The sequence below is a fragment of the Burkholderia sp. 9120 genome, assembly GCF_000745015.1.
GTDB lineage: Bacteria > Pseudomonadota > Gammaproteobacteria > Burkholderiales > Burkholderiaceae > Paraburkholderia.
Map to the genome: position 1 here is coordinate 861,091 of NZ_JQNA01000001.1, position 57,336 is coordinate 918,426.

The window sequence follows — 57,336 nt, forward strand, 5'->3', positions numbered from 1 at the left end:
CAGAAACACCACGGGCCCTTCCCCATGCAGCGCGCGCCCGCTGCTCAATGCACCGTCGATGATCGTGCCCATCCGTAAGGCGAACGTCTGCGGCTCGTCGATGCGCATGGCGCGCGCCAGCTCCGTTAGGCGGTGCCGCAATTCCCGCTTGTGGGCAACCGCGACCTTGCGAGCCGGATGGCTGTCGTCCGCGTATTCGGCGGCGATGTTGATCTGCGGGCAGCCGCGATAGCCCGGGCGCGCGATCCGTTCGCCGATCCATTGCAATTGCGCGTCCAGTTCTTCGCGCGGCTCAGCCTTGTGCTGCGCGGCCACCGCGTCCCAGTGCTGCCAGAAGTCTTTATCTTCCAGCAGCAGGAACGCTTCGATCAGATCGTCTTTGGTCCCGAAGTGACGATACAGACTGGTCTTGGCGACCCCCGCGCGCGCCACGATCAGATCGACGCCCACCGCACGCGTGCCTTCCTGATAGAACAGTTCGCTGGCGGTCCGCAAAATGCGCTCGCGCGTATCCGGTAGAGGTTCCTTCACCGCTTCTCTCTTCTTCATCACGTTCAACCTCAGGGATTTCCAGCGCCGAAGCATTGAAATCGATCATAGCACTCTGTGTTTGACGACGCTACAGATCTGTACTATAAAACATACCGGTCTGTAGCGTTCCGAAAACAACCTGAAGAAAGAGAGTGAGACACATGAACGATCGAATCACAGTGGCGGTGTACGGCGCCTCGGGTCACACCGGGCGCTTCGTCGTGGCGGAGTTGCAGCGGCGCGGCCTCGGTGTGGTCCGCATAGGACGGGACGCCGCGCGTCTGCAGGAAAGCCCGGCGGACGCAACGACGCCATGGCGCGTCGCCGACGTCGGCCACCCCGAGCAACTCGACGCGGCGCTGCGCGGTACGCACGCCGTGATCAACTGCGCCGGACCGTTTCTCGATACGGCGCTGCCGATCGTGGATGCCGCCTTGCGCGCGCGGATTCCCTATCTCGACGTCACGGCGGAACAACCGTCGCTGCAGGCCTTGATCGATCAGCGCGACACGAGCGCACGCGAGGCCGGCGTGACGCTGATCCCCGCTGCCGCGTTCTACGGCGGGCTGGCCGATCTGCTGGTCACCTCGTTGGCGGACACCGGGCAAGCGCTCGATCGCGTGGACGTCGCGATTGGCCTGGACAGTTGGCACCCGACACGCGGAACACGTCTAACCGGTGCGCGCAATCACGCGACGCGGATGATCCAGCGGGACGGCCGGCTGACGCCGTTGCCGCAGCCCGCGCCCGAAAGCCGGTGGTCGTTCCCGGCCCCGCTCGGCAACGCGGAGGTAGTGATGCTGCCGTTCACGGAGGTGCTCGCGGTGTCGCGTCATCTGCGGGTCGCGACGATGGACTCGTGGCTCGCGTCGGCCGCGCTGCGCGACATTCGCAATCCGGATACGCCGCCGCCCCAGCCCAACGACGAGCAAGGACGGTCAGCCCAACAGTTCATCGTCGACGTCGTGATCGCGCAGAACGGAGCGACGCGGCGCGCCACCGCGAGCGGACGCGACATCTATGCGGTGACCGCGCCGATCGTCGTCGAGGCGACTGAGCGGCTGGTTCGCGGCAAGTCCACGAGCCAGGGTGGTGTGGTCAGTCTCGGCGAGATTTTCGATGCGAGGGATTTTCTCGCCGCGCTCGATACGGTGAGCGTTGCTTATGACGTCACGGGCGACCCGCTGCTCGCGCGCACGCCATCGCACTAGCCACGTCCGCGCGCGCTCGCCGCCCGCCCCCGCTGCGGCGAGCGCGCGGCGCGCAACTCCGCTGCATCGAGAAAAAAATCGCGGTTATCGGCCATGCGTTCGATCATGAAGTCGATAAAGGTCCGCACACGCAGCGGCTGCTCGGTGCGATGTCCGTAGTAGATATAAAGCGCGCCGTATTCGGTGACATGTTGCGTCAGCAACGGCACGAGCCGGCCGCTGCGGAGATGTACCGCCGCGTTGAAGCTGCCCAGTTGCCCGATCCCCAGGCCCGACAGCACGGCCTGCGTTTCCATCTCCGTATCGTTCACGCAGATGGCCGGCGGCACGTCGCGATAAACGATCTCATCGCCGACCTGAAACTGCCATTGCGCGAGCTTGCCGGTGTTGGCGCGCCGATAGCCGGTGCAGCGATGCTGCGCCAGTTCGTCGATGCTGCGCGGCGCGCCGTTACGTTCGATGTACGCCGGCGAAGCGCACACGACTAGCTGGATCGGCACGAGCCGCCGCGCGATCGAGCCGCCCGCCGGCGGCGGCCCGCCGCGAAAGCCCACATCGGCGCGTTCGGTCACGAGATCGGTGAAGTGATCGTCGAACTGGACTTCCAGCCGCACGTGCGGATAAAGCCGCTGGAATTCCTCGAAGTACGGCCACAGCACCGGCATGCCGAACGCTCGCGGCGCACTCACGCGCAGCAGGCCGTCCACCTCTTCTTTCGAGCGCCGCGCGTCGCCGAGCGCCGACGACAGGATCGACAGCGCCGGTTGCACACTGTCGAACAGCCGCTGGCCCTCCTCCGTCAGGCTCAGCTTGCGGGTGGTGCGGTGAAAGAGCCGGACGCCCAGCTCCTTCTCCAGTTGCATGACCGCCTGGCTCGCGGCCTGCGGCGAGATGCCCTGATCGACGGCCGCGCGCCGCAGGCTGCCGAGCGCAGCGGCTCGCACGAACGTGGTGATCGCCCGAATTTCGTTCATGGCGCGCGCTCCCGATTCGCAAGTAAAAATTGATTATGAGTCTAGCAATTGACGGCTAGTTAGTGTCAGTCCGCGCTTTTACCATGGTGTCACTTCAACTCGACGACACGCAGGAGAAACATCATGACTGACACGCAACGCGGCGGTTTCAAGCGGGTATGGTTGATCACCGGCGCAGCGCGCGGCATCGGCGCGCTAATTGCCGAGGCGGCGCTCGCGGACGGTAACGCGGTGGTCGCCGCCGGGCGCAATGTTTCGGCGATCGTCGAACGGTTCGGCGACACGCCCGCGCTGCTGCCGGTTGCACTCGACGTCACCGACGAAGCGCAAGCCCAAGCCGCCGTGCAAGCCGCTGTGGAAAAATTCGGCCGCGTCGACGTGCTCGTCAACAACGCCGGCTTCGGTTTGCTGGGCGCAGTGGAAGAATCCGCCGACAAGGACGTCCGCCGCCTGTACGACACGAACGTATTCGGCTTGCTGAACGTCACGCGCGCCGTGCTGCCGGTCATGCGCGCGCAGCGCGCGGGACACGTGATCAATATTTCGTCGATCGGCGGCTATCGGGGCGCGGCGGGATTCGGCGTGTACTCGTCGACCAAATTCGCCGTAGAAGGCATTACCGAAGCGATGCATGCCGAGCTGAAGCCGCTCGGCATTCACGCCACGGTCGTCGAGCCGGGTTATTTCCGCACGGACTTTCTGGATGCGTCCTCATTGGTCGTGGCGCCGCTCGTGATTGACGACTACGACGAAACCGCGGGCGCGGTCCGCCGCCGGGCGGCGCAAATGAATCACAACCAACCCGGCGACCCGAACAAACTGGCCGCCGCGATGATCGCACTAGTCGATGCCGACGCACCGCCGCTGCGCCTGCCGCTCGGCAACGACACGCTGGCTGCGATCGTTGCGAAAAACGCCTACGTGGCGCAGGAAATGGACGCGTGGAAAACGCTGTCGGCCTCGACCGATTTCGCGGTGTGAGGAATCGCCGCGCCATGTAGGCCGGTCAAGTCCGCATGAGCCTGCTCGGGCTCACACGGATTTGACCTCGCCGCCGTCCATTCTCAAGGCCGATCCCGTCATCCAGCGCGCCGCCGGCGACACGATGAAGGCCATCAATTCTGCAATCTCCTCTGGCGTGCCATAACGTGAAATGCCCGCTTCGACGGGAAACTTCGCCGTGGCCTCTTCGACCGTCATGTTGTGCAGCGGCGCCCAGTGCTCCAGATACGATTGCCGCCGCCCGGTCATCACGGCTCCGGGCAACACGCTGTTCACTTGCACGCCGTCGGCGATGCCGCGATCCGAAAAGGCCTTGGCGAGCGCCACGATGGCCGCGTTGATGGTCCCTACCGCGGCGTACGGCGCTTTCGGAAATAATGCCGAATTGCCCGACATCAATACGACCGAACCCGACGACGCCTTCAACGAAGGCCACGCCGCGACCGTCAGACGTCGCGCGCCGTGCAGTTTCAACGCGAGGCCGTTATCCCATTGCTCGTCGGTCATGTCGAGCACGTCGATCTGCGGCACCGCGCCCGCGATATTGAGCACCGCATCGATGCGACCGAACCTGGCGAGCGTCTGATCGACCACGTTCCGCGCGGCATCGAGTATGGACAGATCGACGTCGAGCACCAGCGCCTCGGCGCCTGCATGCTTGACCTCGACAGCGGTTTCTTCAAGCTTCTCGCGATTGCGCGCCACCAGCACGATCGACGGAAAATCCCGCGCCAGCCTGATCGCCGTCGACCGGCCAATCCCCTGGCTCGCGCCGGTCACAATCGCTACTTTCGTGGACATGTCATGGCTCCTTTCGTTTGCCGAAGCGAACGTTCTCAACGTTCAATCCCGTGCGCTGCACGACTCAACGCGTCAGGAAATCACCAATCGCATCAGCGATCTCCGAAGCATGCGTTTCCAGCGCGAAATGGCCGGTATCGAAGAAGCGCACAACCGCTTGCGGCATGTCGCGCCTGAATGCTTCGGCGCCGGGCGGCAGAAAGAACGGATCGTGCTTGCCCCACACGGCCAGGAACGGCGGTTGATGCGTGCGGAAGTAATGCTGGAACGCGGGATACAACGCGACGTTGTTTCGATAGTCGCCGAACAGGTCGAGCTGGATTTCGTCGGCGCCGGGGCGGTTCAGATAGAACACGTCGAGCGTATAGCCGTCGGGCGACACACTCGTCGTATCGGGCACGCCGTGCGTGTATTGCCAGCGGGTCGTCTCTAGCGTCAGCATCGCGCGCAGCGCTTCGCGGTTGGCGGCCGATGCGTCCTGCCAATAGGCGCGAATCGGATTCCACCCATCGCTGAGGCCTTCTTCGTACGCGTTGCCGTTCTGCGAAATGATCGCCGTGATTCGTTCGGGATGCTTGAGCGCGAGCCGGAAGCCGGTCGGTGCGCCGTAGTCGAATACATAGACGGCGTAGCGCTCGAAACCGATCACTTCGGTGAAGCGGTCGATCACGTTGGCGAGGTTATCGAACGTGTACGCGAACGCGTCACGGCCCGGCATATCCGATTGTCCAAAACCGGGCAGGTCCGGCGCGACGATATGGAAACGGTCGGCCAGCTTCGGAATCAGATCTCGGAACATGTGGCCCGAACTCGGGAAGCCATGCAACAGCAGCAGCTTCGGTGCGCCCGGCCGACCGGCCTCGCGATAGAACACGTTGAAACCGTCGACGTCTGCGGTGCGATAGGTAAGGGCGGACATGGTTTTCACCTGTGAAAAAAAGAAGGGGCTGGCGGTCGACAACAATTAGCGACCGTCTGTACAACAAGACTTCGATAACGTTTTAACGAGCCGCTAACGACTCGACCGCTTCGACGATGACCTGGGTCACGACGTCCGGCGCGGTGACGATCGGCGTGTGATCGACCTGGTACGAACGCACGTTCGCGTTCATGCGACGCGCCATGCCATGCTGCGTGTCGGGGTTGATCATCCGGTCCTGCTCCGCGACCAGAAACCAGCTGGGCAGATCTTTCCAAAGCGGCCGCGCGACCGCCTCGCCGATGCAGGCCGCCGCGATGGGACGCTGAACCGCGGCAAGCGTCGTGAGTTCGAGCGGTGCGGCATGCTGGGCAAACGCGGTGGCGAAGGCGTCGTGCGGCAGCCAGATCAACCCGTGCCGATCCGGCGCCAACTGCGGCGCCTGCGGATGCGCGGTGCCGCGATAGAAGACGTCGGCCACCGTTTCGCCTTCGTCGGGCGCGAGCGCGGCGACGTAGACCAACGCCTCGATCGCAGCCGAGCGCGCCGAACCGATCACCGCTCCCGCATACGCATGACCTGCGAGCACCACCGGACCTTCGATCCGTTCGAGCGTTCGTTCGAGCGCGGCCGCGTCGTCGGCTAACGACGTCAACGGCAGCGGCGCGGCGACCGCATCGATCTGATGTGCGGCGAGGCGTTCGATCACCTTGCTCCAGCTCGAACCGTCAGCCCATGCGCCATGCACCAGCACCGCGGTCACATTACGAGAATTCATTTCTGCGCTCCTTTGAGGGAAAGGGACATCGATTTACTTGTAACCTCTAAATTCATGTTTTAAAGGTTACTAACGCAGCATGTAACTTGTCAAGACGATTTTTAGTGGTTACGATGAACGCATTACCCTTTCACATTCGTCAGAAGACATGGACTACCGTGAGATTCCCGCGATCTTCGTGGCCGACGCGGCCGGCCTCGACTTCCTGAACTCCATCGCCACGCCGGTGGATGAGCCCGTCGACTGGATCAGCGACGGCGTAGGCCTGCTGGCCTGGTCGGAACAGGCCGGCCTCGTGCCGCGCGCCGCGCTGGCGGAAATTCGCACGCGCTCAACGGCCGCCGAACTCGACCGTGTCGCCGAGCAGGCGCGCGAACTGCGCGAGTGGTTCAGGGGATTTGTGCAGAAGCGCAAGGGCCGCGCGTTGAGCGCTAAAAATCTGCGCGATCTGGAGCCGCTGAACCGCCTGCTGGCGCGCGACGAACAGCATCGCGAGATCGTCGCCGGCGCGTCAGATGCGGCGACCGTTTTCGAACTGAGCGACCAGCGGCGCTGGCGCTCCGCCGAATCGTTGCTGATGCCGATTGTCGAGGCCATGGCGAAGCTGGTCTGCGACCAGGACTTCACGTACGTGAAAGCGTGTGAGGGACCGAAATGCACGCTGCTGTTCGCCGATCACACGCGCGGGCACGCGCGGCGCTGGTGCAGCATGGCGCTTTGCGGCAACCGCGCGAAGGTGGCGGCTCATCGCAAGCGGATCAAGGAGCAGGAGGCGGGGTGATGTTGCGGGTGCCCTAAGCGCTCACGTCGCTCGCACGTTTCAACCTTCCGCTTCATGTTGAAACGCGAGCGCGTGCAGCTTCACGAGCCGCCGCGGGTCACGTGCAAATCTTGCGCGAATCACGCGGCATCGATCCCCCGCGCTTTTGGCAAAGCCACCTTGTTTGTGCGATTATTTGCCGGCGCTGGCCTTCTGGGCGAATCAGCCTGGGCCGCGTCGAACAGCCGATAGTTCGTGACACTCTCTTCGAGGCGTAGCCATGAAACCAGTCATCGCGCAGCTTGTCATCGTTTCCTTGCTCGGCACATCGGTTGCCGCGCTAGCACAACAACCCCATCACGACGATCAACACGGCGGCCCGCCACCTCACAGCATGCGAGGACACGGCGCGCCGCGCGAAGCCGATATCGGCCGTCAGGGCGGCCCGATTCCGCACAGCGATTGGCATAAAGGCGAGCGGCTTCCGGCCGAGTATCGCGATCGCAGTTACGTGGTCGACAATTGGCATGAACACGGGCTGCATGCACCGCCGCGCGGCTATCAATGGGTCGGTGTGAACGGGGATTACGTGCTCGCTGCCGTGGCCAGCGGCGTGATTGCCGACGTGCTGCTGTCCGGGCACTAACCCGCCGGCACGGTAGACCATGCTCCTCGATCTCTTTCGGGGTCCCGGCCGCGTGTTCGGATTGACCGACCAGCTCACCTGATACGGCATTCACACGCGCTTGTTGTTGCGCTGCGCGCGGCTCGCGCGCCAGCGGAACAACAAGCCCATGAGTCCCGCGAACGCGGCCGTGCCTGCGTAACCGGCGAAACGAATCGCGTCTTCGCTGGGCAGACGGACCATCAATAGCGTCATCAACGCGAGTGCGGCCACCACGGCCAGAAGTCGGACGATCCATTTCATCTGACACCTCCGCGTCCCAATGGTTGTGAAGTCAAGCGTCGCGCGGAACATAGGGGACATCCCGCCCCTCCGCACGTCGCCTCACATCAAGCATACCCGCGCACGCCGCAAAAACAATTTGCGGCTTTCCCGATCCGGGACGGTCCCGATCACGCGCCCGTCCCTCTCCCGCTGCCTTGCGCCTGCTGCAAAATAAACTCGATGAACGTCGCCGCCGCCCGCGTGTGATGCCGGTTCGGCATATAGAGCATGTACATATGCGTGCCGAAGATGCTCAGGCGCCATTCGTCGAGCGCGGTCACTACCGCGCCGCGTTTCAGATCCTCCTGCACCACGTAGTCGGGCACGAGCCCGACACCCAAACCCGCAAGCACCGCGTCGCGCAGAAACAGAAAGTTCTCGGAGATGAGCGTCGGCTCGAGCAGCACTTCGTGCCGCTCATCGCGCCAGTAAGCGGCCACGCGCAGCTGCCTGCCGACCACCGCCGACGTGATCAACGGCGCGGTGCGCAGATCGTCGAGCCGCACCGGCATGCCGCGGCTTTCGGCGAACGCGGGCGACGCGCACGCGACATAGCGCACCGGCCCCATGTCGCGCGCGACCAGGTTTTGCGGCGGCTCGGACATGACCCGCACGGCGATATCCACTTCGTCGCGCATCAGGTCTTCGACGCGGTTTTCGAACATCACGTCCAGCACGATGCCCGGATAAACCCGCTTGAACGCGATCAGCCAGTCGGACATGACCAGTTGACCGTAGCCGCTCGGCACGCTCAGCCGCACCCGCCCTTGCAGGCTTTGACCGAGCGTGGCGACCGATTCGCGGGCGGCCAGCAGCGCGTTCTGGATCGCGCGGCCATGTTCGTAGAGTTGCAGGCCGATTTCGGTCGGCTCGACCCGCCGCGTGGTGCGTCTGACCAGTTGCAGACCGATCGAGCGCTCCAGCTGGTTTAGGTGGTAGCTCACGTTCGCGCGGCTCATTTTCAGCCGGCGCGCGGCCTCGCTCAGGTTGCCCGCGTCGAGAATGTCCACCAGCAAGGTCAGCGAATTGACGTCCACGGCGCACCTTTGTCAAAAGAATTTTGACAGTCTGTCAACCGTCCATGTGATTGTCAATAAACCTTGACCGCCGCACAATCGGAGAATTCGCCAGACGCGGTCTGCCCGCGCGTGCCGCCGGGCACCGCCGCTAGCAACCGCAAGCAGCCACAGATAACCGTTCCGGAGACACCCCATGACCCTCACCCCTTCGACCGATGTCGTCACGCATGCCGTACGCGGCAAGGTGCTGCTCGTGACCATCGACCATGCGCCGGTCAATGCCCTCTCCGCCGACGTGCGGCGCGGCCTCGCCCACGCGATCGACGCCGCCGACGCCGATCCGGCCGTCGAGGCGGTGCTGATCGTCGGCGCGGGGCGCAACTTCATCGCCGGTGCGGACATTCGCGAGTTCGGCAAGCCGCCGGTGCCGCCTTCGCTGCCGGACGTGTGCAACCGCATCGAAGCGTGCACCAAGCCGGTGGTGGCCGCGATTCACGGCGCGGCGCTGGGTGGCGGCCTGGAAGTGGCGCTCGCCGCGCATTACCGGATCGCGGTCGACGGCGCGAAGCTCGGCCTGCCCGAAGTGCAACTCGGCCTGCTGCCGGGCGCGGGCGGCACGCAGCGCACACCGCGCCTGATCGGCGCGGCCGCCGCGCTCGATCTGATTCTCAGCGGCCGGCATGCGAGCGCGCAGGAAGCGCTGGCGCTGAGTCTGGTCGACCGTGTCGGCAGCAGCGACGATCTGCTTGCCGAAGGCCTCGCTTACACGCAGGAGCTGCTGGCCGCCCACGCGCCGGTGCGCCGCACGCGCGACGCCACGGCACTCGCCGATCGCGCCGCGAGCCTCGCCGCCGTCGCGGCCGCGCGCGCGGACACCGCGAAGAAATCGCGCGGTCTGTTCTCGCCGCTCAGGATCGTCGACGCGGTGGAAGCCGCCATCGAACAATCCTTCGACGAAGGCCTTCGGATCGAACGCAAGCTGTTCCTCGAATGTCTCGATAGCCCGCAGCGTGCCGGGTTGATTCACGCGTTCTTTGCCGAACGTGAAGTGCTCAAGGCGCCCGAAACGCGCTCCGCCAAACCGCGCACGCTCGACGCAATCGGCGTGGTCGGCGGCGGCACGATGGGCGCGGGCATCGCCGTCGCGGTGCTCGACGCGGGCTTGCCGGTGACGATGATCGAACGCGACGACGAATCGCTCGCGCGCGGCCGCGCACACATCGAAAAAGTCTACGACGGCCTGATCGCGAAAGGCCGCCTGAGCGCGGAGAAGAAAGCCGCCGTGATGGCGCGCTGGAGCGGCAGCACCTCGTACGACGCACTCGCCAACGCCGACCTCGTGATCGAAGCCGTGTTCGAAGATCTGGCCGTGAAAAAGGCCGTGTTCGCCGAACTCGATCGCGTCTGCAAACAAGGCGCGGTGCTCGCGACCAACACGTCGTATCTCGACATCGACGCGATCGCGTCGAGCATCTCGCGCCCCGCCGACGTGATCGGCCTGCACTTCTTCTCGCCGGCCAACATCATGAAGCTGCTGGAAGTGGTGGTGCCGAAACCGGTCAGCGCCGACGTGGTCGCCACCGCATTCGAGCTCGCGAAGAAGCTGCGCAAGACACCGGTGCGCGCGGGCGTGTGCGACGGCTTTATCGGCAACCGCGTGCTCGCCGTGTATCGCAGCGCCGCTGACGCGATGATGGAAGACGGCGCGTCGCCGTATCAGATCGACGCCGCCGTGCGCGCGTTCGGCTTCGCAATGGGACCGTTTCAGGTGGTCGATCTGGCGGGCGGCGACATCGGCTGGGCTACGCGAAAACGGCGGGCGGCGACCCGCAATCCCGCCGCCCGCTATGTGCAGATCAGCGACCGTTTGTGCGAGCACGGCTGGTTCGGCCAGAAGACAGGCCGCGGGTTTTATCTGTATGCCGAAGGTTCGCGCAGCGGCGCGCCCGACCCCGAAGTTCAAGCGATCATCGACGCCGAACGCGAACGCGCCGGCATCACACCGCGCACTTTCACCGACGAAGAGATCGTGCGCCGCTACATGGCTGCCATGATCAACGAAGGCGCGAACGTCGTGCATGAAGGCATCGCGCTGCGGCCGTTGGACGTCGACGTGACCTTCCTGTACGGCTATGGTTTCCCGCGCTATCGCGGCGGTCCGATGAAATACGCCGACATGGTGGGGCTGCCGGCGATTCTCGCCGACATTCGCGAGTTCGCGAAAGAAGACCCGCTGTTCTGGCAAGCGTCGCCGCTGCTGGTCGATCTGGTCGAACGCGGCGCCGACTTCGCGAGTCTGAACCAGACGGTCTGAAGCCGCCGCTTTTTTGCGCCTGTTATGCAGCACGGCCGGTGGCGCGCAAGCGCGCCCCGCTCCGCTCACTTTCCACGGAACACTCCGCTATGGATCTGAACTTCACCCCTGAAGAAGAAGCCTTCCGCGCCGACGTGCAGACGTTCCTGCGCGATAAGCTGCCGCAGCGTCTCGCCGACAAGGTCCACGGCGGCCGTCGTCTGACGCGCGACGACATGGCCCAATGGCATGCGATTCTCAACGCGCAGGGCTGGCTCGCGAATCACTGGCCGAAGGAGTGCGGCGGTCCCGGCTGGAACGCGGTGCAGAAATTCATCTTCGAAAACGAATGCGCGTTGGCGGGCGCGCCGCGCGTCGTGCCGTTCGGCGTCAACATGCTCGGGCCGGTGCTGATCAAGTACGGCAGCGACGCGCAGAAACACCATTGGCTGCCGCGCATTCTCGACGGCTCGGACTGGTGGTGCCAGGGCTATTCGGAACCGGGCGCGGGCTCGGATCTCGCGGCGGTCAACACGCGCGCCGTACGCGCCATCGACGCGCAAGGCGAGCACTACCTCGTCAACGGCCAGAAAACGTGGACCACGCTCGGCCACTTCGCGAACATGATCTTCTGCCTCGTGCGCACCGACACCGACGCGCGCAAGCAGGCCGGCATCAGCTTCCTGCTGATCGACATGAACACGCCGGGTATCGACGTGCGTCCGATCATCACGCTCGACGGCGAACATGAAGTCAACGAAGTGTTTTTCACCGACGTGCGCGTGCCGGCCGAAAACCTCGTCGGCGAAGAGAACAAGGGCTGGACCTACGCGAAGTATCTGCTCACGTATGAGCGCACCAATATCGCGGGCGTCGGGTTCTCGGTGGCCGCCTTCAACCGGCTGCGCAAGATCGCCGCGAAGCAGCAGCGCAACGGCCGGCCGCTCGCCGACGATCCGTCGTTCGCGGCGCGCATGGCGCGCGTCGAGATCGATCTGGAGAACATGAAGACCACCAACCTGCGTGTGATCGCGGCGGTGGCGGGCGGCGGCGTGCCGGGCGCGGAAAGCTCGATGCTGAAGATTCGCGGCACCGAGATCCGTCAGGAAATCTCGTCGCTGACGCGTCGCGCGATGGGACCGTATGCGCAGCCGTTCGTCGAGGAAGCCTTGCACGATGGTTTCGACGGCGTGCCGGTCGGCCCCGCCGAAGCGGCGAGCGCCGCCTCGCTGTATTTCAACAATCGCAAGCTGTCGATCTTCGGCGGCTCGAACGAAATCCAGAAGAACATCATTTCCAAAATGATCCTGGGACTGTAAGGGGCGCACGTCATGAACTTCCAGCACACCGAAGACCGCCGCATGCTGGCGGACTCGCTGAACCGATTCGTCAGCGAGCAATACGGCTTCGACACGCGTGACCGGATCGGGCGCTCGGCGCAAGGTTTCAGCAGCGAATTGTGGGGCCGCTTTGCCGAACTCGGCGTGATCGGCGCGTTGTTCGACGAAGCGAACGGTGGATTTGGCGGCGGCGGGTTCGACATGTCTGTCGTGTTCGAATGCCTCGGCCGTGGGCTCGTGGTCGAGCCGTTTCTCGATACGCTGATGGTTGGGCAAGCGCTGGTGCGCAGCGGGAATGAAACGCAGCGGGCCTTGCTCGAAGGCTTGATCGATGGCTCGCGGATCGTTGCGCTCGCACATGGTGAGCCGGATGGGCACTATGAGTTGGCACGGGTGGCCACGCGTGCGCTGCGCGACGGGCAAGCTGATACCGATGGCGATGCTGATGGCCGCTCATGGCAATTGAACGGCTCGAAGGCGGTGGTCCAACACGGCGAGCATGCCGGGCTGTTTCTGGTTTCGGCCCGCACGCATGGCGCCGATGATGCGGAAGAAGGCATCAGCCTCTTCCTCGTGCCGCGCGACACGGCGGGCGTCAGCGTGCGCGGCTATCGCAAGATCGACGGCGGCCGCGCCGCCGAAGTGACGTTCGACCACGTCACGCTCGACGCCGGCGCGCTGCTCGGCACAGCGGGCGTTGGCTTCGCGACACTCGAATACGCTATTGGCTGCGGCGTGCTCGCGTTGTGTGCCGAGGCCGTCGGCGCAATGGATGTCGCGAAGGACCACACGCTCGAGTATCTGCGCACGCGCAAGCAGTTCGGCGTGCCGATCGGCAGCTTCCAGGCGTTGCAGCATCGCATGGCGGATCTGCTGCTCGAGATCGAGCAGGCACGCTCGGCGGTGATCAATGCCGCGGCCGCGCTGGGTGCGCCGCGCACGACGCGCGAACGGGCGTTGTCGGCGGCGAAATACAGCATCGGCAGAATCGGGGCGATGGTTGCCGAAGAATGCATCCAGTTGCACGGCGGCATTGGCATGACGTGGGAACTGCCGCTCGCTCACTACGCGAAACGCCTCGTGATGATCGATCATCAACTCGGCGACGAGGATCATCATCTCGAACGGTTTATCGCGCTCGGAGGAAGGTAGTATTCAGGGTCACCGCCGCACAATCCGCTGGACCCGCAGAAGCCTCAACCCTGATCGGAGCCGACATGGACGCCCTGAAGACGCTTCTCGAGCAGCAACCGTTGATGACGTTGTTCCTCACGATCGCGGCGGGCTATTTCGTCGGCGAGATCAACGTCAAAGGGTTTTCGCTCGGCGTCGGCGCGGTGCTGTTCGTCGCGCTGGCGGCCGGCTGGTTCGCGCCGAAGGCCGCGCCCGCGCCGATGATCGGCACGCTCGGCCTCTCGCTCTTTCTCTACACAGTCGGCGTTCAGTACGGCAAGCAGTTCTTTCTCGGCCTCACCAGCGCTGCGGGCCGACGCGCGAATCTGCTCGCGCTCGTGGGGGTGTTGTGTGCGGGCGCGGTGAGTATCGCGATTCAGAAAATCATGCAGCTCGATCCGGGCTATGCGCTCGGTCTGTTCTCCGGTTCCGGCACGAGCACGGCCGCGCTGCAGGCGGCGATCGCCGTGCTCGGCAACGACAACGCCGCGGTCGGCTATTCGGTTTCGTACCCGTTCGGCGTGGCTGGTCCGATTCTGCTGCTCTACCTGGCCTTCGCGATCCTGTCGCCGAAGATCAACACCGCCACGGGCGCGGGTCTGGATATTCTCGAAATCGCGCTGCGCAATCCGGACTTCTGCGGCAAGACAGTGAGCGAAGCACTCACCGGGTTGCCCGCCGACGTGCAGATCGTCGCCGTGCGCAGCGCGCATCACAATGCGCCCGCATCGCCCGAACTCGTGCTCGCTGAAAACGACGTGGTGCTGGCCGTGAGCCCGAATCAGGACGCGCTCGCCGAAGCCCGCACGCGTCTGGGCGAAGCGGCGCCCGGCCGCGTGCTGCGCGATCGCGGCGATCTGGATTATCTACGGGTGTTTGCGTCGCGCGCGAACGTGGTGGGCCGCCCGCTCGGCGAACTCGCGTTGCCCGACGGCTCGATCGTCGCGCATGTTCGGCGCGGCGACGCCGACATCCTGCCGCGTCCCGAACTCATGCTGGAATACGGCGATCGCGTCGGCCTGCTGACGAAACGCGCGATGTTTCCCACGCTGCGGACGTTCTTCGGCGACTCGATCAAAGGCACCGCTGAATTCAGCTACATCTCGGTCGGCCTGGGCATGGCGCTCGGCTTCCTGGCCGGTGCGCTGCAGATTCCGTTGCCGGGCCTCGGCAAGCTGGCGCTGGGTTTATGCGGCGTGCTGATCGTGGCGCTCTTGCTTGGCAAATTGCGCCGCACCGGCAGCATCAACTGGACCATGCCGCTGCCCGCGAATCTCGTAATGCGCAATCTCGGGCTGACGATTTTTCTCGCGCAAGTGGGCATGGCGTCGGGGCCAAAATTCGCCGCGACGGTCTCGCAAACGGGACTGCTGATGCTTGGCCTGGGCGCGCTCGTGCTGCTCGCGTTGGCGGTGCCGATTCTGATTCTCGGGCTGATGGTGTATCGGCTGCCGTATGACGAGGTCGCGGGGATTGTCGCCGGTGCGTGCGGTAATCCGGCGATTCTTGCGTTCGCCAACAAGCTCACGCCCACCGATCGGCCGGATATCGGCTACGCGATGATCTTCCCCGCGATGACGATCGTGAAGATACTGTTTGTGGATATCGTGCCGAAGCTGATGTGAACTCGCAAACCCAGCTCCGGAATAGAAAGAGCAAAAGAAAAAGGCCCTACAAGCGATGCTTGTAAGGCCTTGATATCTTGTGGTCGGGGCGAGAGGATTTGAACCTCCGACCACACGCCCCCCAGGCGTGTGCGCTACCAGGCTGCGCTACGCCCCGAACAGTTGAAAATTATAACAGACACTTCTTTCGATTAGAACCGCCCTGCACTAACAAAGTGAACTAGCGGCCCAGCAGATCGATCACGTGCAGCAACTCCTTGCGCAACTGCTCGACATCCACCGACGCGGCGGCGGCGGCGGCCGCCGGCGCTTGCGCGGTCGCGACGCTTTCACCTTCGTCAAGATCCTCGGCCGGCGCACCGCGCGCCCCGCCGCCATGTGAATCGAGACGATTGCGTGCGCCGTTGATCGTGAAGCCCTGCTCATAGAGCAACTCACGAATCCGTCTGATCAACAGCACCTCATGGTGCTGATAGTACCGACGATTGCCGCGCCGCTTGACCGGCCGCAACTGCGTGAACTCCTGCTCCCAGTAACGCAACACATGGGGCTTCACGCCGCATAGTTCGCTGACCTCACCAATCGTGAAGTAGCGCTTCGCCGGAATCGGAGGCAAGACGACTTTTTCGATCGTCGCTGTCATCGTCAGTTAGCCGTCGTGGTGGGTTGCGCAGGAATGCGCCAGTCGATCAGCGCGCGAAGCTCGCTTCAGCGCCGTTCTCAACCAGTGCCTTCAGCTTTTGACTCGCATGGAACGTCACAACCCGGCGCGCGGCGATCGGAATCGCCTCGCCGGTCTTCGGATTTCTGCCGGGACGCTGGGGTTTGTCGCGCAACTGGAAGTTGCCGAAGCCCGACAACTTCACGCTGTCGCCACTCTCCAGCGCGTCGCGGATCACCTCGAAGAACGCTTCGACCATGTCTTTCGCTTCCCGCTTGTTGAGCCCGACATTGTCGAACAGCAACTCGGCAAGTTCAGCTTTGGTGAGCGTCGGCGTTTCAGCAGAAACGACGGCGGGTGATGTCGGAATATCGCGAATCATGGCGCTGCGTTGCGCCGTAAGAAGGGCTTCGAAATCACTCGAGTTCATTTCATTCATATCTATCAAATGGCGCGCCATGCAAAAAACAAAGGATGCGGAAACAGCCGTGCAATTGTTAAATGCGGGTTATCCGCGCAACCGTGCGCCATATACTCGAGCCAGACGTTCCACTAGAGTTTGAATGGCCAGATCGACCGTCTCATCCTGAAGGGTTCCGCCAGTATCTTGCAAGGTCACACGGAACGCAAGGCTTTTCTCATGAGCGGCGAGACCGCCGGAAGTGTTTGATTTTGGACGGAATTCGTCGAAAAGCGCAACCTTCTGAACGCTCTTGCAAGCGGGTTCGGATTGCGCCTTCTGCAGTTCGTCCAACAGCGCCTGAACCTCGATTTTCTGATCGACAACCACCGCAATATCACGACGCACCGGCGGGAATTTAGACACGTCTGCAGGAATGGGCAATACCCGCTGCATTAATGCTTCCGATTCGATTTCAAACAGAATCGGCGCATGCGGCAAATCATATTTCTGCATCCAGCGCGGATGCAATTCGCCAATCCAGCCGACTGCGCGGCCATTCACTTCGATACGCGCGCTGCGTCCCGGATGCAGCGCCGGATGTTCCGCTTTCACGAAACGTGCCACTGCCGGCGCCAGCAAGGCTTCGAGATCGCCCTTCACGTCGAAGTAGTCGACCGTGCGGGTGGACGCGCCCCACTGCTCGTCGAGCGCCGGGCCGTAGGCGAGCGCGCCGATCATCTTCGGCTGCGCGAAACCTTCCACGGTGAGTTCGCCGGCCTTGATCGACGGATCATGCAGGAACACGCGACCGGCTTCGAACACGCGCACGCGATCCGCGGCGCGGCGATTCAGGTTCGTGCGCAGCACGTGGATCAGGCTCCCGAACAGCGTGGTACGCATGACCGACAACTGGCTTGCAATCGGATTGAGCAAACGCACCGGCTTGTCGTTGCCCGCGAAGTCCTGTTCCCACTCAGCGTCGACGAAACTGAAGTTCACCGTTTCCGCGTAATCGCGCGCGGCGAGTGCATGGCGGATCACGTGGATCGAACGCTGGGTTTCGTTGGTCGCGAGCATTTCGCTGGTTGCAACCGGCGGACGCGCGGGGATCTTTTCGAAGCCGTAGATCCGCGCGACTTCTTCGATCAGGTCTTCTTCGATTTCAATGTCGAAGCGGTACGACGGCGGCATCACCGAGAACGCGTCGTCGCTGCGCTCGAACGTGAGGCCGAGACGCGTGAAGATTTGCGCGATTTCATCCGCGTCGATCTTGATGCCGATGATGCGGTTCGCACGCGACACACGCATCTTCACCGGCTCGCGCTTCGGCACGTTGACGATCTGGTCGTCGACCGGACCGGCCGCGCCGCCGCAGATGTCGAGAATCAGTTGCGTGATGCGTTCGATGTGCTCGACCGTGGTCGCGTAGTCGACGCCGCGTTCGAAGCGATGGCCCGCATCGGTCGAGAAGTTGTACTTGCGCGAGCGGCCGCGAATGCTATCCGGCCACCAGAACGCGGCTTCCAGATAGATGTTCGTGGTGTCGAGCGTGACCGCCGTGCTGTCGCCGCCCATGATGCCGGCGAGACTTTCAATGTGCTGCTCGTCCGCGATCACACCGACGGTGTCGTCGAGCTCGACCGTGTTGCCGTTCAGCAGCTTGAGCGTTTCGCCCTTGCGGCCCCAGCGCACGTCCATGCCGCCGTGGATCTTGTCCAGATCGAACACGTGCGACGGACGGCCCAGTTCGAGCATCACGTAGTTCGAGATATCGACCAGCGCGGAGATGCTGCGTTGACCCGAACTTTCGAGACGCTGAATCATCCATTGCGGTGACTTCGCGCGTGCATTCACGCCGCGAATCACGCGACCCGAGAAGCGGCCGCACAGATCGGGTGCCGAGATTTTGACGGGCAGCGTTTCGTCGAGCGTGACTTGCGCCGGCTTGATCTCGAGCGGGCGCAACGATGCACCCGTGATCGCCGACGTTTCGCGCGCTACGCCGAACACCGACAGACAATCCGCCTTGTTCGGCGTCAGCTTGATCTCGAAAATCGTGTCGTCGAGATTGAGCGTTTCGCGGATGTCCTGGCCGATCGGCGTATCTTCCGGCAGGATCATCAGGCCGCTATGATCTTCCGACAGCTTCAGTTCGCGCGCCGAGCAGAGCATGCCCTGGCTTTCCACGCCGCGCAGCTTGGAGAGCTTGATCGCGAACGGCGCGGCGCCCTCTTCGGCCGGCGGCAATTGCGCGCCCACCAGCGCGACCGGCACCTTGATGCCCGGCGCCACGTTCGGCGCGCCGCACACGATGTTCAGCGTCGCGCCCGTGCCGGCGTCGACCTGACACACGTTGAGCTTGTCCGCGTCCGGGTGCTTGACGACTTCCAGCACCTGGCCGACAACGATCTTCGAGGTCGGCGGCGCAGCCGGCCGCAGGTCTTCAACTTCGAGACCGGCCATTGTCAACGCGTGCGACAGTTGGTCGGTCGTCAGTTGCGGATCGACAAAGGTTCTCAGCCAGGATTCCGGGAATTGCATGGTTCTGTGTACGTTCTGATCAGGTTAGGTCCACGTCCGGCAATGTTGCCCTGGTGCTTCTCTGGACTCTGCCGGGGACGCTGCGAACGGCACGCCTTGCATGCCATTCGCGCTCTATGCTTGTCGCGTTCGACCGCGCGGTTCAGGCGAATTGACGCAGGAAACGCAGGTCGTTTTCGAAGAACAGACGCAGGTCTTGCACGCCGTAGCGCAACATGGTGAGCCGTTCGAGGCCACTGCCGAACGCGAAGCCGATATAGCGCTCCGGGTCGAGACCCATGTTGCGAATCACCGTGGGATGCACCTGGCCGGAGCCCGAAATTTCGAGCCACTTGCCGGCGTTCTTGCCCGTTTCGAACAGCATGTCGATTTCAGCCGACGGTTCGGTGAACGGAAAATACGACGGACGGAAGCGCACGAGAATGTCGTCGCGCTCGAAGAATTTCTTCAGGAAGTCGGTGTAGACGCCCTTCAGGTCCGCGAAGCTGATGTTCTCGTCGATCCACAGGCCTTCGACCTGGTTGAACATCGGCGAATGGGTCGCGTCGCTGTCCACGCGATACGTGCGGCCCGGCACGATCACCTTGATTGGCGGCGTGTTGGTGCGCGCGTAACGCACCTGCATCGGGCTGGTATGGGTGCGCAGCAGCAGTTGACGGCCGTCGGCATCTTTGCCGTCGACGTAGAAGGTGTCCTGCATGGAACGCGCCGGATGGTTTTCCGGGCTGTTCAGCGAGGTGAAGTTGTACCAGTCGGTTTCGATTTCGGGGCCGTCGGCCACGTCGAATCCGATCGACCGGAAAATCTGTTCGACGCGCTCCCACGTGCGCATCACCGGGTGCAGGCTGCCTGCGCCGGTGCCGCGACCGGGCAACGTGACGTCGATGGCTTCAGCGGCGAGGCGCTGATTCAGCAACGCGTCGGCCAATGCCTGACGGCGGGCCGTCAATGCGGCTTCCACTTGTTGCTTGACGAGGTTGATCCGTGCGCCTTCGGTCTTGCGCGTTTCGGGATCGAGTTTGCCAAGGCCCTTCAATAGCTCGGTCAGCGCACCCGATTTACCAAGAAAGCGCGCTTTCTCGTTCTCGAGGGTGGTGACGTCGGAGGCTTCTGCGAAGGCTTTTTGCGCGTCGGCGACAATCTGGTCCAGATCCATTGATCCCATCATTTCAACGTCAGTGTTCAATCGAAGCAAAACTGGTTCTACCAACAAAAACGGGGCTCGGTGAGGAGCCCCGTTTTTGCTGCAGCGTCACCGAGACTACCGGATGTTCGCTACAACGAACCACGCAGTATTAATTGCCAGAAGCGCAATCAGGCTGCAACGGCGGCTTTCACCTGCTGAACGATCGCAGCAAAAGCAGCCTTGTCAAACACAGCCATGTCGGCCAGCACCTTGCGGTCGAGTTCGATCGAAGCCTTCTTCAGGCCGTTGATGAACACGCTGTACGTCATGTCGTGCTGACGCACCGCCGCGTTGATACGCGTGATCCACAATGCACGGAACACACGCTTCTTGTTGCGGCGATCGCGATAGGCGTATTGGCCTGCGCGCATGACCGCCTGCTTGGCGATGCGATAGACGTTATTGCGACGGCCGCGGTAACCCTTGGCCAGCTTGATGATCTTCTTGTGACGGGCCCGTGCGGTAACCCCACGTTTTACTCGAGGCATATCTTGCTCCTATGAGTTTCGGTTAAGGGTTAAGCGAACGGCAGCATTGCGCGCACGGAGTTCATATCTGCATCATGAACTGCCGTCGAACCGCGCAAGTGGCGTTTGTTCTTGGTGGTCTTCTTGGTAAGAATGTGGCGCTTGAAGGCCTGACCGCGCTTGACGGTACCGCCCGGACGCACCACGAAGCGCTTTGCAGCACTCTTCTTGGTCTTCATCTTCGGCATGACAACTCCATTATTAGATGGATATGGGTGTGCGGTCGGCCAGAAGCCATCACCCGCCCTTCGAAACCCATTCCACTTGGTATGCAGACCGCCAATACAACCGACGGCCGCTTTTCAGGAATCGGCGCGTAGTTCTGCGCCGTTCCGAAACCTGCAGATACCACACCGGACACCCGGCACAGCATCATTCAATCTCTCACCACCAGAGCGCGCGCCACACGGCACGCCGCCGCTCCAGCGGTTTACTTCTTTTTCTTCGGAGCGATCACCATGATCATCTGGCGTCCTTCCATTTTGGGCATCTGCTCGACCTGACCGACTTCGTCGAGGTCCGTGCGCAGGCGCTCAAGGACGCGCATACCGATTTCCTGGTGAGCCATTTCGCGGCCACGGAAACGCAACGTGATTTTCGTCTTGTCGCCGTCGTCGAGGAAGCGAATGAGGTTACGCAGCTTGACGTTGTAGTCACCGTCATCAGTGCCCGGACGGAATTTGACTTCCTTGACCTGGACAATCTTCTGCTTGAGCTTGGCCTCGTGCTGCTTCTTCGCTTCCGAGTACTTGAACTTGCCGTAGTCCATCAAGCGGCAAACTGGCGGTACCGCTTGCGGGGCGATTTCAACCAGATCGACATCCTGCTGTTCCGACATGCGGAACGCATCAGCGAGCTTCACGATGCCGAGCGGTTCGTTCTCGACTCCGACCAGACGCACCTCGGGTGCCGTAATTTCACCGTTGATGCGGTGCGCAGACTTATCAGTAGCGATGTTACGTTTCCTCTAAAATTTAAAAAAACGAGCCGGGCTGCCAAGTGGCTCAGTTGAACGACTGCACGTCATGGCGCAGACGCTCAATGAAGGTATCGAGAGGCATAACGCCCAGATCGACACCACCACGGGCACGCACGGCTACCGTTTGGGCTTCACGCTCTTTGTCGCCGACCACAAGCAGGTACGGGACCTTTTCCAGCGTGTGCTCACGTATTTTATAGCTAATCTTCTCGTTGCGCAAATCGGCCTCTACTCTAACCCCTTGTTTTTGCAACGATTGGGCTAGCGAGCGTGCATATTCGGTCTGATTTTCCGCGATATTCATCACCACAACCTGCATGGGCGCGAGCCAGGACGGCATTGCACCAGCGTGGTGCTCGATCAGAATGCCCAAGAACCGCTCCATTGATCCGACGATTGCCCGGTGCAGCATGATCGGCCGGCGACGGCCATTGTCTTCCGCGACGTATTCGGCGCCGAGGCGCTCCGGCAGCACCATATCGAGCTGCAGCGTACCGCATTGCCACGAGCGGCCGAGTGCATCCTTGATGTGATATTCGACCTTCGGACCGTAGAACGCGCCCTCGCCCGGCAACTCTTCCCACGTCACGCCGCACGCGGTCAGCGCTTCGCGCAGACCCTGCTCCGCGCGATCCCACGTCTCGTCCGTGCCGGCACGTGCGTCCGGACGCAGCGACAACTTGATCTCGACCTTGTCGAAGCCGAAGTCCTTGTACACGCTCATGGCCAGCGTGTTGAAGGCGATCGATTCGCTGATGAACTGGTCTTCGGTACAGAAAATATGTGCGTCGTCCTGCACGAAACCACGCACTCGCATCAGGCCATGCAACGCGCCCGACGATTCATTGCGGTGGCACGAACCAAACTCCGCGTAACGCAGCGGCAGATCGCGGTACGAACGCAAGCCGTGGTTGAACACCTGCACGTGACCCGGGCAGTTCATCGGCTTGATCGCGTAGTCGCGCTTTTCCGATTCCGTCGTGAACATATTTTCACGATAGTTCTGCCAGTGGCCCGACGCTTCCCACAGCGAGCGGTCCATGATCATCGGCGTCTTGATTTCGAGGTACCCGGCGTCGTTCACGCGACGACGCATGTACTGCTCGACCTGCTGCCACAGCGTCCAGCCGCGCGGATGCCAGAACACCATGCCCGGCGACTCGTCCTGCATATGGAACAGATCGAGTTGCTTGCCGAGTTTGCGGTGGTCGCGTTTTTCGGCCTCTTCGAGCATGTGCAGATACGCTTCCTGGTCTTCTTTTTTGGTCCAGGCCGTACCGTAGATGCGCTGCAATTGCTCGTTCTTCGAATCGCCACGCCAGTAGGCGCCCGCCACCTTCATCAGCTTGAAGACTTTCAACTTGCCAGTGGACGGCACGTGCGGGCCACGGCACAGATCGGTAAAGCCGCCATGCGAGTACAGCTTGATATCGTCGCTGGACGGAATCGATTCGATGATCTCGGCCTTGTACTTTTCGCCGATGCTCTTGAAGTAGTCCACTGCTTCTTCACGCGACACCACGCGGCGCGAAACCTGCTCGTCTTTCTTGGCGAGTTCCTGCATGCGCTTCTCGATCTTTTCCAGATCTTCCGGCGTGAAGGGGCGGCTGTACGCGAAGTCGTAGTAGAAACCGTTGTCGATCACCGGGCCGATCGTGACCTGCGCGTCCGGGAACAGATCCTTCACCGCGTACGCGAGCAAGTGCGCCGTGGAGTGACGAATGATGTCGAGACCGTCGGCGTCTTTTTCGGTGACGATGGCGAGCGCCACGTCGTGATCGATCAGCGCGGACGTATCAACCAGTTCACCGTCGATCTTGCCGCCGAGCGCAGCCTTCGCGAGGCCGGGGCCGATCGAGGCGGCCACTTCGGCGACGGTCACCGGATGCTCGTACTGTCGAACAGAACCGTCAGGCAGACGTATCGAAACCATTGTGTTCTCCGTGGTGCCGACCGGCGGTGGCACATACAACCAGGTCTAAAAAGCCAAAAAAAATGCGGCCCCGCTTTCGAGGGGCCGCATTCACATTTCCTGCAAACTACATTGGCGAAATTGGTCCTCGACTAGCGTCGCTCCGAAGTAGTTTCGGTCAACGTTCGCGGTGTCATAACCGTATTCGCCTTTTGCGCCAAAGGCGCTTACTGCAGCTTGCGAAACCCCGGCAAAACCGGAATTTCTCTTTCGTTGGTAGGCTCGATTGGACTCGAACCAACGACCCCCACCATGTCAAGGTGGTGCTCTAACCAGCTGAGCTACGAGCCTGAAGAAACGAGATTATATGGAGCGCCACACTGCTTGGCAAGTACTTTTATGCACCGACTTTAAATTTCTACCCAACTGCACGAGCGTGTGAAGCCGAGGCCTCTGCAGAGAGGGCGACACACACAGACCACCGCTCACGCATCAACTCTTGCGCGAAGCGCGCACCACACCCGTCACTTCGCCGAGCACCGTGCACGCGCGCTGAATCTGCGCGGAGTTCGACACCTCGACAGTAAATTGCATGAACGCGGTATTGCGGCGCGATTGCGTCTTCACACCGATCACATTCACTTTCTCGCGCGCGAAAACTTCGGAGATATCGCGCAGCAAGCCCTGCCGGTCCGTCGCCTCGATGCTGAGGTCGACCGGATAGACCGACTGGCCGCGACCGCTCATCACGTCCGCCGACCATGCGGTTTGCAACACGCGCTCCGGCGCGCGATCCGCCATGCGCAGGAACGTCGGGCAATCGCTGCGGTGAATCGACATGCCTTTACCGCGCGTGACGAAACCGCTGATATCGTCCGGCGGTGCGGGCCGGCAGCAACGCGCGAGCTGCGTCAGCAACGCGTCGACACCGACCACCAGCACACCGGTGGACGCGCCGCGCGCGACGCTCGCACCGCTGCTGCGCTTTTCGAATTGCTCAGGTGCCTCGACCATGGGCTCGGGCGGCGGTGCGTCGTGCAACGCCTGCTCGACGAGCCGCAGACTAAACTCTTCCTTGCCCACCACCGAGAACAGATCGTCGGTCGTCTTGAAGCCCAGCTTGGCCGCAAGCTGATCGAGGTTGACCGAGGTCTTGCCTTCGCGCTGCAAGGTCTTTTCGACCATCGCACGTCCGCTGGCGATGTGCTCCTGCACTTCGACCGCGTTGAACCACGCGCGCACTTTCTGCCGCGCGCGCGGGCTTTGCAGATAGCCGAGCTGCGGGTTGAGCCAGTCGCGAGACGGACCGCCCTCCTTCACCGCGACGATCTCGATCGTCTGGCCGTTCTGCAACGGCGTGTTGAGCGGCACCATCGCGCCATCGACGCGCGCGCCACGACAACGATGCCCCAGCTCGCTATGCAGGTGATACGCGAAATCGACGGGCGTCGCGCCGTGCGGCAGCGGAATCACGCGCGCCTGCGGCGTCAGCACGTAGATGTGGTCGTCGTCGAGCGTGGCCTGGCGCAGTTGTTCCCACGGCTGCGCCGCGCGCTTCTCGCCATGCTCGCCTTCCGAGACTTCATCTTTCCACGCGAGCAGTTGCCGCAGCCACGCGATCTTCTCGTCGTACTTCTCATTGGCGCTGAATTGCCCGCCGTAACCGCGCGTGCCCGCTTCCTTGTAACGCCAGTGAGCCGCCACGCCGTATTCGGCGAACTGATGCATTTCGTGCGTACGGATCTGCACTTCGAACGCGCGGCCGTCGTCGCCGATTACAACCGTGTGCAGCGATTTGTAGCCGTTCGGCTTGGGTCGCGAGATGTAGTCGTCGAACTCTCGCGGCACCGGTTGCCACAGGTTGTGCACGATGCCGAGCACGGTGTAGCAATCTTTGATGTCCGGCACGATCACGCGAAACGCGCGCACGTCGTACAACTCGGCAAAGTCCAGCTCCTTGCCGCGCATCTTGCGCCAGATGCTGTAAATGTGTTTCGGCCGGCCGCTGACTTCGGCGCGGATATCCGCCGCGGCCAGTTCCTGTTGCAGACGCCCGATAGCCTGCGCGACATAGCCCTCCCGCTCGACACGTTTCTCGTCGAGCAGCTTGGCAATGCGCTTGTACGTGACCGGCTCCTCGAAGCGGAACGCGAGATCCTCGAGCTCCCACTTCAGTTGCCAGATGCCGAGCCGATTGGCGAGCGGCGCGTAAATGTCGAGCGTTTCGCGCGCTACGTCCGGCGACGGCGTGATCTTCGCCGCAGCGTAGTAGCGCATGGATTGCAGACGCGATGCGAGCCGGATCAGCACCACGCGAATGTCTTGCGCGAACGCGAGCAGCATCTTGCGCAACGCTTCGACCTGGGCGCGGCGTGCGGCCTGCGCGTCCCGCCCGGCTTCGGGCATCGCGTTTTGCGCGGCACGCAAGCTGACGGTGCCGAGACGCAGCAGCTTGCGCACGTCGCCGACCAGTTGCGCGACTTCTTCGCCGAAGTTGTCGGCGATCACGCGCTCCGGATCCTGCAAATGCGGCGTCAACGCAAACAGCGCCGCCGCCAGCACCGCCGGCGGATCGACGTTGAGCGTGCGCATGATCGACGCCGTGCCCGCCGCGTGATCCGCCAGCAACTCGCCCGACGACAGCCGTACCTCGCCCGCATGTTCGCGCACAAACGCCATCGCTTCGTCAAAGGACGGGAGGGGGTTCGGCGTGCTCGTAACGGTTTCGGTATTCATGGTGCGACGGTGCGACGGCCCAACGGGCCGGACGAATCAACGGAAGGTGAACGACAACAACAACAACAACGGCTGCGCGCGGCTTAGTCGCGCTGCGCTGCGACCACGACGATTTCGACGAGGCACTTCGGGTTCGCGAGCCTGGCTTCGACGGTGGCGCGCGGCGGCGTGTCGCCTTGTGCAACCCACTCGTCCCACACGGCGTTCATGCCGGCGAAGTGCACCATGTCCGAGATATAGATCTGCACCGACAGCAACTGCGACTTGTCGCTGTTCGCCTCGCCCAGCAGACGGTCTATATGGCCGAGCACTTCGCGCGTCTGACCCGTGATGTCCTGATCCGCGTCTTCGGCGATCTGGCCTGCGAGGTACACCGTGCCGTTATGCACGGCGATTTCGGAGAGGCGCTTGCCGACGTGATGACGAATGACTGCCATGAAGAATCCTGATTTGGGTTAAAAATTGATCGGAGATGCTTACCGCATGACGCCCTTGCATAACGCCCTAAGCGAACGCCGCGCGGAACTGCATATTATGACGCGTCGGCTGCCGGCCCGATAAAGAACTGCCGTGCAACGTCGATCTGATCGCCCGACAGAAACGCCGGCGCATGCCCGACACCGGCGATTTCCACGCTCGACACGGCGACCCCAGTCTCGGTCATCTGCGTGACGGTTTCACGCGACAACAAATCCGACTGCTCGCCGCGCACCACCAGCACCGGCCCCTGGAAAGCCGCCAGCGAACGCCATAGCACGGCCTCACCGAGTTTGGCCGCCTCTTCGGTGATTGCGGCAAACGGCTCGGCGACGCGCGGGTCGTAGCGCATGAGCCATGCGCCGTCTTTTTCATGCAGCAGCGGCGTGTTGATTTCGCGCCATTCGTCCGGCGTGAGCGGACCGAAGGTTTTCGCGAGCAATGCCGCGTAGTCGACGCCCTGTTGCAGCGTGTCGAAACGCACGGGCTTGCCGAGGTAGTCGCCGATACGCTGCACGGCCACCGGTTCGAGATGCGGACCGACGTCGTTCAGCAACAGCTTGCGGATCGGCGTGTCGGGCAAACCGGCGAGCGCCATGCCGATCAGGCCGCCCATCGAGGTGCCGAACCAGTCGACCGTTTCGACGTTCAGGCGCGCGATCAGCGTGACCATGTCGGCCACGTACTGCGGCACGCTATAGAAGTTGGGGTTGGCAAGCCACGATGACAAACCCCGCCCCGCCACGTCAGGGCAGATCACCCGGTAAGTGCTGGCGAATTGCGCCGCGAGACGATCGAAGTCACGCCCCGAGCGCGTCAAACCATGCACGCATACCAGCACGCGCGGATTGGCCGGATCGCCCCATTCGGTGTACGCAACGCGGTGCAGCCCGGCGGGGCTGGCGCACTGCACGTAACGTTGGCGCGGAACGGCTGGCTCGACGTTGAAAGCGGACGTTGGTGCGGTCATCGGGGCTCCTTGCAAAAGCACTGCGGATTCGGCCCGGCACAGCACGGGCCGATAAGGCATCCAATCTTCAAAGGATTGTAAACCGCTTTGCCATGCGACAAGGATCGGCCAAACGGCATAGGACAAACTCAGACGCGGACTCGCCGCCCACAAACAAAAGCGGGCGAGGCATACGCCTCGCCCGCCTTGCAATCACACTGGCCGGTCGGAGCACCGGCGGCGCGCCGAGTCAGAAAAGAAAACCTCAACCCGCCTGGCGCCGCGCTTTACAGCACGCTTCACAACGTACTGCCCAGCCCACCACTCAGCTCACCGCGCTCACATCGAGCGGCGCACCGGTCTTCGCCTGAATTTCCTCGATGCTCACGCCCGGCGCCAGTTCCGTCAGCTTCAGCCCGGCTTCCGTCACCTCGATCACGCCGAGGTCGGTGATGATCTGATCGACCACGCCCACGCCGGTCAGCGGCAGCGTGCATTCGTCGAGAATCTTGTGCTGGTCGCCCTTCGCGACGTGCTCCATCAGCACGACCACGCGCTTGACGCCCGCCACCAGATCCATCGCGCCGCCCATGCCCTTGATCATCTTGCCCGGGATCATCCAGTTCGCCAGATCGCCCTTCTTGCTGATCTGCATCGCGCCCAGAATCGCCAGGTTGATGTGGCCGCCGCGAATCATCGCGAACGAATCCGCCGACGAGAAAATCGACGAGCCCGGCAACGTGGTCACCGTCTGCTTGCCGGCGTTGATCAGATCGGCGTCCACTTCCTCTTCGGTCGGCGACGGGCCAATGCCGAGCAGGCCGTTTTCCGATTGCAGCCAGACTTCGACGCCCGCCGGCACGTGATTCGCCACCAGCGTCGGCAAGCCGATGCCGAGGTTCACATAGAAACCGTCCTGCAATTCCTTCGCCGCGCGTGCGGCCATTTCGTCACGAGTCCATGCCATGATCAGGCTCCTTTCGCGCGCACGACGCGTTGTTCGATGCGTTTTTCCGGAGTCGCATTGAGCACAATGCGTTGAACGAAGATGCCGGGCGTATGGATCGCGTCAGGATCGAGTTCGCCGACCTCGACGATCTCCTCGACTTCCACGACCGTGATCTTGCCGGCCATCGCGCACATCGGGTTGAAATTGCGCGCGGTGCGGCGGTAAATCAGGTTGCCGGACTTGTCGGCCTTCCATGCCTTGACGAGCGCGACATCGGCGGTCAGCGAGTGTTCGAGCACGTAGTGGTTTTCGCCGAACTGGCGGGTTTCCTTGCCTTCGGCGATCAGCGTGCCGTAGCCGGTGTTGGTGAAGAACGCCGGAATGCCCGAACCGCCCGCGCGCAGCTTTTCAGCCAGCGTGCCTTGCGGCGTGAATTCGAGCTCGAGTTCGCCGGCCAGATACTGGCGCTCGAACTCCTTGTTCTCGCCCACATACGACGAGATCATCTTCTTCACCTGGCGCGTTTCGAGCAGCAGACCGAGGCCGAAACCGTCGACGCCCGCGTTGTTGCTGATACAGGTGATGCCCTGCACCTTTGAATCGCGCAGCGCCGCGATCAGCGCCTCCGGAATGCCGCACAGCCCGAAGCCGCCGACGGCAAACGTCTGCCCGTCCTTGACGATGTCTTTCAGCGCCTCGGCGGCGCCTGGATAGACCTTGTTCATCAGTATGTCCCTTCCTTTATGGAAACCCGAATCAGGTTCGTTGCGGCTGTTATGACGCTCTGCGGGCTCGCACCCGACACGTCATTCTAGTCATCCGTAGCAGGCCGTGCGCCCGGCTTGGCCGGTGTATTGCGCAGAGACCCGTTGCGGACGCTGGCACCGCGTTGTCATGTGCCCGAAAGAGTACGCTGGGCGCGCCATACGGCACAATACGCAAAAATACATAAGTACTTGCCGCCAACTCATGCCCGCACTGGATTATCAAACCGCTTTTCAACTCGCGCCGATCGGCCTCGTGCTGTCGCGCGAACGGGTGATCGAAGACTGTAATGACGAACTGGCGTCGATTTTCGGCTGCCCCCGCGAGGCGTTGCTCGGCCAGTCGTTTCAGGTGCTGTATCCATCGGCGGACGAATTCGAGCGGATCGGCGTGCGTATTCCGCCGATCATGACCGCGCAGGGCAGCTACGCGGACGACCGCATCATGAAGCGCGCCAACGGCGAACTGTTCTGGTGCCACGTGACGGGCCGCGCGCAGCAACGCGCGGACGCGCATGCGGCGGGCGTGTGGACGTTCGAGGATTTGAGTGCGACGCGACGCGTGGCGGTCGAATTAACGCCGCGCGAACGGGAGATCGCCGCGCAACTGGTGACGGGGAAAACCAGCAAGCAGATCGGCCGCGTGCTGGATATCAGCCCGCGCACGGTGGATGTCTACCGGGCGCGGCTGATGCGTAAATACGATACGGGGAATGCGACCGAGCTATTGCAGCGCTTGCTCGGGCATTGAGGTTTGCGTGGGGCGGCCCGTTTTATTGGCCGTCTTATCGGCCTTAACGGCCTCATCGAACACGCTGATCAAGCCGCCTTGACCAGCGCGGCGCGCTCGATCGTCGCACGCAGCAGATCGGGCACCGGCACCGACTTCGCCGCCGCGTAATCGATCCACACGCAGCGCGCGGCGCCGCGCGCATAGACGGTATTCGGATCGTCGGCGCGCACCAGCTCGAAGCCGGTGTCGAAGCTGCTGCGACCAGGCGTGGCCACCGTCATCCGGCCGATCACGTCGCCGGGATAATGCAGTTGCTTGAGAAACTCCATCGACGCGTTGACGATCACCGGGCCTTGCCCGTCGGCATTGCTGCCCGCCAGGCCCATCTGTTCGAACCAGGAGATCCGCACCTGCTCCATGTAGCGGAAATAGACCGTGTTGTTGACATGGCCGAATGCGTCCATATCGCCCCAACGGATCGGCATGGACATCTCAAAGACTGCGTGAAAATCGCTCATCGTACTTCCGTTCTGCCTGCTTCTTAAAGTTAAAGTGGACTCAAATCAGGCGAGCCCAAAGCCGTCGTCGGCGGCGATCACCGAGCCGTTGATGAACTGCGACTCGTCGGCCGCCAGCAGCAGCAGGAGCCCGTCCAGATCGTCCGGCTTGCCGACGCGATGACGCGGCAGCATCGACACCAGCTTCTGCCCCTGCTCGGTCGACCAGTGGTGGTGATTGATCTCCGTGTCGATATACCCCGGACAGATCGCGTTCACGTTGATGCCGTGCTTGCCCCACTCCAGCGCCATGGCTTTCGTCATATGGACGACAGCCGCCTTGCTCATCGAGTACAGGCCGATCTGCGGCAGCACACGCAGGCCTGCCATCGACGCGATGTTGATGATCCGGTACGACGGGTTCTGCGCGTTGTTGCCGCGCATGATCATGCGTTTGGCAACTTCCTGCGCGACGAAAAATGCGCCGCGCGTGTTGGTGTCGAACACGTACTCGAAGTCGGCCGGCGTGACTTCCGACAGCTTCTGCGTGGTCGACACGCCCGAGTTGTTCACCAGAATGTCGATGGTGCCCGCCTCGGTCTCCGCATGCGCGACCGCCGACTTGATGCTCTGGTAATCGGTCACGTCGAGCGACACCACATGCGCCGCGCCGCCGGACGCCTCGATCTCGGCGCGCAATTCCTTCAACCGCTCGGTGCGCCGGCTCGCCAGCACGACCTTGGCGCCCGCCTGCGACAATACCTGAGCAAAGCGCTTTCCCAACCCGCTCGAAGCGCCGGTGATCAGCGCGACCTTGCCTTCCAGATTGATCGAACGGCCCATTGTCGTTCCCTTGTTCGGTTGTAATTGCAACTGCGGTTGACAGGTGCGGTAAGACCGTCGCCACGGGTCGGTACCGTATCACATAAATAGAACGATCGTGCTAATCTCTGCTCATCCGGTTGCAGTGCGGGGATGCATCGCCCACAATACGAACCCGAAAAAAGCATTCTAACGGTAAGAGGAGCATCAATGACCCCCGCAAGTCTCATTGAGCAATACGGTCCACGCGAGTCGATGGAATACGACGTCGTGATCGTCGGCGGCGGCCCGGCTGGCCTGTCCGCAGCGATCCGCCTGAAGCAGCTGGCGGCGGAAAAGAGCGTCGAGCTGGGCGTGTGCGTGCTGGAAAAAGGCTCGGAGATCGGGGCGCATATCCTGTCGGGCGCGGTGATGGATCCGCGCGCGATCACCGAACTGATTCCGGACTGGAAAGAAAAAGGCGCGCCGCTCGACGTGGCGGTGAGCGAAGACAAATTCCTGTTCCTGAGCGAAACCGGCTCGAAGAACGTGCCCGTCTGGGCGCTGCCGGATAACTTCAAGAACCACGGCAACTACGTGGTCAGCCTCGCGAACGTCACGCGCTGGCTGGGTCAGCAGGCCGAGGCGCTGGGCGTCGAGATTTTCCCGGGCTTTCCGGCCGCTGAAATCCTTTACAACGACGACGGCTCGGTCAAGGGCGTGGCGACCGGCAATCTGGGCATCGGCAAGGACGGCGAGCCGACCGAGAACTTCCAGCTCGGCATGGAACTGCATGCCAAATACACGCTGTTCTGCGAAGGCGCGCGTGGGCATCTGGGCCGTCAACTGAACGACCGGTTCAAGCTGCGCGAAGGCGTCGATCCGCAGGTCTACGGTATCGGCATCAAGGAACTGTGGGAAATCGATCCGGGCAAGCACAAGCCGGGTCTGGTGATGCACACCGCCGGCTGGCCGCTGGAAAACGACACCTACGGTGGCTCGTTCCTGTATCACATGGACAATAACCAGGTAATGGTGGGCTTCGTGGTCGGCCTGGGCTACACGAATCCGTATCTGTCGCCGTTTGAGGAATTCCAGCGCTACAAGACGCATCCGGCGATCCGCGCGATCCTGGAAGGCGGCAAGCGCGTGTCGTACGGCGCACGGGCGATCACCGCGGGCGGTCTGATGTCGCTGCCGAAGCTGGTGTTCCCGGGCGGCGCGCTGGTGGGCGACGACGCGGGCTTCCTGAATGCGTCGCGGATCAAGGGCTCGCATGCGGCGATCAAGACCGGCATGCTGGCCGCCGACGCTGCGTTCGAAGCTGTGCAGGCGGGACGCACAAGCGACGAACTCACAGCCTATCCGGAGGCGTTCAAAACGTCGTGGCTGCACACCGAACTGCATCGCGCGCGCAATTTCAAACAGTGGATGAGCAAGGGCCTGTATCTCGGCACGCTGATGGTCGGTCTGGAGCAGAAGGTGCTGGGCGGCAATGTGCCCTGGACGCTGCATCACCAGCATTCGGATCATGAAATGCTGAAGCCGGCGTCGCAGTGCAAGCCGATCATCTATCCGAAGCCTGACGGCAAGTTGACGTTCGACCGGCTCTCGTCGGTGTTCATCTCGAACACCAATCACGAAGAGAACCAGCCGGCTCACCTGACGCTGAAAGACCCGTCCGTGCCAGTGAACGTGAACTGGCAGACCTATGCCGGTCCGGAAGCGCGTTATTGCCCGGCGGCCGTGTATGAGTTCGTCAAGAACGACGACGGCGGCGAGCGCCTGGTGATCAACGCGCAGAACTGCGTGCACTGCAAGACCTGCGATATCAAGGACCCGACGCAGAACATCGTGTGGGTCACGCCTGAGGGTGGCGGCGGGCCGAACTACCCGAATATGTAAAGGCTGTGCATTTGCCTTCGCGGCGCGTCGACTGCAGGTCGCGCGTTGCGAAGGCGAATTTCAATTCCGCACCAGCGCCACGATCCGTTCCCGCACGTGCGCCACCACCGGCGTCCAATCGCCGACCTCAGGCTGTCGAACCAGCTCAATCGAATCGTACCAGGGCGTCGCCGACGATTCATCGCCCCAAAACCACGCGGACACGTGATCGATCATCAAACAGGTCGGCACGCCGAGTGCGCCGGCCAGATGCGCGGGCCCGCTGTCGATCGTCACCACCAGATCCAGATTCGCCAGCAGCGCAGCCACGTCGTCGAATCCGGACTGAAAATGACCGGTCATATCGACGACATCCAGCCCCTTCTCCCGCCATTGCGCGACCGTCTCGCCGCGTCCCGGCGACAACGCGAAATAGCTCACGCCCGGCACGTTCAGCAGCGGCTCGAGTTGCGCCACCGGCACCGAGCGCCGCACGTCGCGGATATGTTCGGGATTGCCGTTCCATACCAGACCAACTTTGCGATGACCGTGTTTCGCCGCGACGCGCGCGCCGACCCGCTCGCGCCATGCCTGTACAAGCGTAGGGTCGGCGCTCAGATACGGCCGGCCCCATCCCGTTGCATCGAACACGCCGAGCCGCAGCGGCAAGCTCATTAGGCCGCAATGGAAATCGGGCCGTGTGTCCAGACTCGTTTCGAGCGGTAAATCGGCAGGCAGGATGCGTTCGAACAGACGCCGCAACGGTCCGTCGTGACCGAAGATCACCCGGCCGCCCTCGCGCCGCGCCCGCTCGGCGAGGTGCGGCAGAAAACGCACCGCCCACAGACAATCGCCGTTGCCTTGCTCGCCATAAACCACCAGCGTCTTGCCCGCCAGCGATTCGCCCTGCCAATGCGCGCTGATCGACGCGAGCGCCTGCTGCGCGTTATTCAGCTCGCCGCCAAACGCGACGCGTGATTCGTAGTGGGCCCAGCCATCGGTGAACCGTCCCGTGCGGATTTCGAGTTCCGACAGATCGAACCGCGCATGCGCGTTATCCGGCGATAACGTCAGCACTTGCCTGAGCAACGCTTCCGCTTCGGCGAAACGCGCCTGTTCCTTGACGCACAACGCCAGCTTGTGAAGCGCCACCGGATTGCCGGGCACGACGCGCACCGCCTCGCGCAACAGTTGCTCCGCCAGGGCGAATTCGTCGCGCTGCTGGACGGCGGCGGCGCGCCAGATCAGCGCGTTGGCGTCGTCGGCATTGTGGGACAGGAGCAGTTGGGCGGCGGCGTCGGTCAAAGACCAATCGCACAGGACAAAGGCGGTCTGCGCAATCGTGTGAAGCAGCGTGGGATCGCAGGAGGGATCGAGTTGATAGGCACGCACCAGCGCGGCAAGTGCCTCGCGTTGGCGGTCTTTGTCGCGGCCGGCGTGTTGCAGTATTAACTGACCGAGCGCGCAGCAGTCGCTCGCCATGGCGTCCGGCGCGGCTGCGCGATTGCGCAGGTCGGCCAGATGGCTTTGAACCGGATCGATAGTCGGATCGGTCATGACAAGAACGCCGCGCGCACGTTCTTACGACACAATGAAGCTACTCAACCCGCGCACCGGTTACGGCGCGCTGGCAGCGATCTTCGGCGTGCTGACGGCAACATCGCCGCACTGCGCGCGATGACGCAGCGCGTGGTCGATCAGCACCAGCGCAAGCATCGATTCAGCGATCGGCGTGGCGCGAATGCCCACGCACGGGTCATGCCGCCCGAACGTTTCGACAACGGCCGGCTGCCCGGCTTTGTCGATCGAGCGACGCGGCGTGCGAATACTCGACGTCGGCTTGATCGCGATCGACACGATAATGTCCTGCCCGGTTGAAATGCCGCCGAGCACACCGCCCGCGTGATTGCCGACGAAGCCTTCCGGCGTCAGTTCGTCGCCATGCACCGAGCCGCGTTGCGCGACGCTCGCGAAGCCCGCGCCGATCTCCACGCCCTTGACCGCGTTGATGCCCATCATGGCATGCGCGATGTCGGCGTCGAGACGGTCGAACAGCGGTTCGCCGAGGCCGACCGGCACGCCGGACGCCACGACGTTGATACGCGCGCCGATCGAATCGCCGTCTTTACGCAGCGCGTCCATGTACTCCTCGAGTTGCGGCACGATGTCGGCGTTCGGCACGAAGAACGGGTTCTCGCGCACGTGCGCCCAGTCGACGAACGGCACGTCGATCTCGCCGAGCGCGGCCATATAGCCGCGAATCTCGGTGCCGAACTTTTCGCGCAGCCACTTCTTCGCCACCGCGCCCGCCGCCACCGTGGGGGCGGTCAGACGCGCCGACGAACGGCCGCCGCCGCGGTAGTCGCGAATACCGTATTTCTGCCAGTAGGTGTAGTCGGCGTGGCCCGGACGGAACGTATCGACGATGTTGCCGTAGTCTTTGCTGCGCTGGTCCGTATTGCGGATCAGCAGCGCGATCGGCGCGCCGGTGGTCTGGCCTTCGAACACGCCCGACAGGATCTCGACCTTGTCTTCTTCCTGGCGCTGCGTGACGTGGCGCGAGGTGCCGGGTTTGCGGCGGTCGAGTTCGAACTGGATGTCGGCTTCGGTGAGCGCCATGCCCGGCGGGCAGCCGTCGATCACGCAGCCGATAGCGGGGCCGTGCGATTCGCCGAAGGTCGTGACAGTGAAAAGCGTACCGAGCGTGTTGCCGGACATGGGCGTCGTCCAAAGAAATGCGGGGAAGGCACTATTATGCCAGCCCGTTCGAGGCCAGGCGGTGGCGCAGGTTCGCTATATGCCTTCTGGATGCCGTCCGGACAAGTACCGGGCGGGGCCGCCTGGGAGCGGCGCGCCCGATCCACCCGCTACTTCCGCGCCCCGCGCAACTCCGTCACGACCTGCTGCAGCAACTCAGGCGTGGCTAGGTCCGGGTCGATCGGCTCGCCCACCGCGAGCGTCAACCGACTCATCACGCCCTTTTGAACCGGCCGCGGCCAGCGCGCGTCGTTGGCGCGCGAAAACACGCTGCCCCACAGACCACGCAACGCCATCGGCACAACCGGTGCGGGCGTGCGCTTGATGATCTCGGTCACGCCATGACGGAACGGATTCATGTCGCCGGTCTTGGTGAGCTTGCCTTCCGGAAAGATGCAAACCAGATCGCCCTCGGCCAGCGCCTGCGCGCAACGTTCGTAGGCGCGCGTCAACAGTTCCGGATCCTGATGGGCCGGCGCGATCGGAATCGCCTTCGCATGACGGAACACCCAGCCGGCGAACGGCGACTTGAAGATCTGGTGATCCATCACGAAACGGATCGGCCGCGGGCTTTCGGCCATGATGACGATCGCGTCGACGAAGCTCACGTGATTACAAACGAGCACGGCCGCGCCCTCTTCCGGAATCCGTTCGGGATGCACGAGGCGGATCCGGTAGAACGTATGCACGAGCACCCACGCGACGAAGCGCAGCAGAAACTCCGGCACCAGCGAATAGATGTAGGTCGCCACCACGATATTCAGCAAGGCCGTGATCAGGAAAAGCGCCGGGATACTGAAGCCGGCCGAGGTCAGCCCGACCGCCATCAGCGACGAAAGAATCATGAACAGCGAGTTCAGAATATTGTTCGCCGCGATGATCCGCGCGCGGTGGCTCGGCTGGCTGCGGCTCTGGATCAGCGCATACAGCGGCACGCTGTAGAAGCCGCCGAACATGGCAAGCAGGAACAGGTCGGCCAACACGCGCCAGTGGGCCGGCCGCGCGAGAAACTCGCCGACGCTCAACAGATGCCCCGCCGCCGGCAGCGCGTGGCTCGCGAAAAACAGATCGATCGCGAACACGCTCATGCCGATCGAACCGAGCGGCACCAGGCCGATTTCGATACGCCGTTTCGAGAGCTTTTCGCACATCAGCGAACCAAGGCCGATGCCGATCGAGAACGTGCCGAGCAGCACGGTCACGACGTCCGGGTCGGCGGACAGCACGTTTTTCGCGAAACTGAAAAACGACGACAGAAACGTCGCGCCCACGAACCACAGCCAGGAGATGCCCAGCAGGCTCAGAAACACGGTACGGTTTTCGCGCGCCAGCTTCAGGTTGCGCCACGTCTCGGTGACCGGATTCCAGTTGATACGCAGATCGGCTTGCGCCGCCGGCGTGACCGGCACGAAGCTCGAGACGAAGCGCCCCACCAGCGCGATCGCAACGCACGCGCAGGCCAGCACCACCGCGCCATGCTCGACGAAACCCGCGCCCGCGCCGCCGATGATCGTGCCGATCAGGATCGCCACGAAGGTGCCCATTTCGACCATGCCGTTGCCGCCGACCAGTTCCGACTTCGACAGATGCTGCGGCAGGTACGAATACTTGACCGGTCCGAACACGGTTGAATGCACGCCCATCAGAAACGTACACAGGTACAGCAGCGGCGCGCTATGCAGCCAGAACCCCGTGCCGCCGATCAGCATCACGACGATTTCGAACGTCTTGACGAAGCGCGTGAGCATCGCCTTGTCGTATTTGTCGGCGATCTGGCCAGAGGTGGCGGACAGCAGCACGAACGGCAGAATGAAAATGGCCGAGATCAGGAACGCCGCCGTGGCCGGATCGACACCGGAAAAGCGCGCCGCCTGATACGTGACCAGCGACGTGAAACCGATCTTGAACACGTTGTCGTTCATCGCGCCGAGGAACTGGGTCCAGAAAAACGGCGCGAAGCGGCGCTGACTGAGCAGCCGGAACTGGGACTCGTGCGCCTCGTGGGTGCGGGCGGTACGGTGGGCGGCAGGTATCGGACGATCGCTCATGAAGTTCGAAGGACACGCTAAAAGAGCAACAGGGTGGCGGGCTTGGGCACAAGTCCGGGCACAAAAAAAGCGCACGCTTTCGCGCGCGCCCTGACTGCATATTCGCGCTCACCGCAACCGCTCACAGCGAATGCCCGAGCGCTGCGGTGAATCACCGCGCATTAACTCACGACTGATTCACATTAACGCGCGGGTTGTTCCTGCTGCTCTTCCGGCCAGTCGCGGATATAGGCCTTGAGCATACGGTTCTCGAAACCCTGTTCTTCGACCACAGCCTTGGCGACGTCGTAAAACGAGATCACGCCCATCAGCGTGCGGCTTTCCAGAACCGGCAGATAGCGCACATGGTGCTCGAGCATCATGCGACGGACTTCGTTCACGTCCGTTTCCGGCGTGCAGGTGAGCGGATGGTCGTCCATGACCTTGCGGATCGTGGAGGTGCCGACGCTGCCGCCGTTCTTGCTCAGCGTATTGATGATTTCGCGGAAGGTCAGCATGCCGACCAGATCACCGTATTCCATCACCACCAGCGAGCCGATGTCGTGCTCGGCCATTGCGTTGACGGCTTCGTGCAGCGTGGTGTCCGGCGTGACCGTGAAAAGGGTGTTGCCTTTAACCTTAAGAATGTCGCTGACTCGCATGATCTGTCTCCCGAGATACCCGCTAAGCTGGTAATGCATGAATGATTTTCGATCCTAGCGGAAAGGCCCATAAAAGGAAAGCGGCCCGCCCACCAAGGCGCGACGGGCGTTCGCCCGGCTGAATCCGCGCGCGATTCGCGCTGAATCCGCGTTGAATCCGCGCTCAAGCCGCGCCGGATCCGCGCGAATCTCAGGCGATCTCCGCCCACCGCCCCGCCGGCGCATCGGGAAAACCGCGCTTGATGCGCCCGGCGCCGGTGATAGGATGGCCGCCACTTTCACCTTTCGCGGGGCCGTTCGTGGCCTCGCCGCCCAGCATGTCCGCCAACCGTTTCGATACGCTTGCGCTGCACGCCGGCGCCGCGCCCGACCCGACCACCGGCGCGCGCGCCACGCCGATCTACCAGACTACCTCGTTTTCGTTCCGCGATTCCGACCACGCCGCGGCGCTCTTCAATATGGAGCGTGCCGGCCACGTCTATTCCCGCATCTCTAACCCGACCGTGGCCGTATTCGAAGAGCGCGTGGCCGCGCTCGAAAACGGCGCGGGCGCGATCGGCACCGCCAGCGGCCAGGCCGCCCTGCATCTGGCGATCGCCACGCTGATGGGCGCGGGCGCCCATATCGTCGCCTCCAGCGCGCTGTACGGCGGCTCGCACAACCTGCTGCATTACACGTTGCGGCGCTTCGGCATCGAGACGACCTTCGTCAAACCCGGCGACACCGATGCGTGGCGCGCCGCGCTGCGCCCGAACACGCGCCTGCTGTTCGGCGAAACGCTCGGCAACCCGGGCCTCGACGTGCTGGACATTGCCGCCGTCGCGCAGATCGCGCACGAGCACCGCGTGCCGCTACTGGTCGACTCGACCTTCACCACGCCGTATCTGCTCAAACCGTTCGAGCACGGCGCCGACTTCGTCTACCACTCGGCGACCAAGTTTCTGGGCGGCCACGGCACGACGATTGGCGGCGTGCTGGTGGACGGCGGCACCTTCGACTTCGAGGCCTCCGGCCTTTTCCCCGAATTCACCGAGCCTTACGACGGCTTTCACGGCATGGTGTTCAGCGAGGAAAGCACGGTCGCGCCGTTCCTGCTGCGCGCCCGCCGCGAAGGTCTGCGCGACTTCGGCGCATGCCTGCATCCGCAGGCTGCGTGGCAGTTGCTGCAAGGCATCGAGACGCTGCCTTTGCGAATGGAGCGGCACATTGCCAATACGCGCCGGGTGGTCGACTTTCTCGTGTCTCACGCGGCGGTCGACGCGGTCGCCTACCCGGAGCTGCCGACACACCCGGATCACGCGCTGACCAAACGCCTGCTGCCGCGCGGCGCGGGTGCCGTGTTCAGCTTCGATTTGCGCGGTGGCCGCGCGGCCGGGCGCAGCTTTATCGAAGCGCTCTCGCTGTTTTCGCATCTGGCGAACGTCGGCGACGCACGCTCGCTGGTGATTCATCCGGCATCGACCACGCACTTCCGCATGGACGCCGCCGCGCTCGCCGCAGCGGGTATCACGGAAGGCACGATCCGGCTGTCGATCGGCCTCGAAGATCCCGACGACCTGATCGACGACCTCAAGCGCGCGCTGAAAGCCGCGCAGAAAGCGAGCGGTTCGAGCGTGGCGCCAGGCGGCCGTGCCGCTGCACCGAGCGCCGCCGGCCAACCCCGCCCGGAGTCCGCATGATCCTCACCGTTCAAGGCCAACCCGCCTACGCGTACACCGGCGGCAAACCGTTCGACGCCACTTTGCCGACCGCCGTGTTCATCCACGGTGCGGAACACGACCATAGCGTGTGGGCGCTGCAAAGCCGCTACTTCGCGCACCACGGTTTCGGCGTGCTGGCGGTGGACCTGCCGGGCCACTGCCGCAGCAGCGGCCCGGCGCTCACCTCCGTGGCCGCCATGGCCGACTGGCTCGCCGCGCTGCTCGACGCCGCCGGCGTGCAACGCGCGTTCGTGGCCGGCCACAGCATGGGTTCGCTGATCGCGCTCGACTTCGCCGGCCGCTACCCCGAGCGCGCGACGCACCTCGCGCTGCTCGCCACGGCGGTCCCGATGACCGTCTCCGACACCTTGCTCGACGCCGCGCTGAACCGCGAGCCCGAGGCGATCGGCATGGTCAACGAATGGTCGCATTCGACACTCGCCGCCAAGCCCTCGTGCCCCGGCCCCGGCTTCTGGCTGCACGGCATGAACCAGCGGTTGATGGAGCGCGTGTCGGCACGCGGCGAAGCCAATCTGTTCCACACCGACTTCAGCGCCTGCAACGGCTACACGGACGGCCTCGCCCGCGCCGCCCAGGTGCGCTGCGCGACCCGCGTGGTGGTCGGCCGGCGCGACGCGATGACGCCGCCGCGCGCGGCTAAAGCGCTCGCCGACGCGCTCGCGCAAGCGGGCGTAGCGGTCGACACGATCACTTTGGACGCCGGCCACGCCTTGATGACCGAGCAACCCGACGCCACGCTCGACGCCCTCTTCAGCTTCGCCTCCCGACCGCCTCGCGGCGCTCGATAGTCGCGGCGAACCGTCACGATAAGCGCGCCGGAAGCGGCGCGCCATCGGCCGAATGGCCAGGTTGCGCGCATCAGTCGAATGGCCGCACAATGGGTCACGCCTGTCCTGTTTCGACGGCGCGCCGGGCATGCCGACGGCGCGCAACGAAGCCCCCTGGAAGCGACGGGCACGGAGTCGAGAAACATAGAAATCCGGAGGCCGAGATGGCTCAAACCGCCCACCCCGATCACTTCGCGAGTTTCGCGGAGTTCTATCCGTACTATCTGAGCGAGCATCGCAATACGGTCTCGCGGCGGCTGCATTTCGTGGGGTCGCTCGGCGTCATCGGCTGTCTCGCGATGGCGCTCGCCACCGGCGGCTGGCTGTGGCTGCCGGCTGCGGTGATCTGCGGATATGGCTTTGCGTGGGTCGGCCATTTCTTCTTCGAGAAGAACCGGCCGGCTACCTTCCGGCACCCGGTCTATAGCCTGATGGGCGATTGGGTGATGTTCAAGGACATCTGCGTCGGCAAGATTTCGCTGTAGCGATTAAGAAAACCGCATCAGGTCGCTTCAAGCCGCCTGATGCGGCATCGACGCCGGGTTTTCTCCACCATCCTCGGCACGCAGCGCGCGAGCGGCCGCGCGTGCCGTCAGCAAAGCGGCGAGCGTCACCTTCTTCAGCTTGTCGTTGTCCAGCGCGGTCAGCAGCGTGTCGCCATCCACCCGCGTAGCGTCGAGTTCGAGTTGATACTCCAGTTCCGCGCGGTCGATCACGAACAGATCGAACAAGCGCTCCACCGTGATCTGCGCCGGGTTGGCCAGCAGCAGGAAGTGCGGGCGCATGCCGTCCTCCTGCAAGCGCGCGATCCACTCGATTTCCTCCAGCTTCTGCAGCAGGTTGATCGTAGTGTCCATATCGCGGCGAAGCATCCGCGAAAGCTCGGGCACCGTGTAACCGCGCTTGCCCGCGTCGCGTGCTTCCGAAAGCCGCGCGAGCAGTTCGAGCGAGTCGAACAGATCGCTGCCCTCGAACGTAGGCCGGTGAAACTGCCCGATGCGGATCGCCGGTAACGCGGACGCGATCATCGCGCCCGCCAGCGTGATGAACCAGCACAGGTACATCCAGAGCAGGAACAACGGCACGGCGGCGAAGGCGCCGTACACGGCGGTGTAGGTCGGAATCCGGCGCACGTAGTAGCCGAAACCGCGCTTGGCGAGTTCGAACGCGATCGCCGCGGTCACGCCGCCGATCACCGCGTCGCGCCACTCCACCCGGCAGTTCGGCAAATACACGTAGAGAATTGTGAAGGCCAGCGCCGTGAGCGGCAGCGCGGCGCCCGCGAGCGCCCATTCGATCAGCGGCGTGATGCGCTGCGCCGCCGTGAACGTCATGGATTGCGTGAACAGATACGAGGAAATCGACAGGCTCACGCCGATCAGCAGCGGGCCGAGCGTGATGATCGCCCAGTAGACGAGAATGCGCTGCGCGATGGGCCGCGGCTTGCGCACGCGCCAGATCACGTTGAACGCGGATTCGACCGTCATCATGGTCATCACGGCCGTGAGAAACAGCAGGATCATGCCGATCGTGGTGAGCCCCTTGGCCTTCGAAGCGAACTGGTTCAGATACTTGAAAATCTGACTGTTCAGTTGCGCGGGCATCAGGTGGTCGGCGAGGAAAAACTGCAGCGACTCCTGGAACGAACTGAAGATCGGGAACGCGGTGAACAGCGCGAACGCGACCGTGGCGAGCGGCACGAGCGCGAGCATGGTGGTGAACGTGAGACTGCCGGCCACCTGCGGAATGCGGTCTTCGCTGCTGCGCTGCGCGGCAAATTGCGCGAGCCTCTTGAGCGTGTCGAGATCGAAACGCACCCTGGACAACAAACCCACCTCCTTGCTTCGTGAACCCGTGTTTCTGGACCGTGCTTAGGGACCAGGCTTAGGGACCGAGGCAGGACGGGATCAGCACCTGGCCAGACCATTCCCGGCACCTGGCCGAACGGCTATGAGTGGCCTCTGCAGCGGACCCAACCCCTATAATACCCGTTCACCGATGAGGCCTATGAAAGACATTCTCGTGCTCTATTACAGCCGTCACGGCGCCACGCGCGAGCTCGCGCTGGCGATCGCGCACGGCGTCGACAGCGTTCCCGGCATGCAGGCGCGCGTGCGCACGGTGCCGGCGGTTTCCGCCGTCTGCGAAGCGACGCAGCCGGATATTCCCGCCGAAGGCCCACCCTACGTCGAGCTGCGCGACCTCGAAGAATGCGCCGGTCTGGCGCTCGGTTCGCCCACCCGGTTCGGCAACATGGCCGCCTCGCTCAAATACTTTCTCGACGGCACCACGCCGCAGTGGCTCGCGGGTGCGTTGTCGGGCAAACCTGGCTGTGTGTTCACGTCCACGGGCAGTCTGCACGGCGGTCAGGAATCCACGCTGCTGTCCATGATGCTGCCGCTGCTGCATCACGGCATGCTGATCGTCGGCATTCCGTACACGGAGAGCGTGCTGTCCACCACGCAGACCGGCGGCACGCCGTACGGCGCGTCGCATTTCGCCCGCGCGGGCACGGCGGAACAAGGCATCTCCGCCGACGAAAGAACCCTCGCCATCGCACTCGGCGCACGCGTCGCGCGCGCGGCGGCTTCGCTGAGCGACAGGCCGTGAACGAGCCGAATGCCCAGGCGACCGGCACGTCGACCGTAGACCAGCCGGGCGGCGCGTCCATGCCCGCCTCCTCCGCGACAAGCTCGCTGCCCGTGCCGCAAAAAACCGCTGCCGCCTATGGCGCCGCGGCGGCCCTGATCGCGCTGATCGCGCTGTCCGTCGCGTGGGAATGGTGGCTCGCGCCGCTGCGCCCCGGCGGCTCGGCCATGGTGTTGAAGGCCTTGCCGCTGCTGCTCGCGTTGCCGGGCGTCTGGCGGCGTCGGCTTTATACGCTGCAATGGGCGTCGATGCTGATCCTGCTGTATTTTGCGGAAGGCATTGTTCGCGGCTGGAGCGACCGTGGTTTGAGCGCGCGCCTGGGCTGGCTCGAAGTCGCACTCGCCGTGGTGTTTTTTGTCTGCACACTGATTTACGTCGCGCCGTTCAAACGCGCGGCGAAACGGGCTGGGAAACAAGCCGTGAAGCAGGCGAAAGAACAGGCTAAAAATCAGCCAGGCAACAACGCCTGACAAAAAAAGCGCCCGCCGTCATCCATCTCCGCGCCCCGAACCCGCTGACCGACCAACATGACCCAAACCGCTTTCCTCGCCGCCTGCCGTGACGCCATCGGCGCAACCCATGTCCTGACCGACGCGCACGACACAGCCCCTTACCTCACCGACTGGCGCCGCCGCTATACCGGCGCGGCCTGCGCGGTGCTCTGCCCGGCCACCGCGAATGAAGCCGCCGCGCTCGTCAAACTCGCCGTCGAGCATCGCATCGCGCTGGTGCCGCAGGGCGGCAACACCGGCCTCGCCGGCGGCGCCACGCCGGACGCGAGCGGCGCGCAGGCGGTTATCAGCTTGCGGCGGCTGAATCGCATCCGCGACATCGATCCGCACAACAACACGATCACCGTCGAAGCCGGCGTGATCCTCGCCGAGGTCCAGAAGCACGCCGACGAAGCCGGCCGCCTGTTCCCGTTGAGCCTCGCGGCCGAAGGCAGTTGCACGATCGGCGGCAATCTCGCCACCAACGCGGGCGGCACCGGCGTGCTGCGCTACGGCAACACGCGCGAGCTGTGCCTCGGCCTCGAAGTGGTCACGCCGCAAGGCGAACTGTGGGACGGCCTGCGCGGACTGCGCAAGGACAACACCGGCTACGATCTGCGCGATCTGTTCATCGGCGCCGAAGGCACGCTCGGCATCATCACCGCCGCCGTGCTCAAGCTGCATCCGCGGCCGGCCGCGCGGGTCACGGCGCTCGCCGCGCTCGCGTCGCCGCATGCGGCGCTCGATTTCCTGTCGCTGACCCAACGCATCGCCGGGCCGCTGCTGACCGGTTTCGAACTGATGTCGGATTTCTGCCTGCGTCTGGTCGGCCGGCATTTTGAACAGATGCGCTATCCGTTCGCCGACACGCACGCGCAAGTCGTGCTGCTGGAACTGTCGGACAGCGAGAGCGAAGCGCATGCGCGCGCGCTGTTCGAGCGGCTGATGGAAACCGCGCTCGAAGAAGGCCTGGTGCAAGACGCCGTAGTCGCGGAAAACCTCGCGCAATCGCGCGCGTTCTGGAATCTGCGCGAACATATTCCGCTCGCCCAGGCCGAGGAAGGTCTGAACATCAAGCACGACATCGCGGTGCCGATTTCGCGCATCGGCCATTTCATCGAAGAGACCGATGCGGCGATCGCGCAGGCGGTGCCCGGCGTGCGGATGGTGACGTTCGGCCATCTCGGCGACGGCAATCTGCACTACAACGTGCAGGCGCCCGAGGGCGTCGACGCGAAGGTGTTTCTCAAGCAGTACCAGAGCCCGATCAACCAGATCGTCTACGACAGCGTGCACCGGCACCGTGGCAGCATCAGCGCGGAACACGGGCTCGGCCAGTTGAAGATCGACGAAGCAATGCACTACAAGCAGGACGTCGAAGTGCACTTGATGCGCGTTGTCAAACACGCGCTCGATCCGCTGAATCTGATGAACCCGGGCAAGGTGCTACGCTAACGTCTCAGGCCGCCGCCCTCTCCGGCGGCGCCGTTTGCAGGAGTCGTGGCCGTGAAGATTCGAGTGCTGTCCGATCTGCATCTGGAGAACGACGAACCCGAGCTGATACCGCATGCTCAGGCCGACCTGATCGTGCTGGCGGGCGACATCCACAATCACGCGGCCGGGCCGCGTTGGGCCGCGCAAACTTTCGACGATACCGTGCCGGTGATCTACGTGCCCGGCAATCACGAGTACTACGACGGCGAATTCGGCGCGCTCGACGCCGCGCTATACGATGCGGCCGCGCAGGTCGACAACGTGCACGTGCTGAACAACGCCACGCTGGTCGACCCGCAAGGCCAATGGCGTGTGCTCGGCACCACCTTATGGACCGACTTCGCGCTGTATGGCGCCGACCCCGCCACGCTGGCCGATTCGATCGATGCCGCGCGCCGTACCATGCTCGATTTTCGCGGCCCGATCCAGACGAACTGGCCGCACGACACGCACGACGCCGCGCGCGAATTCACGCCCCGCGATTCGCTCGCCCTGCACCAGCAGGCGCGCAGTTGGCTCGAAAGCGAGCTGGCCAAACCGTTCGACGGCAAGACGATCGTCGTCACGCATCACGCGCCGCATCGGCTGAGTCTGGCTGAACGGTATGCCGAAGACCGCGTGTCGGCGGGATTCGTCAGTCATTTGCCGGAACTGGTGCGCGCGCCGGTCGCGCTGTGGATTCATGGTCACACGCATACGCCGTTCGACTACACCGTGAACGGCACACGCGTGGTCTGCAATCCGCGCGGTTACCTCGACCGGCGCACCGGGCAGTGGGAAAACCCGGCGTTCAGGTGGGATAAGGTAGTCGAGATCTAGTCCGTCATGCCGGTCGTCTCCGGAGGTCGCTCATGTGTGGTCGAATCAGCCAGTACCGCGATCCGCGCCTTTACACGCAGCATCTGGGTCTCGCCGATCCGCTGATGCTGTTCGATGCCGCCGACCGTCGCCCCGGCTATAACCTCGCGCCGGGCACGCATCCGCTCGCGATTTTTGCCGATCAAACGCTGCGCCCGGTCCACTGGGGCTATTGCCCGGATTGGGCGCGAGAGCAACATTTGCCGCAGACCATCAACGCGCGCGCCGACGCCGCGCCGACCGCGCGCTATTTCAAAGAATTGTGGAAAACCGGCCGGGTATTGGTGCCAGCGGACGGCTGGTTCGAGTGGCGCAGAGCGGCCGCACCGTCGACGGAAAGCGCCGAAAGCGCGCCCGACGTGGCGCAGACCGGCGCCTCATCCGACGCGACGCCGCGCCAACCCTACTTTGTGCATCTGAAAAGCGCCGCGCCGATGTATCTGGCGGCGCTATCGAGCGTACGCGGCACGGAGCCGCAAACGGAAGGCATGGGTCTGGTGATCGTGACGGCCAGCGCCGACGCAGGTCTTGTCGACCTGTACGACCGCCGTCCACTGGTGTTCGGGCCGGAAGCGGCACGTCGCTGGCTGGAACCGGATTTACCGGCCGATGAGCTGGAGCAACTGGCGCGCACGGGCGGCCTGGCCGCCGGGCGATTCCGCTGGCATCGTGTGAGTCACGACGTGGATCGCACGCTCAACGACGAGCCGGGTTTGATCGAAGCGCTGGATTGAAAAACTGAAAGTCTAAACACGCGGGCACAGCGAAAACGCTGCCCGCGAATTTCACCGATCGTGCCGCTGCGCCCGAAAATCCGCGCGCTCGACCTTGATCGGCACCAGTTGCGGCTGCTGCTCCCGCAGACGGCGCAGCAGATCACGCGATGCGGCAATCCCGATCAGTCCAAACATGACGGCCACGCCGATCATCAGATGCGTATCCATGAATCCCTCGTCCTTCCATTAGTGCGTTTTGCCGAACAGCAGCGAAATTGAACGCGTCCGGCTGAAGCGGCAGCGCATGAACGACACGTTAGCAAATCGACCGCACGGCAGAAGTAAGGAAATGTTGCGGCGCGGCAGCGATGTAACAGCCGTTCACGCACGCGCGAACTGCCGCAACTCTTCCTGATCCGCGGCCAGCGTGGCGGGCAATTCGTCGCGCAAAAATTCGACCCACGTACGGATTTTCGCGTCCAGATACTGGCGCGACGGATACAACGCGTACAGATTCATTTCCTGCGACGTGTATTCGGGCAACAGCCAGACGAGATTGCCGCTACGCAAACCGCTGATCGCCGAGTAGATCGGAATCAGCCCGACCCCCATACCCCGGCTCACCGCGACCGCCATGGCTTCGGCCACGTTCACCTGAAACCGGGACGAGCCCAGCGCGACCGTTTCCTCGCCGTTCGGACCGTCGAAGGTCCATTTGTCCGTCGGAAACACCGGCGTCACCATTTGCATGCAGGTGTGGTTTGCGAGATCGGCGGGCGTCTGCGGCACGCCGTGCCGCTCCAGATACGCCGGCGACGCGCACACAATGCTGAACGCGCTGCCCAGCCGTTGCGACACCAGCCCCGAATCCGGCAGGCCGGTCGTGGCAAGCGTCAGCGACACGTCAAAACCTTCGTCGAGCAGGTCGGGCATGCGCTGCGCGAGCGTCAACTCGATCTGCACGTCCGGATAGCGCTCCTGATAAAGGCCGACGGCGGGCACCACGTAGTGCTGCCCGAAGCTCGTCATGGCATGCACCTTGAGCTTGCCGGCAGGCCGCGCGTGCGCGTCGCCCGCCTCGGCTTCCGCCTGATCCACGTAGGCGAGGATCTGCTCGCAACGTTGCAGGTAGCGCTCACCGGCTTCCGTCAGCGCAATGCGGCGCGTGGTGCGGTTCAGGAGACGCGTGCGCAGATGCGCTTCCAGATCGGACACCGCGCGCGACGCGTAGGCCGTCGTGGTGTTCAGGTGCTGCGCGGCGCCTGTAAAGCTGCCCGCTTCGACCACCCGGACAAATACGCGCATGTTTTGAAGCGTATCCATAACCTTCCTCTTTTATCGGAAGCGATTGTTACATGATTCGCAAAGGCGATTGTCTCAGATCCCGTAAAAATGCCTTGCATCTTTACAGGTTATTCCCCAATCAATCAAAAAATATAATGACGCACATGCTTCTATAGTCAATTTTGGAGGAAATCGTGCAGTCTCCGGTACAGAAAGGGATCGCCGCAACCGCGGTTCTTACGATCCTATTAACAATCGCCGGCTGTGCAAGTACCGGAGGCATCGCGCCGCAAGCGAACAGCGTGGCGCCCTCCTCGCTCGACGTGGGCAACGCGATCCGCGCCGCCGACGCGGACGCCCAGTGGCCCGCCGCCGACTGGTGGCGCGCCTATAACGATCCGCAACTCAACGAATGGATCGCCGCCGCGCAAGCCGGCAATCCGAGTCTCGCGGCCGCCCAGGCGCGCGTGCGCGAGGCCATGTCGATGGCGGGCGTCGCGCGCTCGGCGCTAGCGCCGCAAGTCAACGGCAGCCTGTCGGTGCAGCGTCAGAAGTGGGCCGACAACCTGTACTACGGCCCGGGTCCGCTCGCGGGCGAGCAATCGTGGAACAACACCGGCACGCTGGGCCTGTCGTATCACCTCGATCTCTGGGGCAAGGACCGCAACGCCGCCGAACGCGCGCTCGACGCCGCCCACGCCAGCGCCGCGGATGCGCGCGCCGCCCAACTCGAACTGGAAGGCAACGTGGTGCGCACGTACATCGAGATGTCGATGAACTATGCGCTGCTCGACATCGCCAAGGCGACCCTGAAGCAACAGCAGCAGATCGTCGATCTCGCCAACCGCCGGCTGAAGGGCGGCATCGGCACGCAGCTCGACGTGAGCCAGGCCGAAACGCCGCTGCCGGAATACGACCGCCAGATCGACGCGCTCGACGAGCAGATCGCGCTCGGCCGCAACCAGTTGGCCGCGCTGGCCGGCAAAGGTCCGGGCGCGGGCGATGCGATCCAGCGTCCGACGCTGTCGCTGGATACCGCGCCGGCCAGCCTGCCCAGCAGCTTGCCCGCCGACCTGATCGGCCATCGGCCGGACGTGGTCGCGGCGCGCTGGACCGTGGCGGCGCAGGCGCGCGGCATCGACGTCGCCAAGGCCGACTTCTATCCGGACATCAACCTGCTTGCGTCGATCGGCGGTTATGCCGCGATGGGGCCGCTGTTCCAGTTCCTGAAGAATCCGTCGCATAGCTGGAGCGCGGGGCCGGCGCTGTCGCTGCCGATTCTCGACGGCGGCCGCTTGCGCTCGCAACTCGGCGCGGCGTCGGCGGGTTACGACGAAGCGGTCGATCGTTATAACCAGTCGATCGTGGGCGCGTTGAAGGACGTGTCCGATCAGGTGATCCGGATCCGCTCGCTCGCCACGCAGGCCGGTGACGCCGACCGTTCGGTCGCCGCCGCCCGCAAGAACTACGATCTGTCGCGCGAAGGTTACCGGCGCGGCCTGACCGATTATCTGAACGTGCTGGTCGCCCAGAACCAGCTGCTGCGCGCGCAGGAAGGCGTTGCGAAGATTCAGGCCGAGCGGCTGGGCGCGCATGCGTCGCTGGTCACGGCCTTGGGCGGCGGGCTCGACGAGCCGGCTAACGGTCCGCAGGCGAATGAGACGCTGCCGGCGCATGGCAAGGGCAGTAGCGCCAAAGGCAACGTGGCGGGCGATCCTGCCGCGAAACCCGCTGACGTGTCCGTTCAGACCGGCGCGGCGAGCCACGCGGGTAACACCGCCACGCCCGCCAGCCAAAGCGGAAGCGGAAGCGGAAGCGCAGGTAACACAGGCGTCAGCGCGGCAGTCACCGCAACGCGATCGTCCACCACCGCGCCCGCGGTCGAGTGAGGCAACCGGCCATGTCAGCCTCCCCTTCCTCCACCGCGCGCCCGACGTCGCTCGCCACGCTCTACGCGGCCGCCGCCGACTGGGCGCGCAACGACGGCCTCACGTGGATCTATCTGTTCAAGGCGCTCGCCGCCTGTTTCCTCGCGCTCGGCATCGCGATGAAACTCGACCTGCCACAGCCACGCACCGCGATGACCACCGTGTTCATCGTGATGCAGCCGCAAAGCGGCATGGTGTTCGCGAAGAGCTTCTATCGGATCTGCGGCACGCTCGTCGGCCTCGTCGTGATGCTCGCGTTGATCGGCCTGTTCGCGCAGCAGCCCGAGCTGTTCATCGCCAGCACCGCGATCTGGGTCGGCATCTGCACGGCCGGCGCCGCGCGCAATCGCAACTTCAAGTCGTACGGTTTCGTGCTGGCCGGCTACACCGCCGCGCTGATCGGCATCCCCGCTTCGCAGCATCCGGACGGCGCGTTTCTCAGCGCGCTGACGCGGGTCGCCGAAGTCGTGCTCGGGATCGTCTGCGCGGGCGCGGTCAGCGGCCTGGTGTTCCCGCAGTTCGCCGGCTTGCAGATGCGCGGCACCGTGCGGGCGCGCTTTTCGTCGTTCGTCGAGTATGTGTCCGCGTCGCTCGCGGGCCGTAACGACCGCGCGCAGATCGAAGCGACCAATGCGCGCTTCGTCGCCGATATCGTCGGATTCGAAGCGGCGCGCAGCGTGGCCGTGTTCGAAGGACCCGATTCGCGGATGCGCGGCGGCCGTCTCGCGCGATTGAACAGCGAGTTCATGACCGCGTCGACGCGCTTTCACGCACTGCATCAGTTGATGAACCGGCTGCGCGAAACCGGTCCGAGCCAGGACACGCACGGCGCGGCGATTGCGGTCGACGCGCTCGAACCGTACTTCAAGGAAATCGCCCCGCTACTCGCGAAATCCGGCGAACCCGTGCTGAGCGCCGCCGATGCCGCCCACGCCGCCGCGCAACTCGACGCCTACAAGGCCGAGTTGCCGAAGCGCGTACGCGCGACGCGCTGCGCGCTCGAAGCGCACCCCGACGCGCCGTTGCTCGACTTCGACACCGGCGCCGAGCTGCTGTACCGCTTTGTCGACGATCTGCATGCGTATGCGGCCACTTACGCGTCGCTTGCCGTCGACACGCACGAGCGCGAGCGCTGGATCGAGCGCTACGAGCCGAAGACCAACGCGATCGCGGCGGGCGTCGCGGGCGTGCGGGCCGCCCTCGTGATGATGGTGCTCGGCGCGTTCTGGATCGCGACCGCGTGGCCGAGCGGTTCGACTTTGACACTGGATGCCGCCGCCGTCTGCGCGCTCGCCTCGGCGTCGCCGAATCCGAAGCGCACCGCGTTCCAGATGGCCGGCGGCACGCTGGTCGCCTCCGTCATGGGGATGATCGCGGTGTACGGGGTGTATCCGCACATCGACGGTTTTCCGCTGCTGTGCGCGGCGCTTACGCCGTTCCTGCTGTTCGGTGTGTTTATGACGACGCGCCCTGCACTGGCCGGTTATGGCGTCGGCTACTGCATCTTCTTCTGCTTTCTGGCCGGCCCGGACAACGTGATCCATTACGACCCGAGCGGCACGATCAACGACGCGATTGCGCTGGTGCTGTCGATGCTGGTGGTATCGATCGCGTTCGCGGTGCTGCTGCCGCCGTCGACACCGTGGCTGCGCAATCGCCTGCTGGTGGACCTGCGCCGCCAGGTGTCGCTGGCGAGCAGCGCGGGCATGCGGCGGGTGCGTTCGCGCTTCGAGAGCGGCGCGCGCGATCTGATGTTCCAGATCAACGCGCTCGCGCAGAACGAGCCCGAACTCAAGCGCGACACGTTGCGCTGGCTGTTCGCAGTGCTCGAAGTGGGCAACGCGATGATCGATCTGCGTCGCGAAGTGGCGACGCTGCCGGCCGACGCGCGCTACGCGAAGACGATGCCGTGGCGCGTCACGTTACGGGCGATGCGCGATGCGCTGACCGCGCTGTTCGAGCATCCGCGTGAAGACCGCTTCGACCGCGCGCTCGCCGCGACCACCGACGCGATCGCCGCGCTTCAGCAGATGCTGGCCACCTTTACGCCGCCGCGTGAGGAGCGTCATCAACTGCAACGCATTCTGAGTCAGTTGCATTTCATCCGTACCGCGCTGCTCGATCCGCAATCGCCGCTTGAACCGTTGATGAGCGGACGCGCCCGCGCCGACGGTGCATCAGAGAAAGGAGTTCGTCATGCCACGTGATGTCGCTGTATTCGACGCCTACGTGCCGGCCATCGTGCTGCTGTTTATCGCGGGCGCCGCGCTTACCTGGGTGCTGGACCGCGTGATCGCCTATACGGGCGTGTATCGCGTGGTGTGGCATCCGTCCTTGTTCCGGGCCAGCTTGCTCGTGTGTGTGTGCGGCGTGCTGAGTCTCGCCGTTTATCGTTGATCAGAGTCGAATCATGACCATCCGAAATCTTGTGGGCTTCGTCGCGACAGCCGTTATTTTTATCGTCGCGATTTTGATTGGGCGCGTGTTGTGGGTTCATTACATGGATGAACCGTGGACGCGTGATGGGCGCGTGCGCGCTGAGATTGTCAATGTTGCGCCGGATGTTTCGGGTGCGGTTGTCGATCTGCCTGTGAAGGATAACCAGCTCGTTAAGAAGGGTGATCTGTTGATGCAGATCGATCCTTCGCACTATGAGATCGCGGTTGAGCAGGCGCAGGCTGCTGTCGCGGCGCGCAAGGCCGAATTGCAGATGAAACGGGATGATGCGCAGCGGCGGGCTGACATGGATGCTTTGGTGGTGTCCAAGGAAAGTCGTGAGAATGCGACTCATACTGCTTCTGCTGCCGAGGCTTCTTATCAGCAGGCGTTGGCTGCGCTCGATGCCGCGAAGTTGAATCTGGCGCGGACGCGGGTTGTTTCGCCTGTTGATGGGTATGTGACTAATCTGAACGTTTATCGGGGGGATTATGCGACGGCTGGGTCAGCCAAGCTGGCTATTGTCGATAGTCACTCGTTCTGGGTTTATGGGTACTTTGAGGAGACCAAGCTTCCTCATGTGCGAGTTGGCGATAAGGCCGAGGTCCGGTTGATGAGTGGGGGGACCTTGCAGGGGCATGTCGAGAGTATCTCTCGTGGCATCTACGATCGGGATAATCCTGAAAGTCGGGAGCTGCTTGCTGATGTTAATCCGACTTTTAACTGGGTGCGGTTGGCGCAGCGGGTGCCCGTTCGGGTCAGTATTGATTCGGTTCCTGAGGGGGTTGTTTTGGCTGCTGGGATTACTTGTACTGTTGTTGTTACGCCGGGGTGATGGTTTTTTGGGCTTGCGCTGGGGGGTGGGTGTGCTGTCTGTGGCGTTGGCCTTTCCTTGCTTTGTTGGTGGTCTATTGGCGTTGCCCCTGTGCGGGGCGGCACTAACTTCTCTTTGCCGCGGCAAAGAGAAGTCAGCAAGAGAAAGCCGCTCACACCGCTAATTCTTAAGCGGGTCCCCCGCGCAGCCACGGTAGTGGCTCATCTGGAATCTGTGCTCTCGCACATTCCGCCCTCGTGACACAGCAGTCATTCTTCCGGCGGCGCTTCGCGCGCCGTCGTGGTCGGTCGTGGGCGGTTCGGGGTTTAGTCGGTCGGGGAAGTCTGTTTGGTGAGTTCTTCCCGGAGCGATGCGATCACGTCGCTCCAATCGTCGCGCTTTGATTGGCGGAATAGGCGCGTGCCCGGATACCACGGGCTGTCGCTTCGGTTCAATTGCCAGCGCCAGTCGGGCGTGTAAGGCAACGCTATCCAGACCGGCTTGCCAAGCGCGCCCGCAAGATGCGCCATCGCCGTGTCCACGCTGATCACGAGATCAAGGCGCTCTATTAGCGCAGCAGTGGCGGTGAATGTCGTCAACCGCGTGGATACGTCACGCAATACGCCCCGCTGTACAAGCTGCGTCAAGCATGCGTCGTCAGTCTCGCGTATGTCGTTTTGCAATGCGATGAAATCGGCGTCAACTTCAAACAGGGACTGGATTTGCTCAAGCGACATCGAACGATGGCGGTCGTTTTTGTGCGTGCGGCTGCCCGACCATACGACGCCAATTCGGGGCCGTCGAGTCGAACCGGCGAACAGGTCGTCCCAGTCGGCGACAAGGGTTGCGTCCGCATGCAGGTAGGGGCCGGCCATCGCGAGGTCAGCTTCGCGAAGCTTGAGCATGAACGGCAGACTCATCGTCGGCACGTGATAGTCGAATGGCGGCAATGCCGCAGACTCGCCGATGACTTCGGCGGCGCCCGGATAATCGTGTAGCAGCGGCAGGAGCACATCCTGCACGCGCAAGACGACGCGGGCGCCTTTTGCGCTCAGTCGATCGACGAAGCGCATGAATTGCAGTGTGTCGCCGTAACCCTGCTCGTTATGAACCAGCACCGTCTTGCCGCTCAGCGGTTGAGTGCCTTTCCACAGCGTGCTGTCAGGAAAACCGTGACTGCCGGGGCCCTCGAGCCAGCGCCATTCGTATTCGCGCCAGCCGTGTTCGAATTCGCCTCGCAGCAGATTCGTCTGCGCGCGATTGGTCCGCGCGCCGACATCGTTCGAATCGATCGACAACGCCTTTTTGAATTGCAGCAAGGCGTCATCGAACCGCCGCACATCGCGCAACGCAACCCCGAGATTCACATACGCCCGCACGAAATTCGGCTTGAGCCTGATCGCCTGACGGTACGCATCGATCTCATCGTCGTAACGCTCAATCGCGCCGAGCAACGAGCCGCGGTTGTAATGCGCTTCGGCCGAATGCGGCTGGCTTTTGCACAGACGCTCGAGCAAAGCCAGCGCGCGCTGCTGCTCCCCCAGCTTGATCAGCGACATTGCGCCGCCGTGCAATAAAGAAGGGTCATCCGGGAACTGGCTCAGGCAACGCTCGAACAGCGCGACCGCATCCGCATGACGATGTGCGAGCTGACAGATCTGGGCGACCACATTGAGTCGCTCGACGGACATCGTCAACTGCCGCGAAGCTCGCACGAGGAAGTCCGCCGCACGGGGATGATCACCTTGCTGCACGGCGATATAGCCGAGCCCTTCGAGCGCCTCGCCGTGCTCCGGCACGTTCGATAGCACACCGTGCAGCAGCTCGGCGGCATCATCGAGTTGCCCCGCCTCGAAGCATTTCTGGGCGGAGTCGAGAACCTGATTCGTGTCGTAAGTCATGGCAATTCGCATCGCCGAAAAGCGCGACACATTGATAGCAGAGGAATCACCAGATTGTACGTGAGCACCCCCACCCACAACGGCGGCCACACCGACCGCAAGGGCGCGCGAAGCGCCGCCGGAAGAAAGACGCCCTTATCACGAGCGCGGAATGTGCGAGAACACAGATTCCAGATGAGCCACTACCGCGGCAGGAGATGACCCCGCTTAGCAGGGGCCATGCTTGAACGACCGCGACGGCGCGCGAAGCGCCGCCGGAAGAATGACGCCTTTGTCACGAGCGCGGAATGCGCGAGAACACGGATTCCAGATGAGCCACTACCGTGGCTGCGCGGGGAACCCGCTTAAAAATTAGCGGTGTAAGCGGCTTTCTCTTGCTGACTTCTCTTTGCCGCGGCAAAGAGAAGTTAGTGCCGCCCCGCACAGGGGCGACGCTAATAGACCACCGTGACATCAAGGAAAGGCCAACACCCCAGGCAAACAACCAAACACCCAACCCGCCGACCAGCCCCCCCTTACCTCACAACCTAAACTTCCCAACCATCCCCTTCAACCCTCTAGCCTGATCATCAAGAGACCTGGCAGCAGCGGTAGCCTGCTCAACCAACGCCGCATTCTGCTGCGTCCCAGAATCCATCTGCGTGACCGCGAGGTTAATCTCCTCAATCCCAGCACTCTGCTCAGAGGAGGCAGCAGAAATCTCCCCCATGATATCGGTCACCCGCTTAACGGCCTTAACAACCTCATCCATGGTCTGCCCGGCATCCTGAGCCAACGCCGACCCATTCCCCACCCGCTCAACCGACGTACTAATCAGCCCTTTAATCTCTTTAGCAGCAGCAGCACTCCGCTGCGCCAGATTCCGCACCTCAGCCGCGACAACCGAAAACCCACGCCCCTCCTCCCCAGCCCGCGCAGCCTCAACCGCCGCATTCAACGCCAGAATATTGGTCTGAAACGCGATCCCTTCGATCACCCCAATAATGTCGCCAATACTGCGCGCGCTATCGTTGATCTCATTCATCGTCGCGACCACGCGACTCACCACCGCGCCACCCTTCTCCGCGATATCCGACGCGTTATGCGCCAGCGTGCTCGCCTGCTTCGCGTTATCGGCGTTCTGCCGCACCGTCGACGTCAACTGCTCCATGCTGCTCGCGGTCCGCTCGAGCGCCATCGCCTGCTGCTCGGTGCGCTGCGACAGATCCAGATTGCCCATCGCAATTTCGCCCGACGCCGTCGCAATCGCATCGGCGCTCGACGCAATGTCGGCCACCGTCGTGGCCAGTCCGCTTTGCATGTCGTGCAGCGCGAACAGCATGCTCGACTTGTCCTTGCGCCCCAACGCGATCTCGTTCGACAGATCGCCCGCCGCGATCCGGCTGGCAATCTCCTTC

Annotated in this window: 53 protein-coding genes and 2 tRNA genes (2 of these 55 cut by a window edge); 22 read left to right on the forward strand and 33 right to left on the reverse strand. The window is 63.4% G+C overall.

Annotated elements, in window-relative coordinates; genetic code table 11:
- Positions 1-549, reverse strand: the 5' portion of a protein-coding gene (locus FA94_RS03745) for a TetR/AcrR family transcriptional regulator (protein WP_035549225.1). Its footprint begins 45 nt before the window's first position; the window shows 549 of its 594 coding nt (coding positions 1-549); it begins with the start codon at positions 547-549; the stop codon falls past the left edge of the window.
- Positions 550-692: 143 nt separating this feature from the next.
- Here FA94_RS03745 and FA94_RS03750 point away from each other — a divergent pair, with 143 nt between their 5' ends.
- Positions 693-1,742: a saccharopine dehydrogenase family protein gene (locus FA94_RS03750; RefSeq protein ID WP_035546876.1), complete on the forward strand. Its 1,050-nt coding sequence runs from the start codon at positions 693-695 to the stop codon at positions 1,740-1,742.
- On the opposite strand, the gene FA94_RS03755 is transcribed toward FA94_RS03750, so the two are convergent.
- Positions 1,739-2,716 carry a LysR family transcriptional regulator gene (locus FA94_RS03755; protein ID WP_035546878.1) on the reverse strand — a complete coding sequence of 326 codons (978 nt, stop codon included), beginning with the start codon at positions 2,714-2,716 and terminating at the stop codon, positions 1,739-1,741. The genes FA94_RS03750 and FA94_RS03755 overlap by 4 nt on opposite strands.
- 123 nt (positions 2,717-2,839) lie before the next feature.
- Here FA94_RS03755 and FA94_RS03760 point away from each other — a divergent pair, with 123 nt between their 5' ends.
- Positions 2,840-3,697 carry an oxidoreductase gene (locus tag FA94_RS03760; RefSeq protein WP_035546881.1) on the forward strand — a complete coding sequence of 286 codons (858 nt, stop codon included), beginning with the start codon at positions 2,840-2,842 and terminating at the stop codon, positions 3,695-3,697.
- 51 nt (positions 3,698-3,748) lie between these two features.
- On the opposite strand, the gene FA94_RS03765 is transcribed toward FA94_RS03760, so the two are convergent.
- The 3 genes from FA94_RS03765 to FA94_RS03775 form a co-directional block, all read right to left on the reverse strand.
- Positions 3,749-4,519, reverse strand: a complete 771-nt coding sequence (locus tag FA94_RS03765; protein ID WP_035546882.1) for an SDR family oxidoreductase — start codon at positions 4,517-4,519, stop codon at positions 3,749-3,751.
- A gap of 64 nt (positions 4,520-4,583) precedes the next feature.
- Positions 4,584-5,438, reverse strand: a complete 855-nt coding sequence (locus FA94_RS03770) for an alpha/beta fold hydrolase (RefSeq protein ID WP_035549228.1) — start codon at positions 5,436-5,438, stop codon at positions 4,584-4,586.
- Positions 5,439-5,520: 82 nt separating this feature from the next.
- Positions 5,521-6,216: an alpha/beta fold hydrolase gene (locus tag FA94_RS03775; protein WP_035546885.1), complete on the reverse strand. Its 696-nt coding sequence runs from the start codon at positions 6,214-6,216 to the stop codon at positions 5,521-5,523.
- Positions 6,217-6,364: 148 nt separating this feature from the next.
- On the opposite strand from FA94_RS03775, the gene FA94_RS03780 reads away from it, so the two are divergent.
- Positions 6,365-6,997, forward strand: a complete 633-nt coding sequence (locus FA94_RS03780; protein ID WP_035546887.1) for a CGNR zinc finger domain-containing protein — start codon at positions 6,365-6,367, stop codon at positions 6,995-6,997.
- A 259-nt stretch (positions 6,998-7,256) separates the two neighbouring features.
- A complete protein-coding gene (locus tag FA94_RS03785; RefSeq protein ID WP_035546890.1) occupies positions 7,257-7,622 on the forward strand; it encodes an RcnB family protein in 366 nt (121 codons plus the stop codon).
- A gap of 90 nt (positions 7,623-7,712) precedes the next feature.
- Here FA94_RS03785 and FA94_RS03790 read toward each other — a convergent pair whose 3' ends face one another.
- Both FA94_RS03790 and FA94_RS03795 read right to left on the reverse strand, forming a co-directional pair.
- Positions 7,713-7,904 carry a hypothetical protein gene (locus tag FA94_RS03790; RefSeq protein WP_035546892.1) on the reverse strand — a complete coding sequence of 64 codons (192 nt, stop codon included), beginning with the start codon at positions 7,902-7,904 and terminating at the stop codon, positions 7,713-7,715.
- Between the two features lie 149 nt (positions 7,905-8,053).
- On the reverse strand, positions 8,054-8,962 hold the full coding sequence (locus tag FA94_RS03795) for a LysR family transcriptional regulator (RefSeq protein WP_035546895.1): 909 nt from the start codon (positions 8,960-8,962) through the stop codon (positions 8,054-8,056).
- Between the two features lie 175 nt (positions 8,963-9,137).
- Here FA94_RS03795 and FA94_RS03800 point away from each other — a divergent pair, with 175 nt between their 5' ends.
- The 4 genes from FA94_RS03800 (at position 9,138) to FA94_RS03815 (ending at position 15,375) form a co-directional block, all read left to right on the forward strand.
- Positions 9,138-11,258, forward strand: coding sequence for a 3-hydroxyacyl-CoA dehydrogenase NAD-binding domain-containing protein (locus tag FA94_RS03800; protein ID WP_035546897.1), 2,121 nt, complete (start codon positions 9,138-9,140; stop codon positions 11,256-11,258).
- A gap of 89 nt (positions 11,259-11,347) precedes the next feature.
- Entirely contained in the window at positions 11,348-12,556 is a 1,209-nt protein-coding gene (locus tag FA94_RS03805; protein WP_035546900.1) for an acyl-CoA dehydrogenase family protein, read from the forward strand.
- 12 nt (positions 12,557-12,568) lie between these two features.
- Entirely contained in the window at positions 12,569-13,729 is a 1,161-nt protein-coding gene (locus tag FA94_RS03810; protein ID WP_035546903.1) for an acyl-CoA dehydrogenase family protein, read from the forward strand.
- 65 nt (positions 13,730-13,794) lie between these two features.
- The gene (locus FA94_RS03815; RefSeq protein ID WP_035546906.1) at positions 13,795-15,375 is read left to right on the forward strand and encodes an aspartate:alanine exchanger family transporter; all 1,581 of its coding nucleotides are present in this window, start codon (positions 13,795-13,797) and stop codon (positions 15,373-15,375) included.
- An 80-nt stretch (positions 15,376-15,455) separates the two neighbouring features.
- Here FA94_RS03815 and FA94_RS03820 read toward each other — a convergent pair.
- From FA94_RS03820 to FA94_RS03890, 15 genes are all read right to left on the reverse strand, one after another.
- Positions 15,456-15,532 (reverse strand) — tRNA-Pro (locus tag FA94_RS03820).
- A 63-nt stretch (positions 15,533-15,595) separates the two neighbouring features.
- The gene (locus FA94_RS03825; protein ID WP_035546908.1) at positions 15,596-16,018 is read right to left on the reverse strand and encodes a MerR family transcriptional regulator; all 423 of its coding nucleotides are present in this window, start codon (positions 16,016-16,018) and stop codon (positions 15,596-15,598) included.
- Between the two features lie 46 nt (positions 16,019-16,064).
- Positions 16,065-16,475: an integration host factor subunit alpha gene (locus tag FA94_RS03830; protein ID WP_035546911.1), complete on the reverse strand. Its 411-nt coding sequence runs from the start codon at positions 16,473-16,475 to the stop codon at positions 16,065-16,067.
- Positions 16,476-16,544: 69 nt separating this feature from the next.
- On the reverse strand, positions 16,545-18,980 hold the full coding sequence (pheT, locus tag FA94_RS03835; RefSeq protein WP_035546913.1) for a phenylalanine--tRNA ligase subunit beta: 2,436 nt from the start codon (positions 18,978-18,980) through the stop codon (positions 16,545-16,547).
- 142 nt (positions 18,981-19,122) lie between these two features.
- Positions 19,123-20,136: a phenylalanine--tRNA ligase subunit alpha gene (gene pheS / locus FA94_RS03840; protein WP_035546916.1), complete on the reverse strand. Its 1,014-nt coding sequence runs from the start codon at positions 20,134-20,136 to the stop codon at positions 19,123-19,125.
- A 158-nt stretch (positions 20,137-20,294) separates the two neighbouring features.
- Positions 20,295-20,654 carry a 50S ribosomal protein L20 gene (gene rplT, locus FA94_RS03845; protein WP_006052502.1) on the reverse strand — a complete coding sequence of 120 codons (360 nt, stop codon included), beginning with the start codon at positions 20,652-20,654 and terminating at the stop codon, positions 20,295-20,297.
- A gap of 29 nt (positions 20,655-20,683) precedes the next feature.
- Positions 20,684-20,881 carry a 50S ribosomal protein L35 gene (rpmI, locus tag FA94_RS03850; protein ID WP_012433738.1) on the reverse strand — a complete coding sequence of 66 codons (198 nt, stop codon included), beginning with the start codon at positions 20,879-20,881 and terminating at the stop codon, positions 20,684-20,686.
- A gap of 242 nt (positions 20,882-21,123) precedes the next feature.
- Positions 21,124-21,648 (reverse strand): translation initiation factor IF-3, encoded by a 525-nt coding sequence (gene infC / locus FA94_RS03855; RefSeq protein WP_081935657.1) that lies wholly within the window; start codon positions 21,646-21,648, stop codon positions 21,124-21,126.
- A gap of 49 nt (positions 21,649-21,697) precedes the next feature.
- On the reverse strand, positions 21,698-23,605 hold the full coding sequence (thrS, locus tag FA94_RS03860) for a threonine--tRNA ligase (RefSeq protein ID WP_035546922.1): 1,908 nt from the start codon (positions 23,603-23,605) through the stop codon (positions 21,698-21,700).
- Between the two features lie 253 nt (positions 23,606-23,858).
- Positions 23,859-23,935, reverse strand: a tRNA-Val gene (locus FA94_RS03865).
- Positions 23,936-24,076: 141 nt separating this feature from the next.
- Positions 24,077-26,320, reverse strand: a complete 2,244-nt coding sequence (locus FA94_RS03870; RefSeq protein ID WP_035546923.1) for a RelA/SpoT family protein — start codon at positions 26,318-26,320, stop codon at positions 24,077-24,079.
- Positions 26,321-26,403: 83 nt separating this feature from the next.
- Positions 26,404-26,757, reverse strand: coding sequence for a RidA family protein (locus FA94_RS03875; protein ID WP_035546926.1), 354 nt, complete (start codon positions 26,755-26,757; stop codon positions 26,404-26,406).
- A gap of 95 nt (positions 26,758-26,852) precedes the next feature.
- On the reverse strand, positions 26,853-27,767 hold the full coding sequence (locus FA94_RS03880; RefSeq protein WP_035546929.1) for an alpha/beta fold hydrolase: 915 nt from the start codon (positions 27,765-27,767) through the stop codon (positions 26,853-26,855).
- Positions 27,768-28,071: 304 nt separating this feature from the next.
- Positions 28,072-28,713 carry a CoA transferase subunit B gene (locus tag FA94_RS03885; protein WP_035546932.1) on the reverse strand — a complete coding sequence of 214 codons (642 nt, stop codon included), beginning with the start codon at positions 28,711-28,713 and terminating at the stop codon, positions 28,072-28,074.
- Between the two features lie 2 nt (positions 28,714-28,715).
- Positions 28,716-29,420, reverse strand: coding sequence for a CoA transferase subunit A (locus FA94_RS03890; protein ID WP_035546934.1), 705 nt, complete (start codon positions 29,418-29,420; stop codon positions 28,716-28,718).
- Between the two features lie 244 nt (positions 29,421-29,664).
- Here FA94_RS03890 and FA94_RS03895 point away from each other — a divergent pair, with 244 nt between their 5' ends.
- Positions 29,665-30,210, forward strand: a complete 546-nt coding sequence (locus FA94_RS03895; protein WP_035546936.1) for a LuxR C-terminal-related transcriptional regulator — start codon at positions 29,665-29,667, stop codon at positions 30,208-30,210.
- A gap of 68 nt (positions 30,211-30,278) precedes the next feature.
- Here FA94_RS03895 and FA94_RS03900 read toward each other — a convergent pair whose 3' ends face one another.
- The gene (locus FA94_RS03900; RefSeq protein WP_035546938.1) at positions 30,279-30,710 is read right to left on the reverse strand and encodes an acyl-CoA thioesterase; all 432 of its coding nucleotides are present in this window, start codon (positions 30,708-30,710) and stop codon (positions 30,279-30,281) included.
- Positions 30,711-30,755: 45 nt separating this feature from the next.
- On the reverse strand, positions 30,756-31,532 hold the full coding sequence (locus tag FA94_RS03905; protein WP_035546940.1) for an SDR family oxidoreductase: 777 nt from the start codon (positions 31,530-31,532) through the stop codon (positions 30,756-30,758).
- A gap of 189 nt (positions 31,533-31,721) precedes the next feature.
- Between FA94_RS03905 and FA94_RS03910 the strand changes: the two genes are divergently transcribed.
- Positions 31,722-33,395 carry an electron transfer flavoprotein-ubiquinone oxidoreductase gene (locus FA94_RS03910; protein WP_035546943.1) on the forward strand — a complete coding sequence of 558 codons (1,674 nt, stop codon included), beginning with the start codon at positions 31,722-31,724 and terminating at the stop codon, positions 33,393-33,395.
- A gap of 60 nt (positions 33,396-33,455) precedes the next feature.
- On the opposite strand, the gene FA94_RS03915 is transcribed toward FA94_RS03910, so the two are convergent.
- The 4 genes from FA94_RS03915 to FA94_RS03930 form a co-directional block, all read right to left on the reverse strand.
- Positions 33,456-34,931, reverse strand: a complete 1,476-nt coding sequence (locus tag FA94_RS03915) for a tetratricopeptide repeat protein (RefSeq protein ID WP_081935658.1) — start codon at positions 34,929-34,931, stop codon at positions 33,456-33,458.
- Positions 34,932-34,991: 60 nt separating this feature from the next.
- On the reverse strand, positions 34,992-36,092 hold the full coding sequence (gene aroC / locus FA94_RS03920) for a chorismate synthase (RefSeq protein ID WP_035546945.1): 1,101 nt from the start codon (positions 36,090-36,092) through the stop codon (positions 34,992-34,994).
- A 149-nt stretch (positions 36,093-36,241) separates the two neighbouring features.
- Entirely contained in the window at positions 36,242-38,179 is a 1,938-nt protein-coding gene (locus FA94_RS03925; protein WP_035546949.1) for an MFS transporter, read from the reverse strand.
- A 182-nt stretch (positions 38,180-38,361) separates the two neighbouring features.
- Positions 38,362-38,820 (reverse strand): CBS domain-containing protein, encoded by a 459-nt coding sequence (locus tag FA94_RS03930; protein WP_035546952.1) that lies wholly within the window; start codon positions 38,818-38,820, stop codon positions 38,362-38,364.
- 317 nt (positions 38,821-39,137) lie between these two features.
- Here FA94_RS03930 and FA94_RS03935 point away from each other — a divergent pair, with 317 nt between their 5' ends.
- The 3 genes from FA94_RS03935 (at position 39,138) to FA94_RS03945 (ending at position 41,853) form a co-directional block, all read left to right on the forward strand.
- Positions 39,138-40,499 carry an O-acetylhomoserine aminocarboxypropyltransferase gene (locus FA94_RS03935; protein ID WP_035546956.1) on the forward strand — a complete coding sequence of 454 codons (1,362 nt, stop codon included), beginning with the start codon at positions 39,138-39,140 and terminating at the stop codon, positions 40,497-40,499.
- A complete protein-coding gene (locus FA94_RS03940) occupies positions 40,496-41,329 on the forward strand; it encodes an alpha/beta fold hydrolase (RefSeq protein WP_035546959.1) in 834 nt (277 codons plus the stop codon). The genes FA94_RS03935 and FA94_RS03940 overlap by 4 nt, the downstream gene beginning before the upstream one ends.
- Positions 41,330-41,532: 203 nt before the next feature.
- Complete coding sequence (locus FA94_RS03945) at positions 41,533-41,853, forward strand: Mpo1-like protein (protein ID WP_035546961.1); 321 nt, start codon at positions 41,533-41,535, stop codon at positions 41,851-41,853.
- 27 nt (positions 41,854-41,880) lie between these two features.
- Here FA94_RS03945 and FA94_RS03950 read toward each other — a convergent pair whose 3' ends face one another.
- The gene (locus tag FA94_RS03950; protein WP_081935659.1) at positions 41,881-43,197 is read right to left on the reverse strand and encodes a YihY family inner membrane protein; all 1,317 of its coding nucleotides are present in this window, start codon (positions 43,195-43,197) and stop codon (positions 41,881-41,883) included.
- Positions 43,198-43,375: 178 nt separating this feature from the next.
- Between FA94_RS03950 and wrbA the strand changes: the two genes are divergently transcribed.
- The 5 genes from wrbA to FA94_RS03975 are packed head-to-tail and all read left to right on the forward strand — an operon-like array spanning position 43,376 to position 47,594.
- On the forward strand, positions 43,376-43,978 hold the full coding sequence (gene wrbA / locus FA94_RS03955; protein ID WP_035546963.1) for an NAD(P)H:quinone oxidoreductase: 603 nt from the start codon (positions 43,376-43,378) through the stop codon (positions 43,976-43,978).
- 59 nt (positions 43,979-44,037) lie between these two features.
- Complete coding sequence (locus FA94_RS03960) at positions 44,038-44,487, forward strand: DUF2069 domain-containing protein (RefSeq protein ID WP_051980465.1); 450 nt, start codon at positions 44,038-44,040, stop codon at positions 44,485-44,487.
- Positions 44,488-44,544: 57 nt separating this feature from the next.
- A complete protein-coding gene (locus FA94_RS03965) occupies positions 44,545-45,963 on the forward strand; it encodes an FAD-binding oxidoreductase (protein ID WP_035546965.1) in 1,419 nt (472 codons plus the stop codon).
- 51 nt (positions 45,964-46,014) lie between these two features.
- Positions 46,015-46,821 (forward strand): metallophosphoesterase, encoded by an 807-nt coding sequence (locus FA94_RS03970; RefSeq protein WP_035549241.1) that lies wholly within the window; start codon positions 46,015-46,017, stop codon positions 46,819-46,821.
- A 32-nt stretch (positions 46,822-46,853) separates the two neighbouring features.
- Positions 46,854-47,594 carry an SOS response-associated peptidase gene (locus tag FA94_RS03975; protein WP_035546969.1) on the forward strand — a complete coding sequence of 247 codons (741 nt, stop codon included), beginning with the start codon at positions 46,854-46,856 and terminating at the stop codon, positions 47,592-47,594.
- 51 nt (positions 47,595-47,645) lie between these two features.
- Here the strand turns inward: FA94_RS03975 and FA94_RS39050 are convergent, their stop codons facing one another.
- Both FA94_RS39050 and FA94_RS03980 read right to left on the reverse strand, forming a co-directional pair.
- The gene (locus FA94_RS39050) at positions 47,646-47,804 is read right to left on the reverse strand and encodes a hypothetical protein (protein ID WP_176059629.1); all 159 of its coding nucleotides are present in this window, start codon (positions 47,802-47,804) and stop codon (positions 47,646-47,648) included.
- 153 nt (positions 47,805-47,957) lie between these two features.
- Positions 47,958-48,899 carry a LysR family transcriptional regulator gene (locus FA94_RS03980; protein WP_035546971.1) on the reverse strand — a complete coding sequence of 314 codons (942 nt, stop codon included), beginning with the start codon at positions 48,897-48,899 and terminating at the stop codon, positions 47,958-47,960.
- A 155-nt stretch (positions 48,900-49,054) separates the two neighbouring features.
- On the opposite strand from FA94_RS03980, the gene FA94_RS03985 reads away from it, so the two are divergent.
- Genes FA94_RS03985 through FA94_RS04000 form a run of 4 tightly spaced genes read left to right on the forward strand, consistent with a single transcriptional unit; the run spans position 49,055 to position 54,059 of the window.
- Complete coding sequence (locus FA94_RS03985; RefSeq protein ID WP_231584840.1) at positions 49,055-50,749, forward strand: efflux transporter outer membrane subunit; 1,695 nt, start codon at positions 49,055-49,057, stop codon at positions 50,747-50,749.
- Positions 50,750-50,760: 11 nt separating this feature from the next.
- Complete coding sequence (locus tag FA94_RS03990; protein ID WP_035546974.1) at positions 50,761-52,995, forward strand: FUSC family protein; 2,235 nt, start codon at positions 50,761-50,763, stop codon at positions 52,993-52,995.
- Entirely contained in the window at positions 52,985-53,185 is a 201-nt protein-coding gene (locus FA94_RS03995; protein ID WP_035546976.1) for a DUF1656 domain-containing protein, read from the forward strand. The genes FA94_RS03990 and FA94_RS03995 overlap by 11 nt, the downstream gene beginning before the upstream one ends.
- Positions 53,186-53,198: 13 nt before the next feature.
- Positions 53,199-54,059: an efflux RND transporter periplasmic adaptor subunit gene (locus FA94_RS04000; protein WP_035546978.1), complete on the forward strand. Its 861-nt coding sequence runs from the start codon at positions 53,199-53,201 to the stop codon at positions 54,057-54,059.
- Positions 54,060-54,364: 305 nt separating this feature from the next.
- Here the strand turns inward: FA94_RS04000 and FA94_RS04005 are convergent, their stop codons facing one another.
- Positions 54,365-55,939, reverse strand: coding sequence for a tetratricopeptide repeat-containing glycosyltransferase family protein (locus tag FA94_RS04005; protein WP_035546981.1), 1,575 nt, complete (start codon positions 55,937-55,939; stop codon positions 54,365-54,367).
- A 520-nt stretch (positions 55,940-56,459) separates the two neighbouring features.
- Positions 56,460-57,336 carry the 3' portion of a methyl-accepting chemotaxis protein gene (locus FA94_RS04010; protein WP_035546984.1) on the reverse strand. 800 nt of this gene lie beyond the right edge of the window, so only the last 877 of its 1,677 coding nucleotides appear in the window; the start codon falls outside the window, past its right edge; the stop codon is at positions 56,460-56,462.

Coding starts and splice junctions, on each gene's coding strand:
- FA94_RS03750 (WP_035546876.1), top strand. CDS start 693: ATGAACGATCGAATCACAGTGGCGGTGTACGGCGCCTCGGGTCACACC.
- FA94_RS03755 (WP_035546878.1), bottom strand. CDS start 2,716: ATGAACGAAATTCGGGCGATCACCACGTTCGTGCGAGCCGCTGCGCTC.
- FA94_RS03760 (WP_035546881.1), top strand. CDS start 2,840: ATGACTGACACGCAACGCGGCGGTTTCAAGCGGGTATGGTTGATCACC.
- FA94_RS03765 (WP_035546882.1), bottom strand. CDS start 4,519: ATGTCCACGAAAGTAGCGATTGTGACCGGCGCGAGCCAGGGGATTGGC.
- FA94_RS03770 (WP_035549228.1), bottom strand. CDS start 5,438: ATGTCCGCCCTTACCTATCGCACCGCAGACGTCGACGGTTTCAACGTG.
- FA94_RS03775 (WP_035546885.1), bottom strand. CDS start 6,216: ATGAATTCTCGTAATGTGACCGCGGTGCTGGTGCATGGCGCATGGGCT.
- FA94_RS03780 (WP_035546887.1), top strand. CDS start 6,365: ATGGACTACCGTGAGATTCCCGCGATCTTCGTGGCCGACGCGGCCGGC.
- FA94_RS03785 (WP_035546890.1), top strand. CDS start 7,257: ATGAAACCAGTCATCGCGCAGCTTGTCATCGTTTCCTTGCTCGGCACA.
- FA94_RS03790 (WP_035546892.1), bottom strand. CDS start 7,904: ATGAAATGGATCGTCCGACTTCTGGCCGTGGTGGCCGCACTCGCGTTG.
- FA94_RS03800 (WP_035546897.1), top strand. CDS start 9,138: ATGACCCTCACCCCTTCGACCGATGTCGTCACGCATGCCGTACGCGGC.
- FA94_RS03805 (WP_035546900.1), top strand. CDS start 11,348: ATGGATCTGAACTTCACCCCTGAAGAAGAAGCCTTCCGCGCCGACGTG.
- FA94_RS03810 (WP_035546903.1), top strand. CDS start 12,569: ATGAACTTCCAGCACACCGAAGACCGCCGCATGCTGGCGGACTCGCTG.
- FA94_RS03815 (WP_035546906.1), top strand. CDS start 13,795: ATGGACGCCCTGAAGACGCTTCTCGAGCAGCAACCGTTGATGACGTTG.
- FA94_RS03825 (WP_035546908.1), bottom strand. CDS start 16,018: ATGACAGCGACGATCGAAAAAGTCGTCTTGCCTCCGATTCCGGCGAAG.
- FA94_RS03830 (WP_035546911.1), bottom strand. CDS start 16,475: ATGAATGAAATGAACTCGAGTGATTTCGAAGCCCTTCTTACGGCGCAA.
- pheT (WP_035546913.1), bottom strand. CDS start 18,980: ATGCAATTCCCGGAATCCTGGCTGAGAACCTTTGTCGATCCGCAACTG.
- pheS (WP_035546916.1), bottom strand. CDS start 20,136: ATGGATCTGGACCAGATTGTCGCCGACGCGCAAAAAGCCTTCGCAGAA.
- rplT (WP_006052502.1), bottom strand. CDS start 20,654: ATGCCTCGAGTAAAACGTGGGGTTACCGCACGGGCCCGTCACAAGAAG.
- rpmI (WP_012433738.1), bottom strand. CDS start 20,881: ATGCCGAAGATGAAGACCAAGAAGAGTGCTGCAAAGCGCTTCGTGGTG.
- thrS (WP_035546922.1), bottom strand. CDS start 23,605: ATGGTTTCGATACGTCTGCCTGACGGTTCTGTTCGACAGTACGAGCAT.
- FA94_RS03870 (WP_035546923.1), bottom strand. CDS start 26,320: ATGAATACCGAAACCGTTACGAGCACGCCGAACCCCCTCCCGTCCTTT.
- FA94_RS03875 (WP_035546926.1), bottom strand. CDS start 26,757: ATGGCAGTCATTCGTCATCACGTCGGCAAGCGCCTCTCCGAAATCGCC.
- FA94_RS03880 (WP_035546929.1), bottom strand. CDS start 27,767: ATGACCGCACCAACGTCCGCTTTCAACGTCGAGCCAGCCGTTCCGCGC.
- FA94_RS03885 (WP_035546932.1), bottom strand. CDS start 28,713: ATGGCATGGACTCGTGACGAAATGGCCGCACGCGCGGCGAAGGAATTG.
- FA94_RS03890 (WP_035546934.1), bottom strand. CDS start 29,420: ATGAACAAGGTCTATCCAGGCGCCGCCGAGGCGCTGAAAGACATCGTC.
- FA94_RS03895 (WP_035546936.1), top strand. CDS start 29,665: ATGCCCGCACTGGATTATCAAACCGCTTTTCAACTCGCGCCGATCGGC.
- FA94_RS03900 (WP_035546938.1), bottom strand. CDS start 30,710: ATGAGCGATTTTCACGCAGTCTTTGAGATGTCCATGCCGATCCGTTGG.
- FA94_RS03905 (WP_035546940.1), bottom strand. CDS start 31,532: ATGGGCCGTTCGATCAATCTGGAAGGCAAGGTCGCGCTGATCACCGGC.
- FA94_RS03910 (WP_035546943.1), top strand. CDS start 31,722: ATGACCCCCGCAAGTCTCATTGAGCAATACGGTCCACGCGAGTCGATG.
- FA94_RS03915 (WP_081935658.1), bottom strand. CDS start 34,931: ATGACCGATCCGACTATCGATCCGGTTCAAAGCCATCTGGCCGACCTG.
- aroC (WP_035546945.1), bottom strand. CDS start 36,092: ATGTCCGGCAACACGCTCGGTACGCTTTTCACTGTCACGACCTTCGGC.
- FA94_RS03925 (WP_035546949.1), bottom strand. CDS start 38,179: ATGAGCGATCGTCCGATACCTGCCGCCCACCGTACCGCCCGCACCCAC.
- FA94_RS03930 (WP_035546952.1), bottom strand. CDS start 38,820: ATGCGAGTCAGCGACATTCTTAAGGTTAAAGGCAACACCCTTTTCACG.
- FA94_RS03935 (WP_035546956.1), top strand. CDS start 39,138: ATGTCCGCCAACCGTTTCGATACGCTTGCGCTGCACGCCGGCGCCGCG.
- FA94_RS03940 (WP_035546959.1), top strand. CDS start 40,496: ATGATCCTCACCGTTCAAGGCCAACCCGCCTACGCGTACACCGGCGGC.
- FA94_RS03945 (WP_035546961.1), top strand. CDS start 41,533: ATGGCTCAAACCGCCCACCCCGATCACTTCGCGAGTTTCGCGGAGTTC.
- wrbA (WP_035546963.1), top strand. CDS start 43,376: ATGAAAGACATTCTCGTGCTCTATTACAGCCGTCACGGCGCCACGCGC.
- FA94_RS03960 (WP_051980465.1), top strand. CDS start 44,038: ATGCCCGCCTCCTCCGCGACAAGCTCGCTGCCCGTGCCGCAAAAAACC.
- FA94_RS03965 (WP_035546965.1), top strand. CDS start 44,545: ATGACCCAAACCGCTTTCCTCGCCGCCTGCCGTGACGCCATCGGCGCA.
- FA94_RS03975 (WP_035546969.1), top strand. CDS start 46,854: ATGTGTGGTCGAATCAGCCAGTACCGCGATCCGCGCCTTTACACGCAG.
- FA94_RS39050 (WP_176059629.1), bottom strand. CDS start 47,804: ATGGATACGCATCTGATGATCGGCGTGGCCGTCATGTTTGGACTGATC.
- FA94_RS03980 (WP_035546971.1), bottom strand. CDS start 48,899: ATGGATACGCTTCAAAACATGCGCGTATTTGTCCGGGTGGTCGAAGCG.
- FA94_RS03990 (WP_035546974.1), top strand. CDS start 50,761: ATGTCAGCCTCCCCTTCCTCCACCGCGCGCCCGACGTCGCTCGCCACG.
- FA94_RS03995 (WP_035546976.1), top strand. CDS start 52,985: ATGCCACGTGATGTCGCTGTATTCGACGCCTACGTGCCGGCCATCGTG.
- FA94_RS04000 (WP_035546978.1), top strand. CDS start 53,199: ATGACCATCCGAAATCTTGTGGGCTTCGTCGCGACAGCCGTTATTTTT.
- FA94_RS04005 (WP_035546981.1), bottom strand. CDS start 55,939: ATGACTTACGACACGAATCAGGTTCTCGACTCCGCCCAGAAATGCTTC.